This is a genomic window from Cellvibrio sp. ARAG 10.3 (assembly GCF_051846955.1).
Classification (GTDB): Bacteria; Pseudomonadota; Gammaproteobacteria; order Pseudomonadales; family Cellvibrionaceae; genus Cellvibrio.
This window is the reverse complement of record NZ_JBPYCU010000002.1, coordinates 288,357-343,927: the sequence shown is the minus strand read 5'-3', so window position 1 is coordinate 343,927 and position 55,571 is coordinate 288,357. Positions and strand designations below refer to the sequence as shown.

General features: G+C 51.3%; 59 protein-coding genes and 4 tRNA genes (2 of these 63 cut by a window edge). 34 read left to right on the top strand and 29 right to left on the bottom strand.

The features are described 5' to 3' along the window. Nucleotides 1-1,145: the 5' end (the start) of a bifunctional aconitate hydratase 2/2-methylisocitrate dehydratase gene (gene acnB, locus ACSV5M_RS04170; protein WP_439174330.1), read on the bottom strand. 1,474 nt of this gene lie to the left of the window's left edge; the window shows 1,145 of its 2,619 coding nt (coding positions 1-1,145); its start codon is at nt 1,143-1,145; the stop codon falls past the left edge of the window. A gap of 371 nt (nt 1,146-1,516) precedes the next feature. On the opposite strand from acnB, the gene ACSV5M_RS04165 reads away from it, so the two are divergent. The 4 genes from ACSV5M_RS04165 (at nt 1,517) to ACSV5M_RS04150 (ending at nt 4,158) form a co-directional block, all read left to right on the top strand. After that, on the top strand, nt 1,517-2,557 hold the full coding sequence (locus tag ACSV5M_RS04165) for an SMP-30/gluconolactonase/LRE family protein (RefSeq protein ID WP_439174329.1): 1,041 nt from the start codon (nt 1,517-1,519) through the stop codon (nt 2,555-2,557). 68 nt (nt 2,558-2,625) lie between these two features. Further along, nucleotides 2,626-3,093 carry a DUF1289 domain-containing protein gene (locus tag ACSV5M_RS04160; protein WP_439174328.1) on the top strand — a complete coding sequence of 156 codons (468 nt, stop codon included), beginning with the start codon at nt 2,626-2,628 and terminating at the stop codon, nt 3,091-3,093. Between the two features lie 51 nt (nt 3,094-3,144). Further along, nucleotides 3,145-3,753, top strand: coding sequence for a tRNA-(ms[2]io[6]A)-hydroxylase (locus tag ACSV5M_RS04155; protein ID WP_439174327.1), 609 nt, complete (start codon nt 3,145-3,147; stop codon nt 3,751-3,753). 33 nt (nt 3,754-3,786) lie between these two features. Continuing rightward, nucleotides 3,787-4,158, top strand: coding sequence for a LiaF transmembrane domain-containing protein (locus ACSV5M_RS04150; RefSeq protein ID WP_439174326.1), 372 nt, complete (start codon nt 3,787-3,789; stop codon nt 4,156-4,158). A gap of 27 nt (nt 4,159-4,185) precedes the next feature. On the opposite strand, the gene lpxH is transcribed toward ACSV5M_RS04150, so the two are convergent. Together lpxH and ACSV5M_RS04140 are read right to left on the bottom strand one after the other, a co-directional pair. Next, nucleotides 4,186-4,914 carry a UDP-2,3-diacylglucosamine diphosphatase gene (lpxH, locus tag ACSV5M_RS04145; protein ID WP_439174325.1) on the bottom strand — a complete coding sequence of 243 codons (729 nt, stop codon included), beginning with the start codon at nt 4,912-4,914 and terminating at the stop codon, nt 4,186-4,188. Nucleotides 4,915-5,010: 96 nt separating this feature from the next. Continuing rightward, entirely contained in the window at nt 5,011-5,502 is a 492-nt protein-coding gene (locus tag ACSV5M_RS04140) for a peptidylprolyl isomerase (protein ID WP_439174324.1), read from the bottom strand. 112 nt (nt 5,503-5,614) lie between these two features. Here ACSV5M_RS04140 and tmk point away from each other — a divergent pair, with 112 nt between their 5' ends. Then, nucleotides 5,615-6,238 carry a dTMP kinase gene (gene tmk / locus ACSV5M_RS04135; protein ID WP_439174323.1) on the top strand — a complete coding sequence of 208 codons (624 nt, stop codon included), beginning with the start codon at nt 5,615-5,617 and terminating at the stop codon, nt 6,236-6,238. 73 nt (nt 6,239-6,311) lie between these two features. On the opposite strand, the gene traF is transcribed toward tmk, so the two are convergent. Together traF and ACSV5M_RS04125 are read right to left on the bottom strand one after the other, a co-directional pair. Next, nucleotides 6,312-7,472, bottom strand: coding sequence for a conjugal transfer protein TraF (gene traF / locus ACSV5M_RS04130; protein ID WP_439174322.1), 1,161 nt, complete (start codon nt 7,470-7,472; stop codon nt 6,312-6,314). A 179-nt stretch (nt 7,473-7,651) separates the two neighbouring features. Then, complete coding sequence (locus ACSV5M_RS04125) at nt 7,652-8,290, bottom strand: pseudouridine synthase (protein WP_439174321.1); 639 nt, start codon at nt 8,288-8,290, stop codon at nt 7,652-7,654. A gap of 76 nt (nt 8,291-8,366) precedes the next feature. Between ACSV5M_RS04125 and ACSV5M_RS04120 the strand changes: the two genes are divergently transcribed. The 4 genes from ACSV5M_RS04120 to ACSV5M_RS04105 all read left to right on the top strand — a co-directional run bounded on the left by ACSV5M_RS04120 (nt 8,367) and on the right by ACSV5M_RS04105 (nt 11,356). Continuing rightward, nucleotides 8,367-9,419 carry a DNA polymerase III subunit delta' gene (locus tag ACSV5M_RS04120; RefSeq protein ID WP_439174320.1) on the top strand — a complete coding sequence of 351 codons (1,053 nt, stop codon included), beginning with the start codon at nt 8,367-8,369 and terminating at the stop codon, nt 9,417-9,419. Nucleotides 9,420-9,471: 52 nt separating this feature from the next. Further along, nucleotides 9,472-9,825, top strand: a complete 354-nt coding sequence (locus tag ACSV5M_RS04115) for a PilZ domain-containing protein (protein ID WP_087465363.1) — start codon at nt 9,472-9,474, stop codon at nt 9,823-9,825. Nucleotides 9,826-9,916: 91 nt separating this feature from the next. Then, nucleotides 9,917-10,708, top strand: a complete 792-nt coding sequence (locus ACSV5M_RS04110; protein ID WP_439174319.1) for a TatD family hydrolase — start codon at nt 9,917-9,919, stop codon at nt 10,706-10,708. Nucleotides 10,709-10,726: 18 nt separating this feature from the next. Next, on the top strand, nt 10,727-11,356 hold the full coding sequence (locus tag ACSV5M_RS04105; RefSeq protein WP_439174318.1) for a dUTP diphosphatase: 630 nt from the start codon (nt 10,727-10,729) through the stop codon (nt 11,354-11,356). Between the two features lie 24 nt (nt 11,357-11,380). Here the strand turns inward: ACSV5M_RS04105 and ACSV5M_RS04100 are convergent, their stop codons facing one another. After that, nucleotides 11,381-12,238 carry a helix-turn-helix domain-containing protein gene (locus tag ACSV5M_RS04100; RefSeq protein ID WP_439174317.1) on the bottom strand — a complete coding sequence of 286 codons (858 nt, stop codon included), beginning with the start codon at nt 12,236-12,238 and terminating at the stop codon, nt 11,381-11,383. 335 nt (nt 12,239-12,573) lie between these two features. On the opposite strand from ACSV5M_RS04100, the gene ACSV5M_RS04095 reads away from it, so the two are divergent. Next, nucleotides 12,574-13,557, top strand: a complete 984-nt coding sequence (locus ACSV5M_RS04095; RefSeq protein ID WP_439174316.1) for a malate dehydrogenase — start codon at nt 12,574-12,576, stop codon at nt 13,555-13,557. A 108-nt stretch (nt 13,558-13,665) separates the two neighbouring features. Here ACSV5M_RS04095 and ACSV5M_RS04090 read toward each other — a convergent pair whose 3' ends face one another. Further along, nucleotides 13,666-14,589 carry a D-hexose-6-phosphate mutarotase gene (locus tag ACSV5M_RS04090; protein ID WP_439174315.1) on the bottom strand — a complete coding sequence of 308 codons (924 nt, stop codon included), beginning with the start codon at nt 14,587-14,589 and terminating at the stop codon, nt 13,666-13,668. Nucleotides 14,590-14,738: 149 nt separating this feature from the next. Here ACSV5M_RS04090 and rapA point away from each other — a divergent pair, with 149 nt between their 5' ends. The 3 genes from rapA (at nt 14,739) to ACSV5M_RS04075 (ending at nt 18,850) form a co-directional block, all read left to right on the top strand. Next, nucleotides 14,739-17,675, top strand: coding sequence for an RNA polymerase-associated protein RapA (gene rapA / locus ACSV5M_RS04085; RefSeq protein WP_439174314.1), 2,937 nt, complete (start codon nt 14,739-14,741; stop codon nt 17,673-17,675). Between the two features lie 106 nt (nt 17,676-17,781). Next, nucleotides 17,782-18,063, top strand: a complete 282-nt coding sequence (locus ACSV5M_RS04080; protein ID WP_439174313.1) for a hypothetical protein — start codon at nt 17,782-17,784, stop codon at nt 18,061-18,063. Nucleotides 18,064-18,121: 58 nt separating this feature from the next. Next, nucleotides 18,122-18,850 carry a hypothetical protein gene (locus tag ACSV5M_RS04075; RefSeq protein WP_439174312.1) on the top strand — a complete coding sequence of 243 codons (729 nt, stop codon included), beginning with the start codon at nt 18,122-18,124 and terminating at the stop codon, nt 18,848-18,850. Nucleotides 18,851-18,928: 78 nt separating this feature from the next. Here ACSV5M_RS04075 and ACSV5M_RS04070 read toward each other — a convergent pair whose 3' ends face one another. Both ACSV5M_RS04070 and ACSV5M_RS04065 read right to left on the bottom strand, forming a co-directional pair. Further along, nucleotides 18,929-20,764 carry a DEAD/DEAH box helicase gene (locus tag ACSV5M_RS04070; protein ID WP_439174311.1) on the bottom strand — a complete coding sequence of 612 codons (1,836 nt, stop codon included), beginning with the start codon at nt 20,762-20,764 and terminating at the stop codon, nt 18,929-18,931. Between the two features lie 517 nt (nt 20,765-21,281). Continuing rightward, nucleotides 21,282-21,728, bottom strand: coding sequence for a YaiI/YqxD family protein (locus ACSV5M_RS04065; protein WP_439174310.1), 447 nt, complete (start codon nt 21,726-21,728; stop codon nt 21,282-21,284). A gap of 133 nt (nt 21,729-21,861) precedes the next feature. Between ACSV5M_RS04065 and ACSV5M_RS04060 the strand changes: the two genes are divergently transcribed. Both ACSV5M_RS04060 and ACSV5M_RS04055 read left to right on the top strand, forming a co-directional pair. Next, on the top strand, nt 21,862-22,698 hold the full coding sequence (locus ACSV5M_RS04060; protein ID WP_439174309.1) for a 4-alpha-glucanotransferase: 837 nt from the start codon (nt 21,862-21,864) through the stop codon (nt 22,696-22,698). Nucleotides 22,699-22,713: 15 nt separating this feature from the next. Next, nucleotides 22,714-23,112 carry an HIT family protein gene (locus tag ACSV5M_RS04055; RefSeq protein WP_439174308.1) on the top strand — a complete coding sequence of 133 codons (399 nt, stop codon included), beginning with the start codon at nt 22,714-22,716 and terminating at the stop codon, nt 23,110-23,112. A 75-nt stretch (nt 23,113-23,187) separates the two neighbouring features. Here the strand turns inward: ACSV5M_RS04055 and ACSV5M_RS04050 are convergent, their stop codons facing one another. The 3 genes from ACSV5M_RS04050 to ACSV5M_RS04040 all read right to left on the bottom strand — a co-directional run bounded on the left by ACSV5M_RS04050 (nt 23,188) and on the right by ACSV5M_RS04040 (nt 26,105). Then, nucleotides 23,188-23,895 carry a TMEM165/GDT1 family protein gene (locus tag ACSV5M_RS04050; RefSeq protein WP_439174307.1) on the bottom strand — a complete coding sequence of 236 codons (708 nt, stop codon included), beginning with the start codon at nt 23,893-23,895 and terminating at the stop codon, nt 23,188-23,190. 100 nt (nt 23,896-23,995) lie between these two features. After that, on the bottom strand, nt 23,996-24,544 hold the full coding sequence (locus ACSV5M_RS04045) for a DUF3806 domain-containing protein (protein ID WP_439174306.1): 549 nt from the start codon (nt 24,542-24,544) through the stop codon (nt 23,996-23,998). Next, on the bottom strand, nt 24,537-26,105 hold the full coding sequence (locus ACSV5M_RS04040) for an FMN-binding glutamate synthase family protein (protein WP_439174305.1): 1,569 nt from the start codon (nt 26,103-26,105) through the stop codon (nt 24,537-24,539). Before ACSV5M_RS04040 ends, ACSV5M_RS04045 begins: the two co-directional genes overlap by 8 nt. Nucleotides 26,106-26,242: 137 nt before the next feature. Between ACSV5M_RS04040 and ACSV5M_RS04035 the strand changes: the two genes are divergently transcribed. Beyond that, nucleotides 26,243-27,004: a hypothetical protein gene (locus tag ACSV5M_RS04035; RefSeq protein WP_439174304.1), complete on the top strand. Its 762-nt coding sequence runs from the start codon at nt 26,243-26,245 to the stop codon at nt 27,002-27,004. A gap of 148 nt (nt 27,005-27,152) precedes the next feature. Here ACSV5M_RS04035 and ACSV5M_RS04030 read toward each other — a convergent pair whose 3' ends face one another. Continuing rightward, nucleotides 27,153-27,893, bottom strand: coding sequence for an acyltransferase (locus ACSV5M_RS04030; protein ID WP_439174303.1), 741 nt, complete (start codon nt 27,891-27,893; stop codon nt 27,153-27,155). Nucleotides 27,894-28,172: 279 nt separating this feature from the next. On the opposite strand from ACSV5M_RS04030, the gene ACSV5M_RS04025 reads away from it, so the two are divergent. Both ACSV5M_RS04025 and ACSV5M_RS04020 read left to right on the top strand, forming a co-directional pair. Continuing rightward, nucleotides 28,173-28,853 (top strand): TIGR01621 family pseudouridine synthase, encoded by a 681-nt coding sequence (locus ACSV5M_RS04025; protein WP_439174302.1) that lies wholly within the window; start codon nt 28,173-28,175, stop codon nt 28,851-28,853. A 119-nt stretch (nt 28,854-28,972) separates the two neighbouring features. Continuing rightward, complete coding sequence (locus ACSV5M_RS04020; protein WP_439174301.1) at nt 28,973-30,355, top strand: alpha/beta hydrolase; 1,383 nt, start codon at nt 28,973-28,975, stop codon at nt 30,353-30,355. A 7-nt stretch (nt 30,356-30,362) separates the two neighbouring features. Here the strand turns inward: ACSV5M_RS04020 and ACSV5M_RS04015 are convergent, their stop codons facing one another. The 7 genes from ACSV5M_RS04015 to folD form a co-directional block, all read right to left on the bottom strand. Continuing rightward, nucleotides 30,363-30,644, bottom strand: coding sequence for a pyrimidine/purine nucleoside phosphorylase (locus tag ACSV5M_RS04015; protein WP_439174300.1), 282 nt, complete (start codon nt 30,642-30,644; stop codon nt 30,363-30,365). A 157-nt stretch (nt 30,645-30,801) separates the two neighbouring features. Continuing rightward, a tRNA-Asn gene (locus ACSV5M_RS04010) sits at nt 30,802-30,877 on the bottom strand. Between the two features lie 230 nt (nt 30,878-31,107). Beyond that, nucleotides 31,108-32,157, bottom strand: a complete 1,050-nt coding sequence (locus ACSV5M_RS04005; RefSeq protein ID WP_439174299.1) for a methyltransferase — start codon at nt 32,155-32,157, stop codon at nt 31,108-31,110. Nucleotides 32,158-32,160: 3 nt separating this feature from the next. Further along, nucleotides 32,161-32,850, bottom strand: coding sequence for a 16S rRNA pseudouridine(516) synthase RsuA (gene rsuA / locus ACSV5M_RS04000; protein ID WP_439174298.1), 690 nt, complete (start codon nt 32,848-32,850; stop codon nt 32,161-32,163). After that, complete coding sequence (gene truC, locus ACSV5M_RS03995) at nt 32,847-33,635, bottom strand: tRNA pseudouridine(65) synthase TruC (protein WP_439174297.1); 789 nt, start codon at nt 33,633-33,635, stop codon at nt 32,847-32,849. Before truC ends, rsuA begins: the two co-directional genes overlap by 4 nt. 74 nt (nt 33,636-33,709) lie before the next feature. After that, entirely contained in the window at nt 33,710-34,021 is a 312-nt protein-coding gene (locus ACSV5M_RS03990) for a hypothetical protein (RefSeq protein WP_439174296.1), read from the bottom strand. 82 nt (nt 34,022-34,103) lie between these two features. Then, nucleotides 34,104-34,958 (bottom strand): bifunctional methylenetetrahydrofolate dehydrogenase/methenyltetrahydrofolate cyclohydrolase FolD, encoded by an 855-nt coding sequence (gene folD / locus ACSV5M_RS03985; protein WP_439174295.1) that lies wholly within the window; start codon nt 34,956-34,958, stop codon nt 34,104-34,106. Nucleotides 34,959-35,336: 378 nt separating this feature from the next. On the opposite strand from folD, the gene ACSV5M_RS03980 reads away from it, so the two are divergent. Further along, nucleotides 35,337-35,600 (top strand): hypothetical protein, encoded by a 264-nt coding sequence (locus ACSV5M_RS03980; protein WP_439174294.1) that lies wholly within the window; start codon nt 35,337-35,339, stop codon nt 35,598-35,600. Nucleotides 35,601-35,638: 38 nt separating this feature from the next. Next, nucleotides 35,639-36,409 (top strand): hypothetical protein, encoded by a 771-nt coding sequence (locus ACSV5M_RS03975; RefSeq protein WP_439174293.1) that lies wholly within the window; start codon nt 35,639-35,641, stop codon nt 36,407-36,409. A gap of 414 nt (nt 36,410-36,823) precedes the next feature. Here ACSV5M_RS03975 and ACSV5M_RS03970 read toward each other — a convergent pair whose 3' ends face one another. From ACSV5M_RS03970 to ACSV5M_RS03945, 6 genes are all read right to left on the bottom strand, one after another. Continuing rightward, entirely contained in the window at nt 36,824-38,032 is a 1,209-nt protein-coding gene (locus ACSV5M_RS03970; RefSeq protein WP_439174292.1) for an IS256 family transposase, read from the bottom strand. Between the two features lie 346 nt (nt 38,033-38,378). Next, nucleotides 38,379-38,675: a hypothetical protein gene (locus ACSV5M_RS03965; protein ID WP_439174291.1), complete on the bottom strand. Its 297-nt coding sequence runs from the start codon at nt 38,673-38,675 to the stop codon at nt 38,379-38,381. Next, nucleotides 38,672-39,136 carry a hypothetical protein gene (locus tag ACSV5M_RS03960; RefSeq protein WP_439174290.1) on the bottom strand — a complete coding sequence of 155 codons (465 nt, stop codon included), beginning with the start codon at nt 39,134-39,136 and terminating at the stop codon, nt 38,672-38,674. The genes ACSV5M_RS03965 and ACSV5M_RS03960 overlap by 4 nt, the downstream gene beginning before the upstream one ends. 288 nt (nt 39,137-39,424) lie before the next feature. Beyond that, nucleotides 39,425-39,500: transfer RNA gene (locus ACSV5M_RS03955), tRNA-His, on the bottom strand. 70 nt (nt 39,501-39,570) lie between these two features. Continuing rightward, nucleotides 39,571-39,647, bottom strand: a tRNA-Arg gene (locus ACSV5M_RS03950). Nucleotides 39,648-39,694: 47 nt separating this feature from the next. Beyond that, a tRNA-Pro gene (locus tag ACSV5M_RS03945) sits at nt 39,695-39,771 on the bottom strand. Between the two features lie 256 nt (nt 39,772-40,027). Between ACSV5M_RS03945 and ACSV5M_RS03940 the strand changes: the two genes are divergently transcribed. The 6 genes from ACSV5M_RS03940 to ACSV5M_RS03915 all read left to right on the top strand — a co-directional run bounded on the left by ACSV5M_RS03940 (nt 40,028) and on the right by ACSV5M_RS03915 (nt 44,834). After that, nucleotides 40,028-40,531, top strand: coding sequence for a flavin reductase family protein (locus ACSV5M_RS03940; RefSeq protein ID WP_439174289.1), 504 nt, complete (start codon nt 40,028-40,030; stop codon nt 40,529-40,531). A 510-nt stretch (nt 40,532-41,041) separates the two neighbouring features. Continuing rightward, nucleotides 41,042-42,064: an NAD(P)H-dependent glycerol-3-phosphate dehydrogenase gene (locus ACSV5M_RS03935; RefSeq protein ID WP_439174288.1), complete on the top strand. Its 1,023-nt coding sequence runs from the start codon at nt 41,042-41,044 to the stop codon at nt 42,062-42,064. Further along, nucleotides 42,061-42,450, top strand: coding sequence for a DUF4389 domain-containing protein (locus ACSV5M_RS03930; RefSeq protein ID WP_439174287.1), 390 nt, complete (start codon nt 42,061-42,063; stop codon nt 42,448-42,450). Before ACSV5M_RS03935 ends, ACSV5M_RS03930 begins: the two co-directional genes overlap by 4 nt. A 19-nt stretch (nt 42,451-42,469) precedes the next feature. Beyond that, nucleotides 42,470-42,931 carry a phosphohistidine phosphatase SixA gene (gene sixA, locus ACSV5M_RS03925; protein ID WP_439174286.1) on the top strand — a complete coding sequence of 154 codons (462 nt, stop codon included), beginning with the start codon at nt 42,470-42,472 and terminating at the stop codon, nt 42,929-42,931. 53 nt (nt 42,932-42,984) lie between these two features. Continuing rightward, nucleotides 42,985-43,887, top strand: coding sequence for an alpha/beta fold hydrolase (locus ACSV5M_RS03920; protein ID WP_439174285.1), 903 nt, complete (start codon nt 42,985-42,987; stop codon nt 43,885-43,887). A 5-nt stretch (nt 43,888-43,892) separates the two neighbouring features. Beyond that, nucleotides 43,893-44,834, top strand: a complete 942-nt coding sequence (locus ACSV5M_RS03915; protein WP_439174284.1) for a DUF4892 domain-containing protein — start codon at nt 43,893-43,895, stop codon at nt 44,832-44,834. Between the two features lie 46 nt (nt 44,835-44,880). On the opposite strand, the gene folE is transcribed toward ACSV5M_RS03915, so the two are convergent. After that, complete coding sequence (folE, locus tag ACSV5M_RS03910; RefSeq protein WP_439174283.1) at nt 44,881-45,420, bottom strand: GTP cyclohydrolase I FolE; 540 nt, start codon at nt 45,418-45,420, stop codon at nt 44,881-44,883. Nucleotides 45,421-45,683: 263 nt separating this feature from the next. On the opposite strand from folE, the gene prmB reads away from it, so the two are divergent. The 4 genes from prmB (at nt 45,684) to ACSV5M_RS03890 (ending at nt 49,895) form a co-directional block, all read left to right on the top strand. Next, nucleotides 45,684-46,601, top strand: a complete 918-nt coding sequence (prmB, locus tag ACSV5M_RS03905) for a 50S ribosomal protein L3 N(5)-glutamine methyltransferase (protein WP_439174441.1) — start codon at nt 45,684-45,686, stop codon at nt 46,599-46,601. A 134-nt stretch (nt 46,602-46,735) separates the two neighbouring features. After that, a complete protein-coding gene (gene aroC, locus ACSV5M_RS03900) occupies nt 46,736-47,836 on the top strand; it encodes a chorismate synthase (RefSeq protein WP_439174282.1) in 1,101 nt (366 codons plus the stop codon). A 77-nt stretch (nt 47,837-47,913) separates the two neighbouring features. Beyond that, the gene (locus ACSV5M_RS03895) at nt 47,914-49,110 is read left to right on the top strand and encodes an MFS transporter (protein ID WP_439174281.1); all 1,197 of its coding nucleotides are present in this window, start codon (nt 47,914-47,916) and stop codon (nt 49,108-49,110) included. Between the two features lie 11 nt (nt 49,111-49,121). Continuing rightward, complete coding sequence (locus ACSV5M_RS03890; RefSeq protein ID WP_439174280.1) at nt 49,122-49,895, top strand: amidohydrolase; 774 nt, start codon at nt 49,122-49,124, stop codon at nt 49,893-49,895. Nucleotides 49,896-49,951: 56 nt separating this feature from the next. Here the strand turns inward: ACSV5M_RS03890 and ACSV5M_RS03885 are convergent, their stop codons facing one another. Together ACSV5M_RS03885 and ACSV5M_RS03880 are read right to left on the bottom strand one after the other, a co-directional pair. Next, a complete protein-coding gene (locus ACSV5M_RS03885) occupies nt 49,952-50,683 on the bottom strand; it encodes a TIGR04219 family outer membrane beta-barrel protein (protein ID WP_439174279.1) in 732 nt (243 codons plus the stop codon). A 154-nt stretch (nt 50,684-50,837) separates the two neighbouring features. Continuing rightward, nucleotides 50,838-51,728: a LysR family transcriptional regulator gene (locus ACSV5M_RS03880; RefSeq protein ID WP_439174278.1), complete on the bottom strand. Its 891-nt coding sequence runs from the start codon at nt 51,726-51,728 to the stop codon at nt 50,838-50,840. Between the two features lie 173 nt (nt 51,729-51,901). Between ACSV5M_RS03880 and leuC the strand changes: the two genes are divergently transcribed. From leuC to asd, 4 genes are all read left to right on the top strand, one after another. Continuing rightward, a complete protein-coding gene (gene leuC / locus ACSV5M_RS03875; protein ID WP_439174277.1) occupies nt 51,902-53,329 on the top strand; it encodes a 3-isopropylmalate dehydratase large subunit in 1,428 nt (475 codons plus the stop codon). Beyond that, nucleotides 53,329-53,976: a 3-isopropylmalate dehydratase small subunit gene (gene leuD, locus ACSV5M_RS03870; protein ID WP_439174276.1), complete on the top strand. Its 648-nt coding sequence runs from the start codon at nt 53,329-53,331 to the stop codon at nt 53,974-53,976. Before leuC ends, leuD begins: the two co-directional genes overlap by 1 nt. 108 nt (nt 53,977-54,084) lie before the next feature. Continuing rightward, the gene (gene leuB / locus ACSV5M_RS03865; protein WP_439174275.1) at nt 54,085-55,164 is read left to right on the top strand and encodes a 3-isopropylmalate dehydrogenase; all 1,080 of its coding nucleotides are present in this window, start codon (nt 54,085-54,087) and stop codon (nt 55,162-55,164) included. Between the two features lie 56 nt (nt 55,165-55,220). Then, on the top strand, nt 55,221-55,571 hold the start of the coding sequence (gene asd / locus ACSV5M_RS03860) for an aspartate-semialdehyde dehydrogenase (RefSeq protein WP_439174274.1). The gene runs 759 nt beyond the window's last position; 351 of the gene's 1,110 nt are visible here — the first part of the coding sequence; its start codon is at nt 55,221-55,223; the stop codon falls past the right edge of the window.

The following is a 55,571-nucleotide window of genomic DNA, read 5'->3' as shown; positions in this document are numbered from 1 at the left end:
TAGCCTTTGCCGCTGTCTACTGGCGCTTGGGGCAAGCGGAACAGGGTGCTTGCAGGCAAGCCCAGAGAAGCGCGCGCCTTGGTGGTCAGGCCGCGACCGATGATCAGCGGAATACGGCCGCCAGCCTGGACTTCGTCCAGCAATACGTCGGACTTCAGACTGAACTCGGAAATCACCGCGCCGGTGTCGATGTTGAGGATCTTGCCTTCATACGGGCGAATCTCAATCGCATCGCCCATGTTCAGGTTGTCCACCGGGGCTTCAAATACCAACGCGCCCGCATCTTCCATGGTGTTGTAGAAAATGGGTGCGACTTTACTGCCGATACATACACCGCCTGTGCGCTTGTTGGGCACGCCGGGAATATCCTCGCCGATAAACCACAGCACGGAGTTGGTGGCAGATTTACGGGAAGAGCCGGTGCCGACCACATCACCCACAAACGCTAATGGATAGCCTTTGGTTTTCAGTTGCTCGATTTGTTTGATCGGGCCGATGCTGCCTGGCTCGTCTGGTGTCAGGCCTTCGCGGGCCATCTTGAACATTGCTAATGCGTGTAGCGGGATGTCCGGGCGCGACCAGGCATCGGGCGCGGGGGAAAGGTCATCGGTGTTGGTTTCGCCGGTGACTTTGAATACGGTTAATTTGATACTTTCCGGCACCTTGTCGCGTTTGGTGAACCATTCACCATCGGCCCAGGATTGCAGTACCGCTTGTGCATTGGCGTTGCCGGCTTTGGCTTTTTCTTCCACATCGTGAAAAGCATCAAACATCAGCAGGGTGTGCTTGAGTTGCTCGGCGGCCAGTGATGCGAGTTCAGCATCGTCGAGTGCATTGACCAGGGTTTCAATGTTGTATCCGCCGAGCATCATGCCGAGCAGTTTAATCGCATGGGGTTTATCAATCAGGGGTGAGGAGGCTTCGCCTTTGACGATAGCACTCAGGAAAGCGGCTTTAACGTAGGCTGCTTCATCCACGCCTGGCGGAACGCGATTGGTGATCAGGTCAAGCAGGGTTTGTTCTTCGTTAGCGGGAGGGTTTTTCAGTAATTCCACCAGACCTGCGACTTGTTCGGCATTGAGTGGTTTGGGTGGAACTCCTTCTGCTGCGCGTTCTGCGACATGGTTGCGATAGGCTTCAAGCACGGTTTATATCCTCTGATTTGTGAGATTACTCCCTCGGCAGGATCTCTGCGTCAGGAGGCTATCCATGACCTACATGGATGAATCTACAACCCTGGCAGGGGGTGCAAATTGGGCGCAAATTATACATGAACCCCTATAAACTGTTAACCCGAGTTCCGAGGCCAGGGCGCAGCTTACGCAGATTCGTATAGCTGATCGCATTTTCGTTATATTCGGGGTAGATCAACCGATCAATTAGTAGACATCGTGGTCTGATAACCCGGCTTATTCACGGATATTTCCATGGTAAATCACGTTTTTAGTCGGCGGCTGTGCTATGTTGTCAGCCTCATTTTATGCAGCAAAAAAACAGTAAAAAAAGGAGCGCTTTAATGAAAAAAATTATTTATGCCGTTATTGGAGCCCTGGCAATTTTGGGCTTGGTGGCCTGTGAGAAATCTGCAACGCCGCAACCGGAGTCGCAAGCCGAACAAAAAGCGGTTGACGCCGCTATCCCCAAACAAGAAGTGCCGGTGGTACCCCGGTATTCATCCTGGAATTGTCCGGCCAATCCCGGTAAAGCGCCTGCCGGCGACTTGACGGCAACACGTATAGAAACGGCCGATTCCCGCCGCAGTGAACCCGGTTTGTATGAAGGGCCGGTCTGGTTAAACGGTGCACTTTATTTTTCAGATTTTACGTTTCAGGAAGGTTTTCCGTCGCGCGTACAACGTTTGAATGCGGATGGCTCCATGGAAACCGTTATTGAAGACAGCGGAACTAACGGCCTGGCAGTCGACAGTGAAGGTGCGCTTATCGGTGGTGTTCACGCCGATAAAACGGTTTCACGCCTTGATGTGCAAACCGGTCAGCGCGAAAAAATTGTGGGTGAATATCAGGGCAGCGCATTTAACTCGCCCAATGATCTAACTGAAGCCCGCGACGGCACGATTTATTTTACTGATCCGGATTTCCAGCGTAGTGCAGCACCGGGTGGACAAGAAAAGACCCAGGTATTTCGCGTCTCGGCGACGGGCAGTGTGAGTGTTGTCGACGATAGCATCAGCAACCCTAACGGTATTTCCCTGTCGCCGGCTCAGGACGTACTTTATGTTGCAGGTGGCGGCGAAAACGGGTTCTTGCGTGCCTATCCTATTGTGGACGGTCAGCCCGGCGAAGGAAAAAATCTGGTCGAAGGTATACAGGTTCCCGATGGTATGGCAATCGATTGCCTGGGCAATATCTACGTGACCGAGCACACCGCGCAACGCGTGCGTGTTTTCACCCCGGCGGGTGAGCATCTGGCGACTATCAGTGTCGATGCAAATATTACCAACGCCGCTTTCGGTGGCGCGGAAGGTAAAACCTTGTACTTAACCGGAGCCGGTGCGGTCTGGTCGATCGACCTGGATGTTGCTGGTTTCCCTTATTGATCATGTTAATCCGGTAACCTGAAAGGGTAGCCCTTTCAGGTTGCCGACGACTGGCGATTGATTTTCTGATGCGTCTTTTTAAACCGGTAAGAACACCCTGCGTCGGCATTTGCTCGACCGGCATAGGCGACAGTGTCTGTCGTGGGTGCAAACGCTTTGCCCATGAAGTGATTGACTGGAATGCCTACAGTCACGAACAGCGTGTGATCATTGCCCAGCGTCTTGAGGGTTTTTTAACCCAGGTGGTGGAAAACATTATTGAAGTGGTTGATGCGCGATTGTTGCTGCAACAGATCAAGCATCAACAAATTCTCTTTAAGGAAGAGCAAAATCCTTATTGTTGGGTGTTTGATTTGTTGCGCGCAGGTGCAAGCCAGATTACCGATCTGGAAGCTTATGGCTTGCGCTTGCAACCTGCTTGGCGAAACGCATCGCTAAAAGAAGTTCGCGATGCGATCGACCAGGATTTTTACGCACTTTCCTGTGCTTACTATGAGCGCTACATAGAACCAGGCTTGCAAGCCAATGCCAAGTAGGTCGGATTAGCGAAGCGTAATCCGACAATATTAACCGTTACTTAATATCCCATGAATGCACTAACCAAAATTAATCAATTCTTATTATGCGAAACCCCGGAAGCCTGGGTACAAAGTGCGCTGCAACATCAATCACTCTTGTTGCTTGATCATGCGAACTGTGAAAAAAAAGCCGCCTCAACAGCATTAACCCTTATGTATCGCTATGTTGGCGATTTTGAAATGATGCACAAGATGTCGCGCCTAGCCCGCGAAGAATTGCGTCATTACGAACAGGTGATGGCGATCATGGAGGCGCGCGGTGTCGCCTATGAACAAATTACACCCTGCCGTTATGCGTCAGAGTTGCGTAAACCGGTGCGCACCCACGAGCCGGGGCGATTTATCGACACCTTGATTGTGGGCGCTATTATTGAAGCACGCTCCTGCGAGCGTTTCGCCAAGGTGGCACCACATCTGGATGAGGAGCTGCAAACATTTTATTTGTCTCTGCTGAAGTCCGAAGCAAGGCATTATGAAGACTATCTGCACCTGGCCCGCAAGGCGGCTGATGGTAAAAGCATTGATGATCGTATCAACGTTTTTCTGCAGTTGGAAAAAACCTTGATTGAAAGTCCGGATACAGAATTCCGTTTTCATTCCGGTGTGCTGGCGGCTTAACCTGGCCGATGACAATGTAGGGAGTCCACAGTGATGAACACAGAAAAGATTGAACAGCAAGACACATCCAGGAAGAGTAAAACCCGCTCTGCAACCTGGCCCCTTGGGTTGGCGATTATATTAATCGGGGTGGTGTTACTCGCGCGCAACCTGGGTGTGGATTTTTTCTTCCTGCACCTGGATAACTGGTGGGCGTTATTTATTCTGGTGGCGTCGGTAGGGCCGTTACAGCAAGCCTATGTGGCTTATCGCCGCGAAGGTTTTGGTGCGGCGATGGCCAACTCGCTGGTATCGGCTGCGTTTATTATTTTTATTGCGCTGATTTTTCTTATCGATCTGTCGTTTTTCACCTGGTGGCCGGTATTCGTCATCCTGGGTGGATTATCCATGATGACGAATCGTTGAGTGATATTTCAAATCAACCACGGTATATCATTTGCGGATCGACCAGTGGCGTAATTCAAGGCCGCCAGGGTCCGCAAAAATACACCAGGCAGCGTCATGCCAGTCACCGAGTACGATTCTTTCGGCTGGTGCGCCGTCAATCATCAGTGGGTGACGGGCGGGTCTGTGAGTATGGCCATGAATCAATTGCCGCACGCCGTGGGCCTGCATAACACGTACAACTTCATCCGGCGTTACATCCATAATATCTTCTGCTTTGATGCTGTTCATGCTTTTGCTTTGGGCGCGAATTTGTGCCGCCAATGCACGGCGCGCTGCAAGCGGCTGTGACAATATCTGTTGCTGCCATGCGGCGGAGCGAACCTGTTGCCGAAAAGCCTGATATTCCGTATCACGGGTGCACAAGATATCACCGTGCATTAGCAGGGTAGGTTGACCATACAAATCAATGAGGGTGGGGTCGACCAGTAAACGTGCGCCTGCCGCTGTTGCAAAAGCTTCGCCCAATAAAAAATCGCGATTGCCGTGCATTAAAAAAATAGCGGTTCCCTGATCGGACAGCTGGCGTAATTCGTGCGCAGTGGCCGCGTTTAACGGCGAGTCATCGTCGTCGCCAATCCAGGCATCAAAAAAATCACCCAGAATATAAAGTGCTTCGGCATTGCCGGCGCGCTCGCGTAAAAATTGATAAAACGCCTCGGTCACTGCCGGACGGGATTCGTGAAGATGCAGGTCAGAAATAAACAGTGTGGTCATCAGAAGGGTTACACAACCAGGTGATTTATTATGGAGTTCGTGAGAGTGAGATAAAAAAGTGATCGCCGAATGTATTCCCGGCGATCACTGTGTCGCTTAAGCGACAGTCACTTTTTCGATGACAATAGGTTCTACCGGTACATCCTGATGAAAGCCTTTATTGCCGGTTTTTACACCTTTAATCTTGTTTACGACATCCATACCTTCGGTGACTTTGCCGAACACACAGTAACCCCAGCCTTGCGCACTTTTGCTGCTGTGATTGAGGAAACTGTTGTCTTTAACGTTGATAAAAAATTGCGCGGTTGCGCTGTGTGGATCATTGGTGCGCGCCATAGCCAGACTGCCTACGACATTTTTCAACCCATTGTCAGCTTCGTTTTCAATCGGCGCGCGGGTTTTTTTCTGTTCCATATCTTCGGTCATACCGCCGCCCTGAACCATAAAGCCGTCAATCACGCGGTGAAAGATGGTGCCGTTGTAAAAACCTTCTTCCGCGTATTGTTTAAAATTGGCCGCCGTTTTAGGTGCCTTATCAAAATCCAGTTCGATTACTATGTCGCCGTGGTTTGTGTGCAGGGTAATCATCTTCGTCTCCAGTGAAAGCAAAGGCTAAAAAAGCGGTTATGATACGCGCTCGCCGAGGGTGAAGGAACCCTGAAAACAGTGGCGCTTTCGCAGATTATCAACAGAGATTCCTATGGCTTACGGCAAATTTATCACTATTGAAGGCACCGAAGGGGTCGGCAAAAGTACCAACCTGGCTTATGTGCATGAGTGGCTGACCCAGCGCGGCCTGGAGGTTGTGGTGACGCGGGAGCCGGGCGGCACGCCGTTGGCGGAGGAAATTCGCGCACTCTTGCTGGCCAAGCGCGACGAGCCGGTGGATGAAACCGCTGAACTATTGTTGGTATTCGCTGCCCGCGCTCAGCACCTGCAGCAAGTCATCAAACCGGCTCTGGCACGTGGCGCCTGGGTGTTGTGCGACCGCTTTACCGATGCGACTTATGCCTATCAGGGCGGTGGCCGCGGTCTGAATGTCGCCACAATCGCGCAGTTGGAGCAACTGGTACAGGGAGATTTGCGGCCCGATCTGACCCTGGTGCTGGATATTGACGTGGAACTGGGTTTACAGCGTGCGCGCCAACGGGCGGAGCTGGATCGTTTTGAAAGTGAGGCGGTGGCTTTCTTTGGGCGGGTGCGTGAAGCCTATCGGGCTTTAGCTCACGCCGCCCCGGCGCGTTATGCCGTGGTAGATGCCGGCCAGCCCTTGACGGCGGTTCAACAGGATATTGATCGGGTACTCAGCCGGTTGCTGGGTTGATTCGGTATTTTGTTGAGGTGCTAGCAGGATGTGGGATAAACCCACACCCTGACAGCAAACGCGACCTTGATTGTTAGAACCGCAATCCCAACTGCACCGCACCGCCGACGGTATTGTCCTGGCCGGTCACCGCCGCGACATCCAGATTAATGGTGTCGAACGGTGACAAGCCGATGCCGGCCGAGTAGGTATCTTCCAGCGTATTTTCCAGATCCTGTTGTAACCCCAGGCGCAATTGCAGCCATGACAAGGGGCTGACTTCCAGACCTGCGCGCAGTATCTGCACATCGCCCGCTAATCCAAAGGCCGGCACGGCATTCAAATCCAATGCAGCTTCTGCCTTTAACCAGCCTTTGCTGTAGCCGATTGCCGTGGTGGTCAGGGGTTTGATGCTCAGGGTGTCGCCATCAATGGCTGCGAAGTCATGACTGATGGCGTCTTTTACGACCAGTCCATACCGCAGGTTGCCGCTGATGTAGGTAATACCGGCATCGAAGCTGGTAGCGCTGTTTTCGAGGGTGTAATCCTCTGCATCAAAGTCATCTTCATCATATTCAGAGATGGTGGCGTTATAGACGATGGTTTCCACGGTCACGCGTTTGGGTGTCACGCCTACCAGCCACTGTTCGCCATCGGCTGTGCCGAAACGTTTTGACAAAGCCAGGCCGTATTCACGGATCAGCGCACCTTTACCCAGCACGGAAGAATTGAGGTCTTCAGTATCAAAGGGCGAGTCCACCGCGTTTTCAATGAGCGCATAGTCGTCCTGGTCAATCAGGGTTACAACGCCCAGTTGCGCTCGGGCCTTAGCGATAAAGGCGAGCGACAATACCTCGTTAGGGATGGCGAGCACGACGCTGGCACCCGCGTTAACGTGGATGCCCTTGTCCTCAACAGCCCGGATTCTGTCGATCAATGTATCGGCCATGTCCTGATTCAGATCCTGGACGTTGGTGATACTGTCGAGGTAATCGACGTAGTCCACCAGCTCATCCATCGCATCGACCAGTTCATCTTTATCAGAGCCGACACCGCCGGCGTTGATGACCAGCGCAACATCATCTTTCTCGCCAAAGGCTGCACCCATACTGGGATTGGCCAGCACGCCATCGGCATAGCCGGCGGTAACCAGGCCCGCACCGGACATGCCGGTTAAACGACCATTAAAATTTTCAGATGCGGCAGCGCCAGAGGTGGCGGCCATCAATGCCAGACTAAGCAGGGTTTTCTTCATCGGGTAACTATCCTGAACAAAAGACTAAATAAGAAGGTGGCGACAATGTGACGCTCATCACATTGTGCGCTTTTATAATTCTAGGCAATTAAAAATACTATTTAATAGAATTTTTAAGAATTGATCGGGGTGAATTTGGTAGGCGGCGTTATTAGAAGGGAGTGCCTCAAAAGAAACGACTAAAACGCGGGCGGGCAGTGGACGTCCACTAGTTGGCCAGAGATAGGGTGGTTGAAGTAAATCTGCTGAGCATGCAATAACAAGCGCGGCGCGCGGGCCTGAATCTCCGCGGGGGCATAAAGCCGGTCGCCGATGATCGGATGACCCAGGGCCAGCATGTGGACGCGCAACTGGTGTGTGCGACCGCTGACCGGTTCCAGTAACACTCGCGTAGTGCGCGCCTCTGGATCCCGTTCCAGTACCTGATAGCGCGTGTGTGCCGCCTTGCCCTGTTCAAAACACACTTTTTGCAGCGGTCGGTTGGGCCAGTCGCAGATCAGGGGTAATTTCACCTCGCCCTCATCCGCTTCCATCAGCCCGGATACCTCTGCCACGTAACGCTTGTGAATGCCGCGCGTCTCAAACTGTTTGGTCAAGGTGCGCAGGGTGATGTAATTGAGCGGAAACATCACAATGCCAGAGGTGCCCTGATCCAGCCGATGGACAACCCGGGCATTGGGAAAAGGGCCAAGCGCGCGGCGAATCAGGCAGTCCTGATTGTCCGGGCCTTTGCCGGGGACGGTCAGCAGGCCGGCGGGTTTATTAAGGATCAGCAGATCCTCGTCGCGGTAGAGAATGTCCAGAGTGTGCTCAGTCATAATTCGGCGGGTTCGCTAAAAGGGCGGCGATTATCGCAAATAATTGCTAAGCTTGCGCCCGCATTGACGTTTTTACATGGTTTTTCAGACGAGTTTTCCCGGCATGAGTGACTTCCCGGCATTACCTTATCCCTGGCAACAAGGCGATTGGCAGCAGATATGCGCGCAAATGGCGGCAGATAAGTTACCTCATGCGTTGATGCTGGCCGGTCCCAAGGGCATCGGCAAACGGCATTTGGCGGAAGCGCTCGCGCATGTGTTGTTGTGCCTCTCGCCCGTTGAGGGTACGCCCTGTGGTAAATGTCGTTCCTGCCAACTGAACCACGCTCAGACTCATCCCGACTTTTTAGTTCTCGAACCGGAAGAGGGCAGTAAAGCCATCAAAGTGGACCAGGTGCGGGGGTTGATTGAGTCCCTGGGAAAAACTGCACAGCAGGGCGGTTACAAAGTGCTCGTGCTGGAACCGGCGGAGGCCATGAATACCAACTCCGCCAATGCCTTGCTCAAATCGCTTGAAGAGCCGGCGGACAATACCTTGTTGATCCTGGTGAGCCATGCCCCCAGCGCCGTCTTGCCGACTATTCGCAGTCGCTGCCAATTGCGGTTACTGCCCATGCCCCGCGAAGAGCAGGTCCTGCATTGGTTGACCCCCTTGATGACCGGCTCCAATGCGCAACCGCAAGACCTGTTATCTGTCGCGCGCGGTGCACCCTTGACTGCCCTCGCACTGCTGGAAGGCGATGCCCTGGAGCGCTACCGGCAATTGCAGGATAACCTGGCCCGCCTGACGCTTGGCCAGCTGTCCGCCATTGAACTGGCGCAGCAATGGCACACGGATGATGTGGTGGCGATCATTGAATGGTTTCTGGGCTGGTTGCACGGCCTGGCGCGTTGGCGGGTAGGCGTGGATGATCCCCGGATCAAAGCTATGCCGCCTGAAGTTCGCGAACGCGTGAGTTATATTTCTCCCAGCTTATTGCATCGCTACATAGAGAAAATCCTGACCAATAAAAAGCAGTTACTGAGCGGTGCAAATCCTAATAAGCAATTGTTATTGGAGGAGTTATTTCTCGATTGGGGTGCTTTGTTGCGCGCCAGCACGAATCGACCGCTGGCGGCTGGACAGTAGTAGACTAATCTATTAGTGTTCTTTCATTGTTTTCGGTTAAACAGGTAGTCCTATGCAAGCGATTGGCGGCGGTGCCCGCAATGGCATTCTTTCTCTGACCATCAAAGACAAGGCGGTGCTCTATGCTGCCTATATGCCCTTTGTGAAAAACGGCGGCATGTTTATCCCCACGAGTAAGAGTTATAAATTGGGTGATGAAGTCTTTATGTTGCTCAGCCTGATGGACGAATCGGAAAAGATTCCTGTGGCCGGCAAGGTCGTCTGGGTGACTCCCAAAGGGGCGCAGGGCAACCGTGCGGCGGGCATTGGTGTACAGTTCAGTGACCAGGACAACACCGCCGTCAACAAGATCGAAACCTATCTGGCCGGCTCGCTCTCTTCCGACAGGCCCACCCATACCATGTAAAGATTCGTTACAATCGCACCCGGGAAGCCAGGCCAGTCCTGGCTTTTTTACATCCGTATTAACCCATCCGTATTAACCAGGGTTCAGCATTATGTTAGTCGACTCCCACTGTCACCTTGACCGTATCAACCTGACGCCATACGACGGGCAACTGGCCGGTGCAATCCAGGCTGCGCATGCGCGCGGCATCCAGCAAATGCTGTGCATCGGTATCAGCTTGGACAATATCCAGACGGTTATTGATATTGCCCAACAGCATCCAGGTGTCGTGGCATCGGTCGGTGTACACCCCTGCGATGTAAAAGAAGGTACTGCCAGTGCCGAACAACTGCTGCAATGGGCACAACAACCCAAGGTGGTTGCCTTGGGTGAGACCGGCCTGGATTATCACTACGAAACGGAAAGTAAAGCGCTGCAACATGAAAGTTTTGCTTTGCATCTGGAGGTCGGCGGTAAAGCCGGATTACCTGTTGTTGTGCACACCCGCGAAGCGCGTGACGATACTATCGATTTAATCAAAGCCCACGGCAGTCTGGAACACGCAGGCGTGTTGCATTGTTTTACTGAAGATTGGGACATGGCCAGGCGCGCACTGGATTTGAATTACTACATTTCCATCTCAGGTATTGTCACCTTTAAAAACGCCGAACAAATTCGCGATGTGGTGCGCAAGATGCCCATTGACCGTTTGCTGGTTGAAACTGATTCGCCGTATCTGGCGCCGGTTCCTTATCGTGGCAAACCGAACGAGCCGCGTTACGTGCGCGAAGTGGCTGAGTTTGTGGCCGAGGTGCGCGGTATGGCCTTTGAAGAGCTTGCGCAGCAGACCACCGACAATTTTTATCGTTTGTTCACCCGTGCAAAACAGTATCTGCCCCATTAATTCTGAAGAGAAACATTGATGAACGCACAAGCACAACAGATTCAGATCATGCTCGAATTACAAGACAGCATGAATACCAAAGTCACCGCCAACTGGCGCGAACAGGGCTACGAATGGTACCGCGCGATTTGGGTAGAGTGCGCAGAATTGATGGATCATTACGGCTGGAAGTGGTGGAAAAAACAAACGCCGGATACAGAACAAGTCGCGCTGGAATTAATCGACATCTGGCATTTTGGCTTAAGTATCCTGTTGCAATCCGGTGAAACCCAGGACGCCATTATTGCACGTGTCCAGGACGAGCTGCACATCACTACTGAACAGTCAGACTTCCGTCTCGACCTCGAAGCATTTGCTGGTGCCACCCTTGCTGATCGCCAATTCCACATAGCTTTATTCGGCCGTTTGATGGCGGGCGTAGATATGAGCTTCGATCAACTTTATCGCGGTTATGTAGGCAAAAATGTATTGAATTTTTTCCGTCAGGATAACGGTTATAAAGATGGCAGCTACCGCAAGCATTGGCATGACGGACGCGAAGATAACGAGCATCTGGTTGAGGTGGTGCAGAGTCTGGATGCGGCGAAGTTGAGTTTTAAAGATGAATTGTATGAGGCATTAAAAACGCGGTATGACCACATTCATTGAGAATAACCGGTGTATTGGTACCGGTTATCCCTGATGATAATTCCGCTTAAATTCCCTCGGCGTAAACCGCTTCAACTGCAAAAACCGCCGATTGAAGTTCGAAATATTATTAAACCCGCAGCGATAACTCACCGTTGAAATCGGCAAGTCTGTTGTCAGCAGTAATGAACAGGCTTTGCCGATCCGCAATTGATTCACGTATTCCGTAAAGGTCTGTTCTGTGCGTTGTTTGAAGAATCGGTGGAAGTGGTTGGTGCTCATGTGAGCGAGGCTGGCCATCTGTTCGGCGCAGAGGTCGCTGGTATAGTGTTTGTGAATGTAGGCGATGACCTTGTCGATTTTTTCGGTGGCGGAGTCGGGAAAACTGGCGGGGGCATAGCCGTCGCTGGAGATGGGACGCGCTGTGCTGTCGTCGACCATGAATTGCAGTATTTCAAGCAACCAGATCAAACGTTGCATGGGTGAGGCGTCGGCCATGGAAACGAATCGTGCACGTGCCGCTTCAGCGGTTGCACGGCTGAATGCGACGCCACGCTTACTTTTGGCCAGTAAATCACCCAGTGAGTGGAGTTCCGGCATCTGGGCCACGGCTTCAATCCATTGGGTAGGCAATTGCGCCACATAAGTGAGGTGTTGGCCCGGCTCAATCAGGGATTTGGAGCACCAGGTGTGTGGCAATTTGGGGCCGAGCAGGACCAGGTCCAGGTCATCGTAGTTGGCAATGTTGTCACCAATGTAGCGCTGACCGCGGCTGTTGAGGGTCAGGCAGATTTCGTATTCGGGGTGGTAGTGCCAGTTAAAGGGGATGTCGTCGAGCGCGTATAACCAGTAGCGCCAGGAGGAGTTTTCTGTCGGTAACACCTTCTCGTACATAGGTTTCATGGTGAGCCTCGGCGAAGCGCGCGGTTGTTGTTAGCGTTTTGGAACCACTTTTTATACCTGAATACAACGATGTCATCTTATCTCAGCTGTTCTTTTGGCCGCTGGTGGCGGTGCACAAAATGCAAGGAAAGTATTATTTTTTGCGCGAAAAGTATGAATTCACGGCTGATGGGATCAGGCCGAATATCGATCAATTTCAAGGGGGGAAGCGTCATTCGGATGCCAGCAGATGAAATCTATTCCCAAATAGCTATATAATGCCGGCCCGTCAAACGGCACAAAATGCCGGCCTTCTGTTCAGTCAACCGATTTTACCCACAAAACGGAGTCCCACTGTGAAAGCACCCGTAAGAGTTACCGTCACTGGCGCTGCTGGCCAAATCAGCTATTCCCTCCTGTTCCGTATCGCTGCTGGCGATATGCTGGGCAAGGATCAACCTGTGATTCTGCAATTGCTGGAAATCACCCCGGCGCTGAAAGCCCTGCAGGGCGTAGCCATGGAACTGGACGACTGTGCCTTCCCATTGCTGACCGATATTATCTGTACCGATGACCCTAACGTAGCGTTCAAAGATACCGACTACGCACTGCTCGTCGGTGCTCGCCCACGCGGTCCGGGCATGGAGCGTAAAGACTTGCTGTCTGCTAACGCTGCTATCTTTTCGGTACAAGGCAAAGCCATCAATGACCACGCCTCGCGCAACATCAAAGTATTGGTCGTAGGTAACCCTGCTAACACCAACGCCTTGATTGCCCAGCGCAATGCGCCGGATATCAACCCGCGTCAATTCACTGCCATGACCCGTCTGGATCACAACCGTGGTCTGAGCCAATTGGCCGCCAAGACGGGTAAGAGCATCAACGACATCACCAAGTTGACCATCTGGGGCAACCACTCTTCCACACAGTATCCTGATCTTCACCAGGCTAAAGTGGCTGGCAAAGATGCCATGAGCCTGATTGACCAAGCCTGGTACGAAGCGGATTACATTCCTACCGTACAACAACGTGGTGCAGCGATCATCGCCGCACGTGGTGCATCTTCTGCGGCCTCTGCGGCCAACGCAGCGATCTTCCACATGCGCGACTGGGCGTTGGGTACACCGGACGGTGACTGGGTTAGCATGGGCGTGTATAGCGATGGTAGCTACGGCATCGAGAAAGGCCTGATCTATTCTTTCCCCTGTGTGTGCAAAAACGGTGATTGGGAAATCGTTCAAGGTGTTGCGATCAATGATTTCTCACGCGCGAAGATGCAAGCGACTGAGAAAGAATTGCAGGAAGAGCGCGACGCGGTTAAGGAATTGCTGCCAGCGTAATTGCAGTTATTTCTGTATAAAAAAGCCACCGCTTGCGGTGGCTTTTTTGTTTGCCGAATGCGTATCGTAGGTTGGATTAGACGCGCAACGCGCGACGTAATCCAACAATTATTTGGTTTGGGGTATTTCCTTGATATCCAGCCAGGCAGTTTTGGTTTGGCCGGGTTGTAGTTGCCATTTTTCATCCAGTACGGCGCCACGTTCCACGCAAATATAATGCTGCTCCTGACCAGCGCCGATATCGGCTATCTTTGCTGCATTTTCTGCCCCCGGATTCCAGGTAATAACACTCGGACAATTACCATGGGTGATCTGAATCCTGGGCGAGCCATCAATCGTCAATGCGTTGTTTACATCGGGAAATACCCGATCTACTTCACCGACGAACCGCAGATTACCCTGCTGATATTTCACCGCGTGAGATGCAAGATTATCGAGATAATTACGCTCTGCTAAACCGATTACCTGTACATCGCTCAGTGAGCTGACCGGGTGATAAGAATGCAATGCCCAACTGCAATCAAATGCGTGCTGGTCCTCGTTATTTACCCGCAACTCCAGTTTGGCAGAAGTGCCTAATGTCATACGCAATTGCGCGGAAAAATCAAACGCAAACAATGTATTTGCCGCGCTGCGGAATGCAAACACCAACGCATAACTACCATCGGGGTTGTGCTGCGCCTGGGATAATGACCACTCCTGGTTGCGGGCAAAACCGTGTTTCGGTTTTTTGGGGTCCTGTTCGTTAGGGCCAAACCAGGGCAAGCACAGGGGAATGCCGCCGCGCAACGCCGTGCCGGGGATGAAATTGCAATTCGGGCTTAACCATAACAGCGGTGAACCATCCGTGGTTTTAAAGTGGAGCAATTGGGCGCCCTGGAGCGCAATAACGGCTTCGCAGATGTCTGTCTTCAGATGAATTAACGGTAAACCCTCTCCCACCGCGCCAGGATAGTAAACATGGCTGGAAATATAGCGCAGGGCGGGGTGCTGGTTGAGTAAAGCCTGTAGTTCGGGGCTAGGTGTCAGCATGGTACATCCTTAATCGATGTCAGGGATTAAACAGCGGATGGCGGCCATTCTAGCGAATCTTGCCGCGCAGCACACCGACTTTGGTTTATCGGCGCGAAACCAGTATCATGCGCGCCTTTGTAAATAAATCGCAGAGTTAAGAGGCGCGTGTGAGTAAAGTGCAATATGTGATCGGGCAACGTTGGATCAGCGAATCGGAAGCTGAATTGGGTTTGGGTATTGTGCTGGATATTGCCAACCGGCGTTTGACCCTGAGCTTTCCCGCTGCCGGTGAACGTCGTACCTACGCTATGGATAATGCGCCAGTCAGTCGTGTTGTTTATCAGGTGGGTGAAAAAGTCCGTCGCCATGATGGTGTCAGTATCCACATCACCCGTGTCGTTGAGCAGCAAGGGTGTTTGTTATATTACGGATTAACCGCCGACAAAACCGAATTGGCTATTCCCGAATTCGAGCTCGACAGTTTTGTGCAGTTCAGTACACCACGCGACCGCTTATTTGCCGGGCAAATCGATAAACACACGCACTTTTCCCTGCGTTATCACACGCTGAATTTTTTACACAAACATCAACAATCGCCGGTATACGGATTGGCCGGGCCACGTGTGCAGTTGTTGCCCCATCAGTTGTATATCGCCGGCGAAGTGGCTGCACGCCACGCACCGCGCGTGTTGCTCGCGGATGAAGTGGGTCTCGGCAAAACCATCGAAGCCGGTTTGGTATTACATCAACAACTGATTAGCGGTCGCGTGCAACGCGCGCTGATTGTGGTGCCCACCAGTTTGCAACATCAATGGCTGGTGGAAATGCTGCGCCGGTTTAACCTGGCGTTTACATTGCTGGATGAAGCGCGCTGCCAGGCGTTGACCGGTTTGGACAGCGATGAAATTTCTGTGGATTATGTCGATGACTTCCGCGATGAAGATGACGATTCTTCAGCGAATAACGCCGACAATCCCTTTGAGACGGCGCAATTCATTCTCTGCTCGCTTGATTTCCTAACACAACATCCACAGCGCTATGAGCAGGCGTTAGCCTGCCAATGGGATTTATTGTTGGTGGATGAAGCGCATCACTTGTTGTGGAGCGAAGCGAATCCCAGTCAGGAATATCGCTGTATAGAAGGCTTGGCGCGTGTGGCCAAGGGTTTATTGCTGCTGACAGCGACACCGGAACAATTGGGTCTGGAAAGCCATTTTGCGCGTTTGCGTCTGCTTGATCCGGATCGTTACTACGATCTGGAAAAATTCAAGGCAGAACAACAGGCGTACCAGCCGTTAAATCATCTCGTACAAGCCTTGTTGAGCGCCAAACAAAGCGGCACCGATATTCCGGATGATGCGCTGCATGAACTGGAATCCTTTTTACCACCGGAAAAAATAACGAACTTGCGTCAAGGTGCTACGGAAAATCGCGCCCTTGCTATCGACCATACCATCAATGATTTACTGGATCGCCACGGCACCGGGCGGGTGTTATTCCGCAATACGCGGGCATCGGTCAGTGGATTTCCCGAGCGTAAATTGCATGAGCACCCGCTGCCGTTACCCGAACTTTTGCGCAATATTTTCGAACAACTACCCTTGACACAACAAATTCATGCAGAGCAGTTCTGGCAAAAAGAAGCAACACAGGATTGGTGGCTGCAAGATCCACGTGTGGAATGGTTGAGCGACTGGTTAAAGCAAAATCGTCGACAAAAAGTGTTGGTGATTTGTGCGGATGCCGATACTGCGCAAACGGTGGAGGAATTCCTGCGTCTGCGCAAAGGTGTTTTGTCAGCGGTATTCCATGAAGGATTGAGTCTGATTGAGCGAGATCGTGCAGCAGCGTATTTTGCCGATCTGGAAGAGGGTGCCCAGGTGTTGATTTGCTCGGAGATTGGAAGTGAAGGGCGCAACTTCCAATTTGCACACCATCTGGTGATGTTTGATTTGCCGTTAAACCCGGATTTATTGGAACAGCGTATCGGCCGTCTGGATCGGATCGGCCAAACGCAGGAGGTAAATATCCATGTACCTTACTACGAGAGCACGGCGCAGCAACGGTTAATGCAGTGGTATCACCAGGGTTTGAATGCATTTGAAAAAACCTGTGCCATTGGTCAGACAGTCGTACAGCGCTTTGGCGAGCAATTATTACCTGCTCTGGTGCAACACGACGCAACGCCTTTTGCACAACTTTTGAAAGAGGCCAATCAGTTTGCGGAGGGCCTTCGCTCGCAACTGCAACAGGGACGTGACCGTTTACTGGAGCTCAACTCCTGTAAACCCGCACAGGCGGAAGCCCTGGTGCAGCATTTGGCGGAGCGGGATGACGACCCGCAATTGATGGATTATCTGGAGGATATCTTTGAAGCCTTTGGTGTGGATTCCGAGCGGCATAGCGAACACAGTTTGGTGCTGCATCCCAGCGATCATATGCGTGTACCGCACTTTCCCGGATTACCGGAAGATGGCGTGACGGTTACTTACCAACGTCAACAGGCGCTGTCGCGCGAAGATATGCAATTTTTAACCTGGGAACATCCGCTGGTGCGCGGGGCCCAGGAATTGGTTGCCCTGAGCGAGTTCGGCAACACGGCATTTTGTACCCTTAAATTACCGCCGTTGAAGCCGGGCACGGTGATGCTGGAGGCTTTATTTGTGTTGCACTGCCCGGCACCGGCAGAATTGCAGTTGTTCCGTTATATGCCACAATCATTGATAAGAGTATTGCTCGATAGCAATGGCAAAGACCTCAGCTCTGTCCTGGGTATTGATCAAATGGGCAAGCTGCTGCAAAAAGTGCCGCGCAACAACGCGCAGGAAGTGGTGCGTCAGGCGCGCCCGTTACTAGCCACTATGTTGCAGCAAGCAGAAGAAAAAACGCGGCCGAAACAAGCAGAGCTCATCGCTGCCGCACAAGCGCAGGTGAGTGAACAGCTGAACAACGAACTGGAACGGATGAAGGCTTTGATGCAAGTTAATCCGAATGTGCGTCAATCAGAGATCGACTATGTGCAACAACGCCTGGCCGCCAGCCAGCATTACTTGGCGCAAGCCAAGCTGCGCCTGGATGCACTGCGCGTGATCATGATTGTTTAGCAGCTGCGGCCACCGTAGGTCGGATTAGCCTAAGCGTAATCCGACAAATGTTTTAATTCAGTGTCGGATTACGCTTAGGCTAATCCGACCTACAGGGGACTTGAGTATGTATATCTTTTCGGTAAATGCCACCGCCAAAAAAGCCCGCGAACATCTTAAGGAAGGTCAGCGGGTACCCTTCATTGTGTATATCAATTTTATTGACCTGTTCGGCGCGGAGCAGTTGTGTAAAGTCTATTTGATGCGCGCGGGTTTTACAGAGATCGAAATTGAGAAACGCAAGCTGGTACCGAGTCATCTCGTCAAGGATGAGCGCGTGGTCACTGCCGATAAAGCCATGGGCGAGGCGGTTAAATCCGGCTATATGATTCAGATGTTTGATGAGTAGCGTTTTTTAACCCGCCTCTCGAACTAGTTCCAGGGCGGGCGGTCTATCCCTGCTATTGATGATGCTGAAAGGCAGGGGTATGGCAGGGATCTATTATGGGGAGGATGTGGCGGCCTTGCTGGCTGAGCGGCGCGCACGTTCATCATCACCCCGCCTGGTTTTTATTGCGTTGTTCCTGTCGTTGGTTTTCCATTTTGTTGCATTAGCGTGGTATGCAACTGCACCGACGAATCCTGTTCAGCAGTCCGTACCGAAAAGCTCGCCGTTGCGCATTAGTCTTATTGCTGCAATAAAACCTGTCGAACCAACTGATCCGGTCATCCCTGACACGCCGTCTATAACGCAACCACCAGAGCCGGAACAGAAAACCCTTGAGTCGATAACGCCAGTCGCTCATGTTCCCGATAACATATCACCACCAGAAAATCTGCAAACCGTTATTCAGCGTTCATCCACAATGCCTGATCGTTATCGATTAACCGAGGATGATATAGCGCCTCCTGTAAGCCATTCCCAGGCGGATAATGTGTTTGATCCGCGCTTACGCGAAAGGCTTAATGCTGCGCGCAATCAGCGAACGGGTAGGGTATTTACCTCAAATGATACTACGACGATTCACGGTGAAACCGTGGTGATGTTGGATGAAGAGCGTTGTTTATCGAGCAATGGAGATCATGACAATGTGACACGCGCGAGTGATTGGTACTTCACACGTTGCACAAGTGGTAAAACAGAAGGGGAATTGATGATGGAGCGGGTTAATCAAGGCCTCAGAGCCAGGCGTTGACGGATCAGGCTTTCGCCTGATTTGCTCAACGTCGGTCGGATCAGGCGCAACGCGCCCTAATCCGACACAGAAAATCAATTAATCTGATTTCTTTCCACGGTAGCCTTTATTTTTCTGATCCCGATCGCGCACCTTGGGTTTGGCGCCCAGGCTGAGCTTGCCGCGTGGTGCATCGCTATCACGCTTCGGGCGATCAGAAAAACTACGTTTCTCGCCTGAGTCGCGCTTGCCTTGACCGCCATGGTCAACTCTGATCTCCAGAGGGCGATTGCGCACCCGGACTTTCTTTAGTTGATTTAGCACATCCTGCGCTAAACCTTTCGGAAGATCGACGGTGGAAAATTCATCGAACAACTTAATGTGGCCGATATTGCTGCTGGAAATGCCGGCTTCATTGGCAATCGCACCGACGATATCCCCGGGGCGTGCTTCGTGGTTACGACCTACTTCAATGCGATACCGCTGCATATTTTCATCATTGCCGTGTTCACGACGTTCACGGCCACCGCGTTCGCTTCTCTCACCACGCTCACTACGATCACCACGCGGAGCGCGCTCGCGATCTTCACGCGGACTGCGGTCGGCCTTCACATCGGTAAATTTCACTTGCAGCGGGCGTTCTTTTTGCAACAGGAACGCCAGGGCAGAAGCAATTTCTTCCGGTGATACATCGTGCTTGTGGCTGTATTCAGCCAGCAAATCGTTAAAGAAAGACAGATCCGTTTGTTCGGTCAGCGTGGTCGTAATTTGCTGCGTGAACTGATCAATACGGTGACGGGTAACCGTCGCGCCGCTGGGCAATTCCATCAACGTGATGGGTTTGCGGGTTGCTTTTTCAATGGTGTAGAGCAAGCGTTTTTCACGCGGGGCCACAAACAGGATAGCTTTACCGGTACGGCCAGCGCGACCGGTACGACCGATGCGGTGTACATAGGCTTCACTGTCATAGGGAATATCGTAGTTCACTACGTGGCTTACGCGCTCTACGTCAATACCGCGCGCAGCGACATCCGTTGCAATAACAATGTCCAGCTTGCCGGACTTCAAACGCTCAATGGTGCGCTCACGTAATTGCTGATTCATGTCGCCGTTAAGCGCAGATGCAGAATAGCCGCGCGCTTCCAGTTTTTCGGCCAGCTCGACGGTGGCGGTTTTGGTGCGCACAAAAATAATCATGCCGTCGAAAGGCTCAACTTCGAGAATACGTGTCAAGGCATCCAGTTTATTGGTGCCGCTGACCATCCAATACACTTGCTCAATGTTATCGCCAGTTGAAGTATTGCTTTGAATACTGATTTCCTGGGCTTCGTTCAGGTAGCTGTTGGCTACGCGACGAATTTCACGGGGCATGGTGGCTGAGAAGAGGGCAGTCTGACGGCTTTTGGGTGTGTGCTCCAGAATCCACTCAACATCATCAATGAAGCCCATGCGCAGCATTTCGTCCGCTTCATCGAGCACCAGGCTTTTCAGGTTGTTTAAATTCAGGCTGCCGCGACGCAGGTGATCCATAACGCGACCCGGCGTGCCCACAACAACGTGTGCACCGCGCTTGAGCTGGCGCAATTGGCTGCTCATGTCCTGGCCGCCATAAATGGGCAGTACGTGGAATCCGGGAATTTCGCTGGCGTATTTCTGGAAGGCTTCTGCTACCTGAATGGCCAGTTCGCGTGTCGGTGCCAACACAAGAATTTGTGGGTCGGCCTGTTTGATATCGATGCGTGACAAGAGTGGCAGCGCGAAGGCTGCAGTTTTACCGGTACCTGTCTGTGCCATACCAATAATATCGCCACCGGCCAGGAGAATGGGAATGGCGGCTAACTGGATAGGTGATGGTTGTTCGTAGCCGACTTTTTGAATGGCTTTTTGAACGTTTTCAGAGAGGTCGAGATCGGCAAATAAAATGTTTGATGACATGCGTAAACCTTGCAATAGGAGCAATATAAAAATTCAACAACACAAAACCTGGCGATAAACCATGAGTCGCATTGTTATTATTTTTTGATAAATGTGTGTGCGCCGGTAAACAAAACCGATGCGTTCAGGCGGGAGCGATGATTTGGTCGCTGGTGGTTGTGTCGGCATGTAGCCCGAGCAAATAAAACCGGCGCGATGCGCAGTGACGGCGATTGAATCAACGATTCCCTGGTGCGCTGATCAAAACTATGAAATCAGCAATTGCACCTCACAACCATTGAGCAATCCGGTTCGCTCGTTATTGGTTGCAGCACTTTTGGCAGGCTGGGACATCGCGACAGTCATGTCGGCGATGGAATGTATCTGCGATAGATCATGGGCAGCCCTCAGACATCCTGTCTGTTCAGCATCACCCCGTAACGACATCTTCGCAATAAGGAGGCTTTACTGAAAGTGCGCGAAGTATAGGGGCTTCGACTGTTTTAAGCCAGCAGAATGCGAACTTAGTGACAAAAAATTACCGGGCCGCCGCCAAAAAACGATCCAGTGCATTGGCAAATGCCTGCTTATCCTGTTGGCTGTAAGGCGCCGGCCCACCGGACTGGATACCGCTGCTGCGCAGGGTTTCCATAAAGTCGCGCATGTTCAGACGCTGGCGTACATTGTCCAGCGTGTAACGTTCGCCGCGCGGGTTGATGACGGCGACACCCTTGGCAACCGCTTCTGCCGCCAGGGGAATATCAGCGGTGATTACCAGGTCGCCCACCTGTGCTGATTGCACAATATGATTGTCGGCCACATCAAAACCGCTGCTGACTTGCACGGCGCGAATAAGCGGGGAGGGCGGGACGGAGAGGTATTGGTTTGCCACCAGAATAACGGGCACTTGTGCGCGCACAGCCGCACGAAACAGAATTTCCTTGACGGGTTTGGGGCAGGCATCTGCATCGACCCAGATATGCATGGTGTCTCTCCACAGAAAAGGCCGGGCATTATACACAGCCACCCGGCGCTGGGTTAGACTGGTTGCCGCTTCCGCCTACATCAGCCATAGAGCCATATAACCGTAGGGCGATATAAAAACAGGAACTTACACCATGGCAGCCCGCACAGAAAAACATATCTCGACTACCGCACTGGCGCGGTTGCTGGGAAAAGAGAGCAAGGAATTGTTTATCCTGCTGACCGGTGGTGGCTGGATTGTCAAAGTTGACGACCACTGGCAGCTTACCGAGAAAGGAAAATTCGAAGGCGGCATCTACGTCAACCATCCCAAATATGGCGAGTACATCGCCTGGCCGGAATCCATTCACCAGCATCCGCTGTTTATGTTGTTGCCGGAAGCACCGCTCACCGCCACCAACCTCGGCAATAAATTAAAACTGCCGGCACGGCTGATCAATTTGCTGTTGGCCGAGCGCGGCTGGATTACCAAACATATTCGCGGCTGGCTGCTGACGCCGATGGGCAAGCAACTGGGTGGGCAGCAGCAGGAGAGCGAGCAATCCGGCATTCCGTTTGTTACCTGGCCGGAAACGCTGCTGGATAATCCGGCGTTGCTCACTGCCGTTGCGCAATTGCACGGCGAGGTTGCCGATACACTGCCGACGCTCGACGGACGTCGGGTGAACCATCGGGCTGAACGGATGATCAATAATTGGTTATATGTGGCTGGTATCGTGCACGCGCACCATTACCCGCTGCTGTTGGGCAATGAGTCGCTGGAAAGTCATTTTTATCTTCCCGAGATCAGATTGTGTATCGATTATTGGCCGACAAATGCCCAAGCTTCCGAATTGGCTACACAACTGGATAAGCAAGCGCTCTACAAGAAATACAAGATGCCATTTATTGAGTTAAAGGATGACGACTTGCCTCAACTGGATGAGGTACTGGCGCGCGCACTGTTGCGCTATGGCATCGCCGTCTATTGATAAAGGAGAAATGTAATGGCAAGTATCTTTACCCGAATTATTCAAGGTGAATTACCAGGGCACTTTGTCTGGCGCGATGATCATTGCGTGGCCATCATGACCATCCAACCGATCCGTGCCGGTCATGTATTGGTGATCCCGAAGGCGCAAATTGATCAATGGACCGATCTGCCGGTGGAGTTGGCTCATCACCTGATGCAGGTCAGCCACCGTATCGGCAATGCGCTAAAACGGGTTTACACCGTGCAGCGCATCGGATTGATGATTGCAGGACTGGAAGTCCCACACACGCACATCCACCTGGTACCGATGGATTCCATGAACGATCTGAATTTTGCTTTTGCCAAAAACGCCGATGCGGAAACCCTGGCCCAGGCGGCGGAAAAAATCCGCATAGCCCTGGAAAAATCATAAAAGGGAAATAGTGGGTGGCAGACACTGGTGCTCATCATTGTCTGCCATCTGTGTGAGTCTTCCAAAAGCCCTCCGTCAGGCTTTGATCAGGGTGATCACCGCCAGCGCAACAAACAACACAAACGCGCCTTTGCGCGCGTAGTCCAGAGGCAAGCGCTCCAGCAGCCAGCGTCCCGCAAAAATCACGGGCACATTGGCCAGCAACATTCCCAATGTCGTACCTGCAATGACGGCCACCGTCATCCACAAGGTTTCGCTGTATTTCGCGGCCAGTATCACCGTCGCAATCTGGGTTTTATCACCAATTTCTGCCAGAAAAAACAACACGCAGGTGGCCATAAAAGGGCCATATTTTGCGAAGCGGCCCATGTCATCCTCTTCTTTGTCCGGTACCAGTAACCAGAGTGCGACCAGGATAAAACTGCCGCTGATTAACCAAGGTATCCAGCTTTCGGGGATCACATCCGCCAGCCAGGCACCCAGCCAGGCGGAGAGCGCATGGTTAAGCACAGTCGCGATGAGTACGCCCAGGCTGATGATATAGGGGCGGCCATAACGGGAGACGAGGAACAGGGCCAGGAGTTGTGTCTTATCGCCAATTTCCGCGATAGCAACGGCAAGGGTAGAGCTGAGGAAGGCTTCCATGAAAAATTCCAGCGGGATACTAAAACCAGAGGCACTGCCGCTGTCCCGCATGGTCAGCAGCAATACCTCAGGTCTCATCAATCCAGCGCGTTGAGCGAGGACGCTGTTGCCATGCACGTGGTGCAAGTCTGTTGACAACAGCGCTGATCCGGGCCGTTCAGGCCGCTGCCAGCAGATTACTCCCCTGAGAGAGTGGGCGCATTATAGAGAGCTGGTTCCGGTGTGGCAACCATCAGGGTTATTGATGCAATTTGCGCATGGTGCCGCCGCCGTAGGGGTATTGGGGCAGGTGGTCGGCCATCAACGCAATAGCATCTTCGTAGACTTTCCTGACATCGGGCTTCAAACCTTTTTCCATCCGACGAGACAGCATGGTGATGGGAAACAGGCATTCCCGGGCATCTTTTACGCAAAGTGCCCGGCTGCGGCCGAGGGAGTCCTCATACACCCTCCATTCCAATGCCGGGATATCGGCAATCATCACATTGCCGAGCACGGCACCCATCGCTTGCAGATCCTGGGTGGCGTTCCGGGGAATTAACCCGCGATCCACAATCGCTTGCAATAGATCGAGATCGCTCAGGTTCTGCCGGATCTGTGTGCCTAATTTTGTGCGGGCAATTTCATCAATGGTTGCTACCTGTTTTTCCAGGTAGTTGCGGTCGGACCAGCCCAGGTTTTCGATACTTACCCCCTTTTTTTGTGCATCGCTGAAGGAATTGGCCATCGTCACCGACGGGCATATCAGCAGGGACAGGACGAAAAACACATAATGGGGTTTAATCATTGGGGCTTACCTCAATGGCGGAAGAGTAGCGGTTGGGATTAATGGTGTGGCTGGCGTCGTCATCTCCGAGAATGACTATCGGTTCAGGATAGAGTTCACTCAAGGGCGCTGAGATGCCATTAGACATGACGATATGTACATGATTGCGGCGTAACTGGCGCGGTTCGCTGACACCGCAAGCGTGGGCAATCAGGCCCACCCCGTAGGTGAGGTTTTTATGGTAGAAGGCCACGCGTTGGGCTTTATCCGTTGGATCCAGACCCTTCTGTAATGTGGGATTGTGGGTCGTAATACCGGTAGGGCAGGTATTCTTGTGACACTGCATCGCCTGGATGCAGCCCAGGGCAAACATAAAACCCCGCGCGCTGTTGATAAAATCTGCACCAGTGGCCAGAGCCCAGGCCACCATTGAGGGCGTAATCAGCTTGCCCGCCACGACCAGTTTGATGCGTTCCTTCAGGCCCGCTTCGTATAGCAAGTCTGCTACCCAGGGCAGGCTTTCCTTCAAGGGTAAACCGACGTAGTCCATTAGCGGTTGCGGTGCCGCACCGCTGCCGCCATCCGCGCTGTCGAGGGTAATAAAATCCGGTGCCTGCTCAATGCCGCGCACGCGGATGGCTTTCACCAGATCAATCAGCCAGGTCTTTTCACCGATCACCGCTTTAAAACCCACAGGCTTGCCGGTAACGGCGCGAATATGGCCGATCATGTCGAGCAGGTCGTCCACCGAGCGAATATCGGGATGGCCATTGGGGCTAATGGACGGATGGCCTTCCGGAATCCCGCGAATCGCCGCGATCTCTGCAGAAACCTTTTCTCCTGGCAGTATTCCGCCTTTGCCGGGTTTGGCTCCCTGGCTCAATTTAATTTCGAACATGCGAACCTGTTCGATAGCAGCCAATTCCTGCAAACGCTGATCACTCAGGTTGCCTTCCAGATCGCGGACGCCGTACTTGGCTGTGCCTATCTGAAAGACCAGATCGCAACCGCCCTCCAGATGATAGGGCGATAAGCCGCCTTCGCCGGTATTAAGCCAGCATCCGGCTTTAGCTGCACCGCGCGAAAGCGCGAGGACGGCGGGGCGCGAAATGGCCCCATAACTCATGCCGGAAATATTAAACAGCGAACTCGTGGTGTAGGGGGTTCGGCAGAAAGGGCCGATAGTGACAGGTGATGGCAGGGAGGCATCTTTTTCCAGTACCGGAAAGGCCGCATTAAGGAACATAACCGTACCCGTTGGGGTCAATTCGCGGGTTGAGCCAAAGCCTGAATTCAAGTCGACATTTTTAGCCGCACGATAAACCCAGGCACGTTCGGCGCGATTAAACGGCATTTCTTCGCGGTCCATGGCAAAAAAATATTGCCGGAAGAATTCCCCCAGGTGTTCGAACAAATAGCGAAAGCGACCGATCACAGGGTAATTGCGGCGTAAGGTGTGCGTGTGCTGGGTGACATCAATGATGTACATCACCAGGATGGCCAGAACCACAAAACCTATGAGAGTGATAAAGCCAAGTGCAAGGATATTGAGTATTTTTAACGCAAAAGCATCGGTAAACATCGCGTGAAAAGCTCCGGGGCACTATCGGTTCGCTGGCTATGATATGCTTTTTGCCTTTTGTTGCCTATGACGCATTATCTTTCCTCGCTTTGTCGTTGCACAACGATGCCACCTGAACCACCACAAGGGACAGCTCTATGAAAGCCATAAAAATTATCATCGGTATTGTGATTGCCTTGGTCGCCGTACTTGCCATCGCCATCTTTATCGGCCTCAAAAATCTGGATTCGCTGGTTGAAATGGCCATAGAAAGCGTGGGCACCGATGTTACTAAAACACCGGTCATGGTGGATGGGGTCACGATTGAACTGACGGATGGGCGCGGCAAGATCCAGGGCATCAGCGTGAAAAACCCGGCGGGCTACACGACAGAAAATGCCATCCACCTCGGCCAGATTTTGCTGGAGATAGAACCTGCCTCCATTGCTGATGATGTGATTGTGATCAAGCAGCTTACCGTTAACGGCGCAGCATTGACTGCCGAGCATAAAGGGCTGGCTGATATCAACTTGCAGCAGATTTACGACAACATCACGGCCGACAGCGGCAAGACGCCGAAAGATCCGGCACCGACCACCGCGCGCCCCGACGTGCGTTTTATGCTGGAAAAAGTCAGTTTCACCAATATGTCTCTGGATTTACTGTCCACGGAATTCGGTGAGCGACAGCTCAGCATGGATGATATTCAGCTGAGCAATCTCGGTGACCGGCAAACAGGATTAACTGCTGAAGAGTTGGCTAATGTACTGCTGACGCCCGTGGTCGATGCAGCACGAAAAAAAGTGAACAATGAATTGCGCAATAAAGCTAAAGAAAAACTCCAGGAAAATCTGGAGGAAAATCTTTCTGATGACGACAAGCAGACGCTGGATAAGCTGAAAAGCTGGCTGGATAAATAAATCGCTGATGTATGACTTGCGACAATTCGTCGCATACCCGAACGTCATTTAGCCGCTATACTTTGATTGAAATCCTTATTCTCCCGAGTGCGGATTTCTACAATCTTCTGTTAATTGGCCCGCCGGATATTTCCTGCGGGCTTTTTTATCATTTATTGCGCCGATCGCCGATAACCCGGGCCGGGTTACCGGCAACAATAGCAAAGGCATCGACGTGATGTGTCACGACGCTAGCCATACCGACAATCGCGTGATCGGCAATAGTGACACCATCGACAACGCCCACATGCGCACCGAGCCAGACATCTTTTCCCAACGTAATGCCCTTTGATGTGACTGGCTGCTCACTGATAGGCCTGTCCGGCGCCATCCCGTGGTTGAAAGCGTAGAGATGGCAATAGGCCGCCAGCCGCGTATCATCGCCGATCACTATACCCTTACTGCCGCCGTCAAGCGTGACATGGTGGTTAATGGATACATTGCTGCCTATTGTAATGGGACCATGCAGCACAGTGTCCGCTGCGATAACGCTGTTATCACCAATGACGATGGTTCGTCCGGACTCGGCAAACAAGCGCGCTTCCGGTGCAATAAAACAATTCTTGCCGATGACGATAGTTTCCATCTCCATCAAATACGCTTGCCACTCAGCTTGCCATGCCTCTGCCCAAACACGGTGGCCCGGTTTTAAGCGCGCATACAACCAGGGCATATAACTCAAGCGCAATTGGTGTTGGCGGCGATATTTTTCAGGATCGGTTTTGGTGGAGCGGGGAATTTTTTTATCAATGGTCATGCGGGGCGCTTTATCGGAATGTATCGAAAGCGTGAGGTTATACGCAAGGCTTGAGGAAGGAAAGAGGGTGTCCGCGCGGCTGCCGGTCGTCATGTTGATCCGTTAATCTGTTCTGACCTCGTATCGTCCATGATTGAGCAGATCTAACGTCATCCGGGGCGCCGACATAGGCGCTCATAGGGTAAGTAAATATGGGTCCCGTTCATGCAGCCAACAGCGGACACCTGTATTAAGTATAAACTTTTGCCTGCCATATACTACGGGCTGGATAGTTTATTGGGGCGCAAACCTGCGCATTCATATGGTTGAATGATTATATGGCTGCTAAGCTGCGATAAAATTTTTATCAATGTTATTGACGGTATTGCTTTTATGTATGACCTGCTGGACGACACAGGGGATTTTATCGTGGTTTATAAATATCCCGGTGTCAGTTTTCATCGTGAAGGTGATCAACCCGGCTTGTTTGAAACAGTTAAACAGCAGCAAGCCATGCAGGAACTTTATCCTGTGCATCGGTTGGACAAAGTGACCTCCGGTGTGTTGGTCATGGCCAAAACGGCGTCGGCGAATCGTCTGTTGGTTGAGGCGTTTGCCCAGCGACAAGTGGAAAAATATTATCTGGCCATCAGCAGGCGCAAACCCGCCAAAAAGCAGGGGCTGATAAAAGGCGATATGGAACGTACCCGGCGCAGTGCCTGGAAATTAACAACGGGCCAAAGTAATCCTGCTGTTACGCAATTTTTTAGCAAATCACTCGGTAACGGCGCGCGGTTATTCCTGATAAAACCCCGCACAGGACAAACCCATCAGATTCGTGTGGCACTAAAAAGTCTGGGCGCGCCGATCTGGGGTGATGAATTATATGGTGGGCAGGATGGCATAGCGGACCGTACCTATCTGCATGCGTTTCAATTGGGTTTTTCATTGGGTGGCAATGTTTATCGCTACCGGGTCTTACCGCGCCATGGCGATGTATTTGTACAAGAACACTTTGCGGAGTCGCTACAAGATTTTATGCACCCTGAAACCCTTGCCTGGCCAAGCCTATGATGCGTCGATCTATTTTTGCAGTAGGGGTTTTGGTCTTGGCTGTAATAGCCTGGATTGTTTATTTGGGCTCGTCGCCAGCTATCAGGCAAGCACTTCCGGCTGCGGATGAATACCGCTTCATGTCGACACACTGCTGGTTTGAGATTCCCTGGCAAGAAACCATTCGTTGCGGTGAATTGCATGCGCCACTATCAAACGGCGGTTTTATCTTGCCGGTGGTTATTATCGAAGATACCGGCTACGAAAATAAAACGGACGCTGTGTTTTATCTACAAGGTGGCCCGGGTGCCAGTGCCGGTTTGCACAAAGACGGTATTGCCTATTGGTTGCGTTGGCGTGACAACATGGCACTGGGGCGGGATTTAATTTTGATGGACCCGCGCGGCACCGGCCGCAGTCAACCTCAACTCCACTGTCGGGATTACGATGAACTCAGCCTTGCGGTATTAAAACGCAACACGTTATTGCTGGAAGAACTGCAAGAAGGTTACGCCGTATTGGATCGTTGTTTTGGCCGGCTGCGTAATGCACAACAACCCTTTAATCCCGAGCATTACGGCACACAACATCATGCGCGCGATGTGAATGCATTGATGGATTTATTGCCTTACGAACAATGGAATTTGATTGGTGTTTCCTACGGTACACGTGTTGCTATTGAGGCAGCAAAGATATCGGCTCGCCAGGATACGCAGGAACACCATCCGGTACGTAGCGTGATTCTGGATTCGGTTTACCCGGCCAATCGTGGCGGCGTTACCAGTTTCCCCGCCGTACTTGATCGCGCGTTTACCAATTTTTTTGAATGGTGTTCCCGCACAGATACCTGTGCAACTGATCAGCCTGTTGAGCAAGCTTTGGCGGCTGCCTTGAAGCAGTTACGCGCAACGCCAATGACCTTGACTGTACCGCGACGCGATGGCGAGATTCCGGTTGATCTGGTGGTGAATGATCACCGGTTTATGTCAGCGGTATTTTCAGCGCTCTACAGCAAGCATCAATGGCCACGCATTCCTGCGGCAATCCATGGTGTTTTCAACAATGACGCGCGTGCACTCTTGCCATTGATGGAGCCTTTTGTAGAAAGTGCACTGGATGAGGATTTTTACAGTCTGGTATTTATGGCGGTGGATTGTCGCGACCACGGAATATCATCCCGCGAAGCCTATCAGCAAGCACTGGAAGCCCATCCGCGTTGGCGCGACTACACAAGTGATTTGTGGCAATACCAGGCGTGTCATTTGCTACCCACGGCATCGACACCCATTGCATCGACAACAGCATTACCGGATGTGCCCACCCTAATCCTGGCGGGTGAGCTCGATCCGATTACACCCGTAGAATGGGCGCAGTCTTTACATCACGAATGGCCGGGCAGTCAATTACATGTTGTGCCGGAAACGGGGCATGCAGTGATCAATACGGATGATTGTGTGTATCAATCGTTGCGATCATTTTTAGATGAGCCGAGCGAACGGGTAGAGTTTTGTCCGAAGCGCTAAATACAAATTATTCGTACAAACACAAGTAAGCAGATTCCACATCCGCCGTCACTTTAAAACGCTGGTTCGCTTCAACCTCAAACGTCTCGCCGGCTTTAAAGGTTTGCGCGGTTTCGCTGCCGGGGAGAGTCACGGTCAGGCTGCCGCTGGTGACGGTCATGTATTCTTTCTGGCTGGTGCCGAACTCATAATCACCTTTCGCCATCACACCGACGGTTGCCGGTAAGGTTTCGGTTTGAAAGGCGATGGATTTTACGGCGCCGTTGAAGTACTCGTTAACGTTAAACATGACCTGGTCTCCCAATAGCAACTGGGCCCGAAAGGGCGGTTAGTGGTGAGCGCGAAAACTGCTTTGGCAGCGTATCTCCTGCACAAATACCGCGCGGAACTCCACCAAACAGGCATAAAAAAGGCCGCAATCTATGCGGCCTTTTTCATCTTTAATCTGGCTCCGCCTGCTGGACTCGAACCAGCGACCCAATGATTAACAGTCATTTGCTCTACCGACTGAGCTAAGGCGGATTTACGGCTTCCTGTTCGGAAGTGGTGCGTATCCTATAGTCGAAGACCCCCTTGGTCAACCCCTTTTTTCAAAAAAATCATGGGTCTAGCGCTGTTAAAGGCAGCATTGAAATCTGTCCGCTCAAATATTCCCCAAGCTGGTTTAAGACTGTGCAAAATGGCCTTGGGTGAGATGTGTGTCCTGAGATTGTGTGCAATTCGGGAATGACCAGGCTGTGCACAAACGCGGCTCAATGGGTCAGGGTAACCAGTTTGAAGCTGCTGTTGTGGGCGAGCATATTTACCTGCCGAAAATGTTCCCGGGCTTTTCGCTCCAGAGGAATAAACTGGTTGACCACGAACAGGGCAATCCCGTGTTTTGCCAACAACCGCTTGGCGCTGAGGATAAATTTGTCGGTCAGATCACTGTCCACACTGAATCCCTGATGGAAGGGCGGATTACACAGGATAAGGTCGAAGGTTTGCTGGATCTGATCGCCCGCATCAGCGGCGATGATTTCAGCAGTGATCTGGTTTAGTTCGCAGTTCCGGCGCGCAGTGTGCAACGCCGCCGCATTGTTGTCCGTAAGTACCCGCTGTTCCAGCGGAAGGTTGGCGGTCATCAGGGTCAGGTAGCCATAGCCACAACCCAGGTCCAGTAATCGTTTAGGCGGTTGGGGCAGTTGATCCAATAAGGCCGGCAATGCCTGAATTAAAAATTCGCTGCCCTGGTCAATCTTATTCCAACCGAACAAGCCGGGTTTACTGTGGATGGTGATGCCTTGGGGCGAATTGATGGGGCGTAATTGAGGATAGTCACTGTCATCCAGCCGCTGGTCATTTTGCGGCAGCATATTGTCCAGAATGGCGCTATACACGGTGCCATTTTTTTGCGCAGACGCTGTACAGCCGAAAAGTTTGCCGGCTTTATCGATGTAGGTTTTTATCCCTTCGCTTTTTTGCCCACACAAAAATAATTTGCCGCCCGGCATCAGGAGCCGGTGGGCCTGATTAATGATGTGATGGGTAACCGGTTTTTCCTTGGAGATGCGATAAAAAACGTGGCTGAGCGAGGCATCACTTAACTCGCTGAAATCGAAATCGCTGAAACGGCTGTTAAATCCCAAGCGTTCCGCTTGCTGGGCGATATCCCAGCGGTTCGTCATCAAGAGTGGTTTGTGGGGCCATTGTTCGGCTGCTGGTAAAGACGTCAGCGCATTTTCGTCGCTGCACCACAAGGCTTGTGCAGCATTTTCCTGCATCATCATTCGCGTAAGCCAGGCGAGGGCAAGGTCATTCATTGGTTAAACACTCGCAATTTCCGGTGCAGTTAATGAGCGGTATTCGCCCGGCTGTAAGTCGGCATCGAGCAAAATTTCTCCAATACGTTCCCGATGCAATGCCACCACTTGGTTACCAACCGCCGCAAACATACGTTTGATCTGGTGATATTTTCCTTCGTGAATCGTCAACAGTGCAGAATGGCTGGTGAGCAGTTGCAGTTCTGCAGGCTGAGTCGGCTTTTTTTCGCCGTGCAACAATAAGCCTTTACTGAATTGATCCGCCGTGTGTGCATCAATGGCATTCGCCGTAGTAACCCGATAAATTTTGCTGCATTCGCGTCGGGGTGATGTGACCTGGTGATTCCATTGGCCATCATCAGTGAGCAAGACAAGGCCTGTCGTGTCGATATCCAGCCGGCCAACAATTTGTAAATTGGATTTATTGGGTTCATTCAATAAATCCAGCACTGTCGGATGCTCGCCGTCATGATTGGCACAGACATAACCGGTCGGTTTGTTCAGCATGAAGTAGCGAACACCCAACGGCTGAACGACCTCGCTATTCACCGTCACCACATCATCCGTATGAATATGTTGTGCCGCTTTGCGTGCGGTTTCATGGTTGATCGCTACCGCGCCCTGGCGAATCAATTGATGAATTTGCGAGCGTGTCAGATCCGTGGCATGGCCGATAAATTTATCCAGTCTCATGGCTGCTCTCCCTTCCAACTTGTGGGCTGCCAATTTGTAGGTAGCCAGCTCGCGGGCACCGCTGTGTGCCAGCCAAAGCGATTCAATAATTCCATAAACGTGTTATCCAGGGGTGCCGTAATATGAAGCGGATGGCCCGTAACGGGGTGCGGCAAACGGGTGTCAGTTGCCGCTAATAATAAGCGATGCGCGTGAAAATGCGTTTGGAAAAAACGGTTGTGATTGCCCTTGCCGTGTTTGGCGTCGCCAATAATCGGATGATTAATGTGTTTCAAATGACGGCGTATCTGATGTTTCCGCCCGGTAACAGGTTGGCTGGCGACTAAGGAATAACGACTCTGCGGATATTTATCGACCTGCACCGGCAGTTCAATGCAAGCCAGCCGCTGGAAACGGGTGAGGGCATCCTGCGCCGGTTTATCTTTGCGGGCTTTTTGGTCCGTATAAGTATCTTGTTCTTCAGTTAACGGATGGTCAATGGTTCCTTCAGCAGGTGCAAAACCGCGCACAATAGCGGCATAATTTTTCTGCACCTGATTATTGATCATCAAGGCCCCGAATTGTTGTGCGCATTCACTGGACAAGGCAAATAACAATACACCGGATGTCGGTTTATCCAGGCGATGCACCGGATACACATGCTGGCCAATTTGGTCGCGCAACATCTGCAACGCAAACCGGGTTTCGTGTCGATCAATAGCGCTGCGGTGAACCAGTAATCCGCTCGGTTTATTGATGGCAACCAGATGTTCGTCGTGATAAAGAATGTCGAGGGTGTCGGACATGGAATGACTAATAGAGGCGGGTTGTAGAACATCAGGCGGGTTGCCGCCTGATGTCGCTGTTCAAGCGGTAATGTTTACTCGGTCGCGGTATCGGTAACCGGAGCGGACTCATTGCTGCAACGCCAACCCCAGGTCGTTTGTTTTTGCACAAACGACTCGGCCTGCACCTCGCATTTATCAACTTCGTTGGTGTAAGTCCACAAGACTTGGGTTTCACCCTCTTTAGTGTAATGCACCTCACAGGGCAATTTTTCGCCTGCTGTTGGATACACCACTTCAATAACACGCTCAACGCCATCGAGGGTACAACTGTACTTGATATTGTCGGCGGCTAACACGTTCAGGCTGAGTAAGGCTGTTATTACAAAAAGAGTTATCTTACGCATTGCTTGCTCCTTGTTATCAATCAGGGGGATTACAGTGAACCAACATAAAGTGCAGTTATGACAACATCAACCGAAGGGTGGTTTATTTGGACGAGCGGATCTTCTTCTCGCCCGAGTCAACGGTTTGATAAATCAAGGTATTGATGGTCATCGGACCTACGCCGCCTGGTACGGGTGTATAGGCGGCAACACGACCCACCAAGGGCTTTAATTCGATGTCGCCGACGCCGCCGGGGTGATAACCGGCATCCACAACAACGGCGCCGTCTTTAATCCACTCAGCTTTAATAAATTCAGGCTTACCCACCGCGCCGACAATAATGTCGGCTTGCTTGATTAATGCGGGTAAATCCCGGGTGCGGGAATGACAGATGGTGACGGTAGCATTGGCGTTCAACAACATCATCGCCATAGGCTTGCCCAAAATCGGGCTACGACCCACAACCACAGCGTGCTTGCCGGAAAGGGGAATATTGTAGGCCTCCAGCAGGCGCATGATGCCTTTCGGCGTCGCGCACCCGTAAGCCTCTTCACCCATGCTCATGCGACCGAAGCCGAGGCAGGTCACACCATCAACGTCCTTTTCGGCCGCAATGGCATCAAAGCACAAGCGCTCGTCGATTTGTTCCGGCACTGGGTGCTGCAACAAAATGCCGTGGACATTGGGGTTCTGGTTCAGCTCGTGAATCTTGGCCAGCAGTTCCTCGGTGGTCGTCTGGCTGGACATCTCCACCTTCAACGAATCCATCCCGATGCGCTTACAGGCGTTGCCCTTCATCTTCACATAAGTGGCCGACGCGGGATCATCGCCCACCAAAATGGTGGCCAGGATAGGGGTTTGACCGTTGCTGCTGGCTTTAAGCGCCGCAACACGCTGGGACAGTTCTTGTTCGGTTTTTTCGGCAAGCGCCTTGCCATCGAGGACCATTGCAGACATGGGTTCAAGCTACCTTAGACAGTTGATCTTATAAGGGAAAACAGGGCGGCATTGTCCCACAGGCACGGTTAAATGGGGAGCTTTTGGGGGAAAGAAAAAGGGTAGGGGGGGATGTTGCGACGCGCCATAGCTACGGTGGCCGTAGCTCGGTTGGTAGAGCCCTGGATTGTGATTCCAGTGGTCGCGGGTTCGAATCCGCTCAGCGCTTTCCTTGCTTTGGAGGGTACAGAGTAAGTGGTGGGAGCAAAAAAATGGGGGCGAGGTTCAGGATGTTCAAACTGCTAAGCACTGGCACGATAGTCTCACCGCATTGGTAACCTGAACATCACCACTGCCAGCGATCAAAACAAACAGCGAATAGGCAATATCGTTGATTCGTTGGCGGTAGCCAAACAGCTGATAAAAGTGCGGGAGGGCGGCAAGGTGTGGCTGGGTAGTGAATCGGTAAACCTGTTGCAGATCCTCAATGATTTAATTCAGGCGGTGGATGTGGCGAATACCGCTTCATTACACACGCATCCTTATACTGATAATGGTTCACCGATGAATACTCAAGCTCTGAACCAGAATAGTGCTTTCAGTAGTGAAAAGGAGCTGGGGGTCACCTTGAAGCTCCGGCTAGATCCAATTATCGTGATATAGGTATACTGTGTTAATTGGGTTTTTCGGGAGCCGAGTTTATGGAGGACAAGGTAGTAATGACCAGTGAAAAAAACGATCCTATTATTGTGGGCATTCTTATCGCCATCGGTGCTCTAGTGCTTTGGTATTTCGCGAGCTTAGCTATAGTTGAAGCAGTGCTGCCTGCATGGACCAGCGTCCTTTCCGATTTTTTTACAGCCGTGGCGGGTGCATTTGCAGGCGCTTTTTTTGCTTTCAAATTTAGCGATAGAATTGAAACTAGACGTCGTAAAGAAGAGGAAGACAAAAAAACCGAAAAAAACGTAGCTTTGATAAATAAGGCGCTAGTAAATTTGGCAGTGCAGCTAAATACCATAAAAAATATTGTTTTTACACTACAAAAACAAGATCACTTTTTTTCTATTGCATTCAGTATGCGGGCTGTGGAAAATTTCCATGATGGTTCGCGGGTAGATGTGGGCGAGTTGTCGTTGGTGCTAACAAAATTTCCAGATTTGCTGCTTGATCTTAGCATCGAGCAAGATGGATTTATTCAAACACTTAAGTCTGTCTACGAGCGTAATAAGTTCTATTCTAATGTGTTGCAGCCAGAAATGCGTAAAGCAGATCTTTTAGATCGCTCCTGCTCATTGGAAGAGTATCAGCGCGCTTTACCTGAATATGCTTTCAGAGGTGCAATAGATGCTGCGCAAATAATGATTGAAAATACGGCTGCTACCGATATCGGCTTAAGCAAAAAATTTGTTGAGATTCGACAGGCAGCTGAAAAAATGTATCCAACACAACAATTTTTGAAGTTGGAAGCATAATTTTCACAATACACTGCGACTCAATTATTCTTATAAAGTCTTACTATTATCCTCCTTGGGAAGAACGGTAAGGTTTGCATTTTGGTCAAATGAACTGCCGGAGCAACACAGATAGTAGTGAAATAATTTACAAAATCGGAAGACTATAGTGATGGTTTATAAGACACTGCGTGATTTTATGGACGATGAAAATTGGAATGCTTTGAGCTTGGCAAGTTACGCGGCTAAATGTGGAGCATACTTTGTGAAGCAGGATTCGGATTTCTGTTTTACTGTGCAAGAATTTTTCACTTAGTACAAATTCAAAGATGAATTTTGTGGAAAGATAGGGGAAATTTACCGAGTTATTACATGCCAAGTGTATCATATCTGTTGCATAATGTGAGCCTGTAAATAATTCTGTGTAACTGCCGGTTACTGATAATCGCTCAGGCGCTCATCAAAGACAATCATAAAATGGTTCAGCGCTGCCCGCCAATTTCGAATCGGCATCGTCCATTTTTTGGCAGCATCACGAATCGCCAGGTAAATAACCTTCTTCGCAGAATCATCCGTCGGAAATAGCTTGCGCTTTTTAATGGCTTGACGAATGACGCTGTTGAGAGATTCAATGGCGTTGGTCGTGTAGATCGCGCGGCGGATGTCTTCAGGGTACTGAAACAGGGTGCGCAGGTTAGCCCAGTGCGCATGCCAGCAACGACTAATCTGTGGATACTTGTCATCCCAGCGCTCACCTAATTGCTCCAACGCCAGCAACGCCTCCTCTTCGGTCACCGACTGGTATATTCGCTTCAGATCACTGGTCACCGCCTTGTAGTCTTTCCAGGGCACATACCTCACCGAGTTACGCACCATGTGCACCACACACAACTGGATTTGGGTATGTGGGTAGACGGCAGCAATCGCATCAGGAAACCCTTTGAGGCCATCAACACAGGCAATCAGTATGTCGCGCACGCCGCGATTCTGGAGTTCGGTTAACACGCCGAGCCAGAATTTGGCTCCTTCATTTTCTGACAACCATAGGCCCAGCAACTCTTTCTGACCTTCCATGGTGACGCCCAAGGCTAGATAAACCGCTTTATTGATGACCTGCTTGTCCTGCCGGATTTTCACCACGATGCAGTCCAGGTAGACAATCGGGTACACCGCATCGAGCGGGCGCGATTGCCATTCAACCACTTGTTCAATTACCGCATCAGTAACCTTGGAAATCAATGTGGGAGATACATCGGCACCATACATCTCTTTGAAAGTGGCGACGATTTCACGGGTGGTCATGCCCTTGGCATAGAGGCTCAGGATCTTGTCATCCATGGAGGTAAACCGCGTTTGGTGCTTCTTCACCAATTGTGGCTCAAAGCTGCCTTCACGATCACGGGGTGTATTGAGCTGGAACTCACCATCCTCGGTTTTCAGCATTTTTGTCGTATGGTCATTGCGGCTATTGGTGGAGGTGGATTTCTGGTGTTTTTCATAACCGAGGTGGGCATCCAGCTCGCCGTTGAGAGCGGCCTCAACGGCGACCTTGGTCAGCATCTGGGTAAAGTCACTCAGATCCTTTTCGGTCTTCATGTGTTTCGCCGCTTCACGGGCGAAGGCTTCGAGGTCTTTCGGGTTCATACTGTGTATCCTTCCCTTAGGTTGGGTTAATGATAAACAGTTACACAGATTTAATTACAGTCTCCATAATGTCGGCGACACCAGTTCTATATGGCTCTGCTGTACTAGGAATCTCCTGTTTGTTTCGATTCCGTTGACAATTTTATTAGCCATAATCGTTCCATATTTTACTGCCTTCCTCACGTTCTGATTGTGACGCTAAATTTTCCTATGACAATGATTGCTGGGTTATTAGTGTTGCCCGCTTCCTTGCGAGTGGCGTCATTTATAGGTCTATTATCTAGCGGGTACAGAATTATGAAAACTTCTGTCCATCAAAGATGGAAGTTGCTAATACAAATGTGGGTTATGCGTGTTTCTCCCACTCCGATTCATATCCGCTATTTCTGAGGTATGCCCGAATGCTTTCAAAAACGTACTCGTTCCATGCCTCAAGATCTGATTGCCCCGCCACAACCTCACCATTCTTTTTGTCTTTTACAATTTCATCGACCATATCCCAAAAAAACTTGGCCAATGCATTGGCTTCTTCTGATGATACGGCTTGGCCAGCCTCAATGACTTTAATTACTATTGGACGATCAAGCTTTCGTGCATAGTGAAGAATGAAATCTTTTTCTTCTTCAAATTTGTACTCAATCATAATGCTTTCCTCGCATCGGTAATTTTGCTCATCCTGTCCGCAATCCATGCTAATTTCTTTGCAAGCGCATACACAGTTATCTGCTTTGTTACGGTTAATAGATAATGCTGCTTTTCTCGTTTGTCCTGAATGAATGCAAGGCCAGCAGGAATATCAGCAGCTTCCAGCACCCAATAAACATTCACCGCTTTCCCATCGGCGTGCTTGGTTTTCATTCTGTATTTATCTTTAAGATGCTGCCAGTGGGCCGAAAAAGAAAGTCCCATTTGGTCATGAGGAATGACCCATTGCTTGCATGGTGAAAACAGATAATCCTTTACTCTTATCCCGTGCACCATGTGGCCTTGTGAATGGTCCAGATACAGAGTGGGGTGTTCGCCTGAGATGGTGGGGCGGGCATAGAATTTACCTAAACCTTTCACGTACTCCCTTAGATCTTCCATTGTTTTAAACTGATCCATGGATACTCCCGAATGTGTATATTTGCGCTTGGGCTTTGCTTTCTGTTCAGCGAAGCATAGTAGCGAATCTGGTTGTTCCTGTATCGTGAGCAGCATGGAATGGAGCGAATCGAGCAATCGTGAACGTAGTCTTTTGAAAAAATGAGTGAACGCTAGATGTCATCCAGTTTTTCAAGTGTGCCCCCAAATTCAAAAATTACATACTTGGTTGGGCGAGTGATCGTTAAAAACGAGCGGCAGGGAAGTGGTTAATATACTGAATGTAAAGGGGAAATTTTATGTAAGGAGTGGGGTGGCTGATGGGGCTCGAACCCACGACCACTGGAATCACAATCCAGGGCTCTACCAACTGAGCTACAGCCACCGTAGCATTGCAGACCAACGTTTTACCACATTCACCAGCTATTTGGTAAGACACCAAGCCTTCTAGCAAATGGCGCGCCCGGCAGGACTCGAACCTGCGACCATCCGCTTAGAAGGCGGATGCTCTATCCAGCTGAGCTACGGGCGCATACTGGAAGTCGAACCCTGGCAGGTTCCCGTTATAGCTAGGTAAAGTGGTCGGAGTGGAGGGATTCGAACCCCCGACATTCTGCTCCCAAAGCAGACGCGCTACCGGACTGCGCTACACTCCGAATGAAACCAGGAGTACCTGATTTCGAGAGGTGCGCATGATACCCATGCGTTTGGAGATCGTCAACGGAAAAGGATTAACTCGCTGAAATAATCGGATCGATTGGCCAGAATATCTCCGTCTCGCTGGCTTAATGATCAGATAGCCTATCCTTTCCTATCTCAAGACCCCGTGCGTGATACATCAAGATGAACCCTTGCTCTTGTTTCAACACAGCTCTGTGGTCAGAATAGCGCGTCAGTCTGTCGGGAGTTTGTATGCAAAACAATAATTTAGGCGTTGCAATGAAATTGGGGATGCGTCGGCTTGCGTCGGGCGTGTGCATTTTGTCGGCGCGCACGGAGGACGGAGAGTTATTCGCCATGACCGTATCTTCTGTCACATCGGTATCGGACAATCCCGCTTCTTTGTTGGTGTGCATCAACAAGCTGGTTTCGCAGCACGACTACCTTTCAACGCAAGGTACCCGCTTCGCGATCAACGCGTTGAACTCCAATCAGCAAGACCTTTCCAACCTCTGCGCCGGGCGCGAGCAGGGGCGTAATCGCTTCAGTATTGGCGCATGGCAGCAAGACGAGAACGGTGTGCCATATCTGACGGATGCCCAGGCGGTATTTTTTTGCGAAGCAGATAAGGTGATGGAATACGGTACGCACCATATTGTGGTCGGCAAAATCCATCAGGTGCTTGTTGGTGAGGATGATATCAACCCGTTACTGTATGTGGATGGCCGCTACGGTTTGCTGATGCGGCCAGAGTAAAAACGCCGCCATTTGCTTTGGTGCGCTGAGTTTATCAGTGGGTAATAAGTGGGCATTTTTTAATTTCTGCTGACCATTTGTTGGGTGCAAAACGCAGCAAAAATTTACCTGATTATGCTCTTGTATTATGAACCTTTTGTGGCTACGGTCGATTCGCGGTTAAGGTCCACTAACCTTTTATGCACACCTTGGGTGCGGAATTAATCAACTTGCTTAAAGGCTGCGCTAAAACTGATTTTTACTCGGATAAAGGTTTGTAATTTATTGATTTATAAGGGAAAAATAAATAAGGTTAAAAAATGCACAATTTGTAGTTGGGCCAGATATTTTGCGGCTTGGCGATGGTTTCCCAAAATGTATCCACCAAGTTATCCACAGAAAATGTGGACAAATTAAATGTGAATTTTATTGTGCAAAAAAGTTACAGTTACCGCTGGATATCACTTTTCTCCACCAGAATTGCTACAGTTTTCCTGTCATTAATGACGCCGTTGTTTGGATTTGAACGCTATGAGTGAAAAATTAAAGGTTGCAGTGCTGGGAGGCGGTAGTTTTGGCACAGCTATTGCCAACATCATTGCCTGCAATCAACACCCTGTTTCCCTTTGGATGCGCTCGCCCGAGCAGGCGGCGGAGTGTCAGGCCGCGCGGGAAAATACCCGCTATCTTCCCGGTTACCGGCTGCACGATAGCCTGGTGATTACCGCTGATCTCGAAGCGGCTGTTTCGGTCAGTGATCTGATTTTTGTCTCCATCCCCAGTCATTCATTCCGCGCAGTGACCCGTCAGATGCGTCCTTATCTAAAGCCGGAGGCGATTATCATCAGTACGGCTAAAGGTATTGAGCCGGAGGGCTTTACCTTAATGAGCCAGATACTCGAGCAGGAATTGCCTTCACACCGGATTGGTGTGCTCAGTGGTCCTAATTTTGCAAAAGAAATTGTTCAGCAACAGCAAACCGGAAGCGTGATTGCGAGTGAGCACCAATCCGTCATCAGTTGTGTCCAGTCAACGTTGAGCTCTGCTACTTTTCGCGTTTATGCCAACAGTGATCGCTATGGTGTAGAGCTGGGTGGAGCGTTAAAAAATATCTACGCCATTATTTGTGGTATGGCCGCCGCGCTGGGTGCGGGCAATAACACCCAGGCGATGTTGCTGACGCGCAGCCTTGCCGAGATGGGGCGCTTTGCCAACCTTATGGGAGCCAATCCCATGACATTTTTAGGTTTGGCTGGCGTGGGTGATTTGATTTTGACCTGCACCTCAGACTTGAGCCGTAATTACCGCGTGGGTTACGCGTTGGGGCAGGGTAAGCCTCTGGATGAAGTAGTCTCTGGTTTGGGGCAGGTCGCAGAGGGCGTCAATACTTTGCGCCAGGTAAAACAAAAAGCCGATGAGCTGGGAGTCTATATGCCGCTGGTCTCCGGTTTACATGGTATTTTGTTTGAACAGAAAAAAATCGCTGATGTAGCACGTGGCTTGATGTTGGGCGAGCAAAATTATGATGTTGAATACGCAGGAAAACGATCATGAATAATGAAGAACTCAAGTCAAATCTTCTCTCTTCCCGGCATTGGTTGCGCTTGGTGTTTATGTTGCTATTTGCCGCCTTGTTGCAGGTTGCCGGTATTATTATGTGGGTATTGGTAATCCTGCAGTTTGTGTTTTCATTGATTACCGGGCAGGACAATGCCAACCTGCGCAGCTTCGGCCATTCATTATCCACTTTCATTTATCAGACGCTGAAGTTCCTCACCTACAACAGCGAAGAAAAGCCGTTTCCTTTTGCTGATTGGCCTACAATCAACGAAGAACCGCCGGTAGAAGCAGTGGTTGTTGCCGAAAAGCCGCGTGCTCGCACAAGGGCCAAGGTTGCGCAAAAGAAAAACGATAGCGATACCCAATCTGACAATTTATAACGCTCATGCGGAGGTGGATATGGAGCTGTTTATTCTGCGGCATGGTGAAGCAGAGCCTCGTACTACGACAGATGAGGCGCGCCAACTGACTGCAAAAGGGCGTGCCGATGTGGCCAGGATGATCAGATCGTCGCTTGATGACCTCGGCGAATTGACCCACATCTGGGTGAGTCCTTTGGTGCGCGCGCAGCAAACCGCAGAAATTGCCGGTGAACTGATTGGTGATATGGAGCCTTACACCACCGAATTGCTAAGCCCGGATGCCGACCCCCAATTACTCTTCAATCAATTACAAATCAGCGAATGCCAGGGATTATTACTGGTCAGTCACCAACCTCTCGTCAGTAAGATCCTCGATACACTTTGCGGCACAGTGAACGATTATCACGACATGGCCACCAGTTCGCTGGCGTGTATAGATATTGAAATTATTGCAGCTGATATGGGCAAGCTACGCTGGTTACGCCATTCGTCAACCTGATAACTCCCGATTCTTCATCCATGCTTTTTGTGAATTGCTAATGGAGGTTGAGTATGCCGCGCGAACTGGCATTTGAGATTGATGGTTTGACTTTTGCTGCCCAGGAATGGGGTGAACCGGGTAAACAACCTGTACTTGCACTTCACGGCTGGTTGGATAATAGCGCGAGTTTTTACGCATTAGCACCCCGCTTGCGCGATGTGCATGTGATTGCAGTAGATATGGCCGGGCACGGGCAAAGTTCTCACCGTCCAGGCGGTGCGCCCTACAATATTTGGGAAGACGTCGCAGAAATTTTTGCCATCGCGGACCAATTGGGGTGGGAGCAATTTACGTTGCTTGGGCATTCGCGTGGTGCCATCATCAGTATGTTGGTCGCCGGTACTTTTCCGGAGCGGATAACGCGGTTGGCGCTGATAGAAGGTTTGCTTCCTGAGCCGACCAACATGGCAGATGCTCCGGAACAATTGGCGCGTTCTATCCTCGGCTTGCGCGCGCAGGCAAACAAGCCGCTATCTCTCTATAAAGATCTGTCTTCAGCCATTAAAGCCCGTGAACGGGGGATGTTTCCCTTGAGCAATGCCGCCGCCGCTGCGCTGACCGAGCGTGGTGTTAAAGGAGTTCCCGGTGGTTATCAGTGGAGCACGGACCAACGTTTGCTGGCGCCGTCCGCGATTAAATTAACGCGCGAACATGTGCAGGCGTTTATTGCGCGAATCACAGCTCCGATAAAATTAATTCTCGCAGAAAGCGGTATCCCGAAGATGTTTTCGGGGTTTCAGCGCGAAGTGTCGGTTTTTCCTCAGGTTGATGTTGAAGTCATGCCCGGTGGGCATCACCTACACATGGAGGCAGAGGTTGATGCTGTTGCCGAGTCGTTGAATCATTTTTTTGAAGCAACGCCGAGTGAAAAAAATGCTAAACCAAACAATTTTCGACAAAACGAATTGAGGTAAATCCCTTGCTTGTAACGGTTTTAGAACGCTATCAATTACGTGTATTTGCCTTGTTTTTACTTGTCTGTAGTGCAGGATGGGCTGCGGCTCAAACACCGGAAACAGACCTGGGGCTTGAAGCCTTTCCCCATGCAAGAGTTGTTTTCCGCAGTCAGCTTGAAGACGACGACTACATTCTCGCGTTAGGCAGTTTCAAAAAGACCGAGGGGATGTGGAATGTTGATCACCACCAACGACTCAGCGGCAAACTCACGCGCATGACGCTGGAGCTGCCCTCAACCCATACCGCTGAAGACGGGTTTCAATTTTACGTTCAGCAGTTGAAAAAAATGGGTGCACGTGAGTTGTACCGCTGTAATGGGCGTGAATGCGGGCCGAGCAACAGTTGGGCTAACAATCATTTTAAAGTGATTCAATTGTACGGTCTGGATCAGCATCAACGTTACGCGGCCTATGAAGTCATTCACGACCAGAAACCGCCTTACTATGTATCGTTGTATGCCGTGCTGCGGGGCAACAAACGGGTGCTGGTCCAACTGGATATTTTGCAAAGCGACAAAGCGCCAGCGGAAAGTATCGCCACTGACCCTGATTCCTTGCTGCGCCTGTTTATGTCGCAAGGTTTTTATATTTTTCCCGGTGCGGTTGCAGATGATGACGCGGGCACATCTCGGCTGGTCATCAAACCGGAGCATGTTGAAACGCTGGTTAAGGTGTTGCAGCGGCATACGCAGTGGAAGATTGCATTGGTGGGGCATGATTATCGAGCCAGTGCGCTCGTTAACCAGCAGCGTGATTCACTTCGCTATGCGGATTCACTCAAGGCCGCACTGGTGAAAGAAGGCATTTCGGCGGACCGTATCGTGACTCACGGGTTGGGTAGTCTGGCGCCCGCTGGCCGGGGCAGTCAAAGTGCTCGGGTGGAAGTGGTGAAATTGAATAATTAATGCTGCCTCTTGCGCGCCCGTCTCCGTGGGCGCAAATGATGCAGAATCAACGCAAGAGCGAAAGGAATTCAGTGCGGGTGGCCTGGTTGCTGCGAAAGGTGCCGAGCATGGCCGAGGTTTTCATGGACGAGTTCTGTTTCTCCACACCGCGCATCATCATGCACATATGCTTGGCTTCAATGATCACACCCACACCGGATGCACCGGTAATCTTTTGCACTGACTCGGCAATTTGAACAGTGAGTTGTTCCTGGATTTGCAGGCGACGCGCATACATATCCACGATGCGTGCAACCTTGGACAGCCCGAGTACCTTCCCGGTAGGGATATAAGCCACATGGGCTTTACCGATAAACGGTAGCAGGTGGTGCTCGCATAACGAATACAGCTCGATATCCTTGACCATAATCATTTCACTGGATTCTGAGGGAAACAGGGCGCCGTTCACTACCTCGTCCAATGTCTGGTTGTAACCCCGGGTCAGGAATTGGAAGGCTTTGGCTGCGCGTTCAGGGGTATCAATCAGCCCCGGTCGGTTCAGGTCTTCACCAATGCCGGCAATGATATGGGCAAAATGTTCTTTCATAACCGCAGTCCTCGCCATATTCAGGAGCGTCTTTATCAGTAGGAAGTCGCTCATCGGAAACTGTGCTGACCCGGTATCTTGTATCGTTAACCAGGTCGCGCTGGGGGCGCTCACCCTACGTGATGCCGACAAAATCGTAAAGTACTTTTTACGCCAGTCTTACCGGCTGGATCAGTATCTCGCCAGGGCTTTTTCGTTTAAAGTTTTTGATATCCCGGTAGAATGCCGCTCCAATTTAGACAGCCTAGGGTGAAAAAGTGAGTATTGGACAAAAGCATGATGTCTGCAGTGATTTGATCAGTGTGCGGGACTACATCCGCTGGGGCGCCAGCCAGTTCAATGCGGCGGAGCTTTTCTTTGGCCACGGTACGGACAATGCCTGGGATGATGCACTGCAACTCGTGCTGCACGCCTTGCACCTGCCGTTGCCGCTTAACCCTGATGTTCTGGACGCTCGCCTGACCCTGGCGGAACGCAAAGAGGTGGTTGCACTCTTGCGGCGGCGTATAGATGAACGTATGCCCACCGCTTACCTCACGGGCACGGCCTGGTTTGCCGGCTTGCCGTTCCGGGTTGATTCGCGCGTGCTGGTGCCGCGCTCACCGATTGCCGAGCTGATCGAAAACCAATTTTCCCCCTGGCTATTGCAAGAGCCTGAGTACATCCTCGATTTGTGCACCGGCAGCGGCTGTATCGGTATTGCTTGCGCCTATGCTTTTCCCGAAGCAGCGGTAGATCTAAGCGATATCTCCAGGGATGCCCTGGAAGTGGCGCAGCGCAACATCGATATCCATGAAGTGGGCCACCGCGTGCGCGCTATTGAATCGGACTTGTTTGATAACCTGGCGGAGCTACGCTACGACCTGATCGTCAGCAATCCCCCTTATGTGGACGCTGAAGATTTGGCCGAGATGCCGGCGGAGTATCACGCCGAGCCAGCGTTAGGCCTGGCTTCAGGTGTGGACGGGCTCGACTTCACCCGCCGCCTGCTGCGGGAAGCGCTGGATCACCTGACGGACGAGGGCGTACTGATTGTTGAGGTGGGAAATAGCGGCGTTGCCCTGGAAGCGGCCTACCCGGAGTTGCCTTTCACCTGGCTGGAGTTCCATCGCGGTGGCCATGGCGTATTCCTGCTGACCGCCGCGCAATTGCAGGACGCCGCCGAGCGCGGACTGTTGTAGTCGGGCGATCTCACGGTAAAAAGAATCCTGAGTTCCGGGCGAGCGCCTGAGAAAGGGTGCTGCATCCCCGTCAGTCACGTATAATCGCCGGCTCCCCGATATAACCACACATATTTTTGACGCAAGAGAGCATTATGTCCGGCAACAGTTATGGCAAGTTATTTACCGTTACCACCTTCGGCGAAAGCCATGGTTTGGCATTGGGCTGTATCGTTGACGGCTGCCCGCCGGGGCTCGAACTCAGCGAAGCGGATATTCAAATTGACCTGGACCGCCGCAAGCCCGGTCAATCCCGCTATACCACCCAACGCCGCGAGGCAGATGAAGTCAAGATTCTCTCCGGTGTGTTTGAGGGCAAGACAACGGGCACACCTATCGGGTTGATCATCGAAAATACCGACCAGCGCTCCAAAGACTACTCCAATATCAAAGACCAATTCCGGCCGGCCCACGCCGATTACACCTACATGCAAAAATACGGTGTGCGCGATTATCGTGGCGGTGGCCGCTCCTCTGCGCGCGAAACAGCGATGCGTGTTGCGGCTGGCGCGATAGCCAAAAAATATTTGAAGGATGTATTGGGTATTGAGGTGCGCGGCTATCTGTCGCAGTTAGGCCCCATTAAAATTGAAACCGTAGATTGGGATCAGATTGAACAGAATCCTTTCTTCTGTCCGGATGCCAGCAAGGTGCCGGAGATGGAAGAGTTTATGAAAGTCCTCAATAAAGAGGGCGACTCCATCGGTGCCAAAATTACCGTGGTGGCAACAGGCGTGCCGCCAGGGTTGGGCGAGCCGATCTTTGATCGCCTGGATGCGGAGATTGCCCACGCCTTGATGAGCATCAACGCCGTAAAAGGCGTAGAGATTGGCGAAGGTTTTGGTGTGGTTGATCAGCGCGGCAGCAAACACCGGGATGAAATGACGCCGGAAGGTTTTCTGTCCAACAACGCGGGCGGTATTCTCGGCGGTATTTCGTCAGGCCAGGATATTGTCGCGAACATAGCGCTCAAGCCGACCAGCAGTTTGCATATTCCCGGTCGTAGCGTGGATGTGCATGGCAACCCGGTAGAAGTGATTACCAAAGGTCGTCACGATCCCTGTGTGGGTATTCGTGCAACGCCCATTGCCGAAGCCATGTTGGCTTTGGTATTGATGGATCATCTGCTGCGTCATCGCGGTCAAAACGGTGGCGTAAAACACGATGTCCCGGTAATTCCTGCACGCGTTAAATAAACCTATGCGCGATAGCGGCCGACGCTGGTTCGGTCGCTGTCATCCTTTCCTGTTCCTCCGGCGTTATCCGCACTCTTATGTCTGACTCCCCGTCATCTGCCGCCTCGCCAGCCTTGCCCTATTGGCGATTATCCAGTTTTTATTTCTTTTACTTTTGTGTCGTGGGCGCCATGGTTCCCTACTGGGGCGTTTACCTTAAATCCCTGGGCTACAGCTCGCGTGATGTTGGGATTATCAGTGCCATTATTTTGGGTACGCGCATTGTTGCCCCCAATTTTTGGGGATGGCTGGCAGATCGGACGCAACAACGGTTGCACATTATTCGCTGGGGCAGCTTCGCGGCCTGTGCTTTTTTTGCCGGTGTCTTTGTCGATCAATCGTTTGTGTGGCTCGTGGTTGTGGTCAGCGCCTACACGTTTTTTTGGCATGCCGTGCTGCCGCAATTCGAAGTCATTACTCTGACATACCTCGCAAAAGATCATCATCGATACGGTCAGATTCGCCTATGGGGATCGGTAGGATTTATTGCGGCGGTGATGTTGTTAGGGTGGCTGTTCGATATTTTGTCGGTTCGCTATCTACCGGTGTTTATCCTTACGTTTCTGTTGTTGATCGGTTTATCCAGCATCAGCTTGAAGCCCATAGCGTTGCGCGAAGCCAGCCGTACCCCCGGCGGTTTTTGGCGGATTGTCAGGCAGCCGACCATGTTGTGTTTTTTATTGATGAGTTTTTTGTTGCAGCTCAGTCACGGCCCTTACTACACTTTCTATAGCCTTTACCTGATTGATAATCACAACTACAGCAGCGCCGTTACTGGGCTGTTGTGGGGCTTGGGCGTGATGGCTGAAGTGATGGTATTCATGGTGATGCATCACTTGTTACGGCGTTTTTCGCTGCGTACTTTATTATTGTGGGTGTTGGTAGTGACCGGTATTCGCTGGTGCCTGATCGCCGCTTTTGCCGAGTACTGGCCGCTGTTGGTTGTCGCCCAGTTGCTGCATGCCGGTAGTTTTGGTGTGGCTCACGCTGTGTCCATAGAGATGGTGCGACGCTATTTTGGTGGCGCTCACCAAAGTCAGGGGCAAGCGCTGTACAGTTCATTGAGTTTTGGTGCGGGCGGTGCCTTGGGCGCCTTGCTGGGCGGTGTATTGTGGGACTATAGCGCCGAGCTGACATTTTACCTGTGCGGTGTTTGTGCCTTGTTGGCTTTTTTTATTGCTTATCTGGGACTTTTTCCCAAAGCGCATGCGGTTGTCGAATCATCTGACTCTTGAGGTAGATCGCCGTGAACGATTTGCGTATTGCATTAATCCAGCACGAGATAGTGCCGAATAATCCGCAACATAATCTGGATGTATTCGCACAGGAAATGTTGTTGGCCAAAGGCTGCGATCTGGTGATCTTGCCCGAAGTCTTTACCACCGGTTTCTGTGCCGGTGCGCGCAACTATGCTGAGTCTATCGATGGGCGAGCCTATGAGTGGATGGCCCGGCAAGCGCAAACTTTAGAGGCGGTGGTCACCGGCAGTCTGGTCGTAAAAGAAGGTGAAAATTATTTTAATCGCCTGGTCTGGATGCGCCCCGATGGGACTTACACCCATTACGACAAACGCCATTTATTTCGCATGGCTGGCGAACATACACGCTACGCCAGTGGCAACAAACGAGTATTGGTCGAGGTGAGGGGTTGGCGGGTATTGCCCTTGGTGTGCTATGACCTACGTTTCCCGGTATGGTCGCGCAATCGGGGCGATTACGATCTGGCGATTTACGTAGCCAATTGGCCAGTTGCGCGGGAGCTGCATTGGAACCGTTTGCTGCAAGCGCGCGCCATTGAAAACCTGAGTTATGTGGCGGGTGTCAATCGCATTGGTCTCGATGAAAAACACCAGCATTACGACGGTGATTCATCGGTGTACGGACCGGATGGTATCGAATTGCTTCAGGCAAAAGCAGCCAGCGGTTGTTTTATTGTGCAATTAAGTGTGCAGCGATTGCAGGAGTATCGCACAGCATTTCCGGCGCATATGGATGCGGATAATTTTGAGTTACGCGATTGACGGGCGAATAAAAAAATACCCCGGTTTAAACCGGGGTATGGTGTGCCAGGCGGAAATTAAAAGTGAAACAGTAATGCAGCATAGGGGCCTTTCAGCTGTACATCGGCGGTTACATCTTCGTCGATTTCCAATGACATCTCGCGATAACCAACTTCCAGGCCCACATCTAACACAGAGTCAAACATGTACTGTAGTTTGGCGCTGTAATCCGTCAGGCGATTATCTTCATAATTGATCGCGCTGCCTTCGAGTCCTAACGAAAATCCGGTTAACGGTAGATCGAATTGGGCTTTGGCATAAATCATCGGAATGGCTTCATCCAGATCAACGGACTCGCTGGTAAATTCACTCACCGCCGTAACATGACCGTCGAATTTACGAATATTCAAACCCACATCCAGATTTACCCAGTTGTCGAGCAGCTCGTAGTAAAGCACGATATCCATATGGCTAAGATCAAAATCAGATGCGACTTCCGTGCCGGCGGTGAAGGTGGTGCCATCAATAGTAAAGGTTTGATCAATAACAGCCGTTTGCTTGCTGGTAATATCCATTTTTTGCAGCTTGATGTTCGGAATAATCGGTACCGGATGCTCCAGTGCGATGTAGTAATAGTTATTGTCTTCTTCGTCCATACCCAAAGATTTCACATCAATGCTGGGGTCGCCGGCATTACCGCTGTATTCCCCTTGCCATTGGCCCGCGCCTGCGTAGACGCCTAGGATGGTATCAGCTGCTGCAAAAGGAGATAAAAGTGCCAGGGTTGTAGCCAGAGTCAGTTTCTTCATGATATGTGTCCTTCGATGACGATGTTAAAACCGTAAATGTAGTGGTTACCAAGTGTAGATGAAAATAAATAATGTGTTTCGCTGGTGGCGTTTTCCATGTGAGTGCAAGTGTAGCGGTTTACGGAAAAAAGTAATCCTGAATATTCGATGAAAATCACACATTTTTCGCATTATGTAAGCCATCGCGCTTAAGCAATTCCAGGAACGCTCGCGCTGCATTATTCAGGCTCCGTTGACGATGATAAATACAACCCAGGGGGCGTGTCAGTGGCGGGTGTTGCACAGGTAATACCCGCAGCTCTCCGTCAATCATCGTTTCCGGTAACACTCCCCACCCCAAACCAATTGCCACCATCATCTTGATGGTGTCCAGGTGATTGGTGACCATGGTGATATCCAGTGTTTGCTGCTGTTGATCAAACAATGTGCGGATCAGGCGTGTGGTGTAGGTATTCATATCCGGCATGATGGCTTGATAAGGTGTCAAATCCATTAATGACAAGCGCTCGGCTGTGGCAAGCGGATGCGTTGGCGCTGCCACAAAGCGCAATTGGTCCCGCCAGATAACATCCGCAGCAATGCGTGAGTCCATTTCTTCAGCCAGCGTGATCACCGCAAGATCGAAACGCCCTTGAATGATTTCGTGAAAAGCTTGCTCTGAGTCGAGGAAATGTAAATCCAGTTTGACCTCGGGATAGCTCCGTGAATAGTCGCGTAAATAGGGTGGCAAACGGTGCAGGCCGATATGGTGACTGGTGGCAATACTCAACTTGCCCCGCACATCGCCCTTGAGATCTGCAATGGCACGCTGTGCAGCGGCCACTTCCTGGAGGATATTCCTTGCCGTCGGCAGCAAGGAAAGTCCCGCCTGGGTCAGTGAAACCTGACGACCGATGCGGTCAAATAAGCTGGTATTGAGCTGCTCTTCAAGGATGGCAATACGTTTGCTCACAGCGGGCTGCGTCAGGTGCAAACGCTGGGCGGCTGAGGAAAACGAGCCGGTTTCAGCAATGGCGAGGAAGGCTTGCAAGTGCTGGGTATCCATGGGCGCTACTATATCTATTCTATTTTGGAATGCAATATATAAAAATTATAAATTTGTTTTATGGGTTTGTCGCTTTTAGAATAGCGCTAAATGTCAGTGACACAGGTTCACGCCTGATCAAGTAACCGTGCTTTTACATACCGCCTATTTAAATACTACCCAAGAGGTTAGCCATGGCTGCAAAAACCCTTTATGACAAACTCTGGGACGCCCATCTCGTCCAGCAGCGCGATGATGGATCGGCGTTGATCTACATCGATCGCCATATCGTGCACGAAGTGACGTCACCCCAGGCCTTTGACGGGCTCCGCATTGCTGGACGTAAACCCTGGCGTGTGGATTCGATCCTCGCGACGCCCGACCACAATGTGCCGACGACGCAAAAAGAACGTGCGTTCGGCGTTAAGGGAATTCAGGACCCTGTATCCCTTATCCAGGTCCAAACCCTGGACGACAACTGCGATGAATTTGGCATCGTGGAGTTCAAGATCAATGACAGTCGGCAGGGTATCGTGCATGTCATCGGCCCGGAGACGGGTGCCTGTTTACCCGGAATGACCATCGTGTGTGGTGATTCCCACACCGCTACCAACGGCGCACTCGGTGCCTTGGCCCATGGAATTGGTACCAGCGAAGTTGAACATGTGATGGCGACCCAATGCCTTGTTGCCAAAAAAATGAAAAACATGTTGATCAAGGTTGATGGAAAATTAGGCGCTGGCGTCACGCCTAAAGATGTGGTTTTGGCGATTATCGCCAGGATCGGAACGGCGGGTGGTAATGGTCATGCGATGGAGTTTGCCGGTCAGGTCTTTCGCGATATGAGCATGGAAGGGCGCATGACCGTGTGCAACATGGCTATCGAAGCTGGTGCCCGCGCCGGTATGGTGGCGGTTGATCAAACCACGATCGATTACGTAAAAGGCCGGACCTATGCCCCGACAGGTGATATGTGGGAAAAGGCAGTGGCTGCCTGGCGTGAATTGCACACTGATGAAGGCGCACATTTTGATACCGTGGTGGAGCTTCGCGGTGAGGACATCAAGCCCCAGGTCAGCTGGGGTACGTCACCGGAGATGGTAGTTGCCGTGGATGAGCAGGTGCCTGATCCTGCCAAAGAGACCGATCCTGTGAAGCGCGAAGGTATGTTGCGCGCTTTGCAGTACATGGGGTTGCAAGCCAACCAGCCGATGACCTCGATCCATGTTGACCGGGTATTTATTGGCTCTTGCACCAACTCGCGTATCGAAGACATTCGCGCGGCGGCGGCAGTGGTTAAAGGGCGCAATAAAGCGGCGAATGTTAAGGAAGCCATTGTTGTGCCAGGCTCCGGAACGGTAAAAGCCCAGGCGGAAGCAGAAGGTTTGCACCATATTTTTATCGAGGCTGGTCTCGAATGGCGCGAGCCTGGCTGTTCCATGTGTCTGGCGATGAATGCCGATAAGTTGGGTGCCGGTGAACATTGTGCATCCACATCCAACCGGAACTTTGAAGGGCGGCAAGGCTATGGCGGGCGCACGCATCTGGTGAGTCCAGCCATGGCCGCAGCGGCTGCCATTGCAGGTCATTTTGTCGATGTGCGCGAATGGGGGAATGTGTAATGAAAAGTTTTACGGTAGTGACCGGTATTGCGGCACCCATGGATCGGGCGAATGTTGATACGGATATGATCATCCCGAAGCAGTTCCTGAAGTCCATCAAGCGCACCGGCTTTGGCAAGAATTTATTCGACGAATTGCGTTACCTGGATGAAGGCAAGCCGGATCAGGATTGTACGGGCCGCCCGTTGAATAACGAATTTCCTCTGAATTTCCCGCGCTATCAGGGCGCAACGATTTTACTGGCACGGGAGAATTTCGGTTGCGGTTCCAGCCGGGAACACGCGCCCTGGGCGTTGGATGATTATGGTTTCCGCAGTGTGATCGCGCCGAGTTTTGCAGATATTTTTTATAACAACTGCTTTAAAAACGGTTTGCTGCCGATTGTGTTAAGCGACGAGACTGTCGATCAGTTGTTTAAGGAAATGTACGCGACCGAGGGTTACCAGTTAACCATTGATCTGGCGGCACAAACGCTACAGACCCCATCGGGAGAAACCTTTGCGTTTGATATCGATGCATTTCGCAAACACTGTTTGTTAAATGGACTGGATGATATTGGCTTAACGCTCGAACACGCTGACGCTATTCGTGCCTATGAAGCCAAGCGGCGCGCAGAAGCCCCCTGGTTGTTTGACGCCGTTAAATAAACTTCCGCCATCTATAGCGAGGCGCAGTGCCAACGGCACTCGCGCTTATATTTTTATAGGCGCATAGCGCGCTGCAATTAATAATGAACATTACGGGGAGTAGGTATTTTGGGTAAGCATATTTTGATTCTGGAAGGTGATGGCATTGGCCCGGAAATCGTTGCTGAGGCGCGCAAAGTCATGGACTGTGTCAACGACAAATATAACCTTGGCCTGACCTTTGAAAACGAATTGATGGGTGGCTGTGCTATTGATGTACACGGGGTCCCATTGGCTGATTCGACCCTGGAGCGGGCGCGCCAGGCGGATGCGATCTTGTTGGGAGCCGTCGGTGGTCCTAAATGGGACAAGCTTGACCGCGCTATCCGCCCGGAAAAAGGCTTGCTGAAGATCCGCTCACAATTGGGACTGTACGCCAATCTGCGCCCGGCCTTGTTATACCCGCAGCTGGTGGAAGCTTCCTCGCTCAAACCGGAAGTGGTGTCAGGGCTGGACATCCTGATTGTGCGCGAACTGGCTGGCGGCATTTATTTCGGTGAACCTCGCGGTATTCGAACACTGGAAAATGGTGAGCGTGAAGGGTACAACACCTATAAATATTCAGAGAGTGAGATACTGCGTATCGGCCGTACCGCCTTTGAGATGGCGCGCAAACGTAATCGCAAGGTTTGTTCGGTCGATAAAGCCAATGTGTTAGAGGCGACGATGCTGTGGCGCGAAGTGATGGACTCGCTGGCACCGGAATATCCGGATGTCGAGCTGTCGCATATGTACGTTGACAATGCCGCAATGCAATTGGTGCGCGCGCCCAAGCAATTTGATGTGATTGTTACCGGTAATATGTTCGGCGATATTTTATCCGACGCGGCGGCGATGCTCACCGGTTCCATAGGTATGTTACCATCGGCTTCTCTGGATAAAGACGGTCGCGGTATGTACGAACCTTGCCATGGTTCTGCCCCCGATATTGCCGGCCAGGGTATTGCCAATCCCTTAGCGACTATCCTGTCGGTGTCCATGATGCTGCGTTATTCGTTATCTATGCCGGATGTAGCTGATGCCATTGAGGTCGCTGTGGGGCAAGTGCTGGATAAAGGCTTGCGTACAGCAGACATCTATACCGAAGGCAAAACTCGCGTTTCCACAGCGCAGATGGGCGATGCGGTCGTTGCGGCTTTGAGTCATTAATGCACAGATGCACAGAGAAATTTCAACTCGTTAAATAGTAATCAGAGAGAGCAGACATGAGAGTAGGTTTTGTAGGTTGGCGTGGCATGGTGGGGTCGGTATTAATGGATCGCATGCAAGCGGAAAACGATTTTGCTGATATCGAACCGGTATTTTTCACCACATCCAATGTTGGTGGTGCTGCTCCGGCTGTAGCCAGCGGCTTGCCTGCACTCAAGGATGCTTTTTCTATTGCGGACCTGAAACAACTGGACGTCATTGTTACCTGCCAGGGCGGTGATTACACCAACGACGTATTTCCCAAGTTGCGTAGCGAAGGTTGGCAAGGGTATTGGATTGATGCAGCGTCCAGCCTCCGGATGGATAAGGATTCCTTGATCGTCCTTGATCCGGTTAACCTGGATGTC

Excerpts from the sequence above, each read along its gene's own strand:
- ACSV5M_RS04165 (WP_439174329.1), top strand. The coding sequence starts at position 1,517 with ATGAAAAAAATTATTTATGCCGTTATTGGAGCCCTGGCAATTTTGGGC.
- ACSV5M_RS04160 (WP_439174328.1), top strand. The coding sequence starts at position 2,626 with ATGCGTCTTTTTAAACCGGTAAGAACACCCTGCGTCGGCATTTGCTCG.
- ACSV5M_RS04155 (WP_439174327.1), top strand. The coding sequence starts at position 3,145 with ATGAATGCACTAACCAAAATTAATCAATTCTTATTATGCGAAACCCCG.
- ACSV5M_RS04150 (WP_439174326.1), top strand. The coding sequence starts at position 3,787 with ATGAACACAGAAAAGATTGAACAGCAAGACACATCCAGGAAGAGTAAA.
- lpxH (WP_439174325.1), bottom strand. The coding sequence starts at position 4,914 with ATGACCACACTGTTTATTTCTGACCTGCATCTTCACGAATCCCGTCCG.
- ACSV5M_RS04140 (WP_439174324.1), bottom strand. The coding sequence starts at position 5,502 with ATGATTACCCTGCACACAAACCACGGCGACATAGTAATCGAACTGGAT.
- tmk (WP_439174323.1), top strand. The coding sequence starts at position 5,615 with ATGGCTTACGGCAAATTTATCACTATTGAAGGCACCGAAGGGGTCGGC.
- traF (WP_439174322.1), bottom strand. The coding sequence starts at position 7,472 with ATGAAGAAAACCCTGCTTAGTCTGGCATTGATGGCCGCCACCTCTGGC.
- ACSV5M_RS04125 (WP_439174321.1), bottom strand. The coding sequence starts at position 8,290 with ATGACTGAGCACACTCTGGACATTCTCTACCGCGACGAGGATCTGCTG.
- ACSV5M_RS04120 (WP_439174320.1), top strand. The coding sequence starts at position 8,367 with ATGGTTTTTCAGACGAGTTTTCCCGGCATGAGTGACTTCCCGGCATTA.
- ACSV5M_RS04115 (WP_087465363.1), top strand. The coding sequence starts at position 9,472 with ATGCAAGCGATTGGCGGCGGTGCCCGCAATGGCATTCTTTCTCTGACC.
- ACSV5M_RS04110 (WP_439174319.1), top strand. The coding sequence starts at position 9,917 with ATGTTAGTCGACTCCCACTGTCACCTTGACCGTATCAACCTGACGCCA.
- ACSV5M_RS04105 (WP_439174318.1), top strand. The coding sequence starts at position 10,727 with ATGAACGCACAAGCACAACAGATTCAGATCATGCTCGAATTACAAGAC.
- ACSV5M_RS04100 (WP_439174317.1), bottom strand. The coding sequence starts at position 12,238 with ATGAAACCTATGTACGAGAAGGTGTTACCGACAGAAAACTCCTCCTGG.
- ACSV5M_RS04090 (WP_439174315.1), bottom strand. The coding sequence starts at position 14,589 with ATGCTGACACCTAGCCCCGAACTACAGGCTTTACTCAACCAGCACCCC.
- ACSV5M_RS04080 (WP_439174313.1), top strand. The coding sequence starts at position 17,782 with ATGTATATCTTTTCGGTAAATGCCACCGCCAAAAAAGCCCGCGAACAT.
- ACSV5M_RS04075 (WP_439174312.1), top strand. The coding sequence starts at position 18,122 with ATGATGCTGAAAGGCAGGGGTATGGCAGGGATCTATTATGGGGAGGAT.
- ACSV5M_RS04070 (WP_439174311.1), bottom strand. The coding sequence starts at position 20,764 with ATGTCATCAAACATTTTATTTGCCGATCTCGACCTCTCTGAAAACGTT.
- ACSV5M_RS04065 (WP_439174310.1), bottom strand. The coding sequence starts at position 21,728 with ATGCATATCTGGGTCGATGCAGATGCCTGCCCCAAACCCGTCAAGGAA.
- ACSV5M_RS04060 (WP_439174309.1), top strand. The coding sequence starts at position 21,862 with ATGGCAGCCCGCACAGAAAAACATATCTCGACTACCGCACTGGCGCGG.
- ACSV5M_RS04055 (WP_439174308.1), top strand. The coding sequence starts at position 22,714 with ATGGCAAGTATCTTTACCCGAATTATTCAAGGTGAATTACCAGGGCAC.
- ACSV5M_RS04045 (WP_439174306.1), bottom strand. The coding sequence starts at position 24,544 with ATGATTAAACCCCATTATGTGTTTTTCGTCCTGTCCCTGCTGATATGC.
- ACSV5M_RS04040 (WP_439174305.1), bottom strand. The coding sequence starts at position 26,105 with ATGTTTACCGATGCTTTTGCGTTAAAAATACTCAATATCCTTGCACTT.
- ACSV5M_RS04035 (WP_439174304.1), top strand. The coding sequence starts at position 26,243 with ATGAAAGCCATAAAAATTATCATCGGTATTGTGATTGCCTTGGTCGCC.
- ACSV5M_RS04030 (WP_439174303.1), bottom strand. The coding sequence starts at position 27,893 with ATGACGACCGGCAGCCGCGCGGACACCCTCTTTCCTTCCTCAAGCCTT.
- ACSV5M_RS04025 (WP_439174302.1), top strand. The coding sequence starts at position 28,173 with ATGTATGACCTGCTGGACGACACAGGGGATTTTATCGTGGTTTATAAA.
- ACSV5M_RS04020 (WP_439174301.1), top strand. The coding sequence starts at position 28,973 with ATGTCGACACACTGCTGGTTTGAGATTCCCTGGCAAGAAACCATTCGT.
- ACSV5M_RS04015 (WP_439174300.1), bottom strand. The coding sequence starts at position 30,644 with ATGTTTAACGTTAACGAGTACTTCAACGGCGCCGTAAAATCCATCGCC.
- ACSV5M_RS04005 (WP_439174299.1), bottom strand. The coding sequence starts at position 32,157 with ATGAATGACCTTGCCCTCGCCTGGCTTACGCGAATGATGATGCAGGAA.
- rsuA (WP_439174298.1), bottom strand. The coding sequence starts at position 32,850 with ATGAGACTGGATAAATTTATCGGCCATGCCACGGATCTGACACGCTCG.
- truC (WP_439174297.1), bottom strand. The coding sequence starts at position 33,635 with ATGTCCGACACCCTCGACATTCTTTATCACGACGAACATCTGGTTGCC.
- ACSV5M_RS03990 (WP_439174296.1), bottom strand. The coding sequence starts at position 34,021 with ATGCGTAAGATAACTCTTTTTGTAATAACAGCCTTACTCAGCCTGAAC.
- folD (WP_439174295.1), bottom strand. The coding sequence starts at position 34,958 with ATGTCTGCAATGGTCCTCGATGGCAAGGCGCTTGCCGAAAAAACCGAA.
- ACSV5M_RS03975 (WP_439174293.1), top strand. The coding sequence starts at position 35,639 with ATGGAGGACAAGGTAGTAATGACCAGTGAAAAAAACGATCCTATTATT.
- ACSV5M_RS03970 (WP_439174292.1), bottom strand. The coding sequence starts at position 38,032 with ATGAACCCGAAAGACCTCGAAGCCTTCGCCCGTGAAGCGGCGAAACAC.
- ACSV5M_RS03965 (WP_439174291.1), bottom strand. The coding sequence starts at position 38,675 with ATGATTGAGTACAAATTTGAAGAAGAAAAAGATTTCATTCTTCACTAT.
- ACSV5M_RS03960 (WP_439174290.1), bottom strand. The coding sequence starts at position 39,136 with ATGGATCAGTTTAAAACAATGGAAGATCTAAGGGAGTACGTGAAAGGT.
- ACSV5M_RS03940 (WP_439174289.1), top strand. The coding sequence starts at position 40,028 with ATGCAAAACAATAATTTAGGCGTTGCAATGAAATTGGGGATGCGTCGG.
- ACSV5M_RS03935 (WP_439174288.1), top strand. The coding sequence starts at position 41,042 with ATGAGTGAAAAATTAAAGGTTGCAGTGCTGGGAGGCGGTAGTTTTGGC.
- ACSV5M_RS03930 (WP_439174287.1), top strand. The coding sequence starts at position 42,061 with ATGAATAATGAAGAACTCAAGTCAAATCTTCTCTCTTCCCGGCATTGG.
- sixA (WP_439174286.1), top strand. The coding sequence starts at position 42,470 with ATGGAGCTGTTTATTCTGCGGCATGGTGAAGCAGAGCCTCGTACTACG.
- ACSV5M_RS03920 (WP_439174285.1), top strand. The coding sequence starts at position 42,985 with ATGCCGCGCGAACTGGCATTTGAGATTGATGGTTTGACTTTTGCTGCC.
- folE (WP_439174283.1), bottom strand. The coding sequence starts at position 45,420 with ATGAAAGAACATTTTGCCCATATCATTGCCGGCATTGGTGAAGACCTG.
- aroC (WP_439174282.1), top strand. The coding sequence starts at position 46,736 with ATGTCCGGCAACAGTTATGGCAAGTTATTTACCGTTACCACCTTCGGC.
- ACSV5M_RS03895 (WP_439174281.1), top strand. The coding sequence starts at position 47,914 with ATGTCTGACTCCCCGTCATCTGCCGCCTCGCCAGCCTTGCCCTATTGG.
- ACSV5M_RS03885 (WP_439174279.1), bottom strand. The coding sequence starts at position 50,683 with ATGAAGAAACTGACTCTGGCTACAACCCTGGCACTTTTATCTCCTTTT.
- ACSV5M_RS03880 (WP_439174278.1), bottom strand. The coding sequence starts at position 51,728 with ATGGATACCCAGCACTTGCAAGCCTTCCTCGCCATTGCTGAAACCGGC.
- leuC (WP_439174277.1), top strand. The coding sequence starts at position 51,902 with ATGGCTGCAAAAACCCTTTATGACAAACTCTGGGACGCCCATCTCGTC.
- leuD (WP_439174276.1), top strand. The coding sequence starts at position 53,329 with ATGAAAAGTTTTACGGTAGTGACCGGTATTGCGGCACCCATGGATCGG.